The sequence below is a fragment of the Pseudomonas tolaasii NCPPB 2192 genome, assembly GCF_002813445.1.
Lineage (GTDB): Bacteria > Pseudomonadota > Gammaproteobacteria > Pseudomonadales > Pseudomonadaceae > Aquipseudomonas > Aquipseudomonas tolaasii.
Genome location: NZ_PHHD01000001.1, coordinates 4,345,795 through 4,403,465, shown reverse-complemented (window position 1 = coordinate 4,403,465; position 57,671 = coordinate 4,345,795). Strand labels below are relative to the sequence as shown.

The window sequence follows — 57,671 nt, the reverse complement described above, 5'->3', positions numbered from 1 at the left end:
TAGATTACGTAGGCGAGGTTTTCGCGGCTGACCGGAACGGCGGGGTTTTCGGAGCTGAAACCTGTGCTGTCCAGCTGATCCAGAACCAGTGTTTGCAGCCCTTGCGGAACTGGTAGCTGGGAAACCAGCGCCTGCTGAGTCAGCAACAAACCAATGCCGCTGTCCTCGATCATGTACTGCAAACGCTCCTGCGGATACTCAGGGTCAAACGGCACATACGCGCCGCCCGCCTTGAGGATCGCCAGCAACCCCACCACCATTTCAATCGACCGCTCAACGGCGATGCCCACCAGCACATCGGGGCCGACGCCGTGGGCGATCAACTGATGGGCCAGTTGGTTGGCTCGAATATTCAGCTCGCTGTAACTCAGCGTTACATCGCCAAACGCGAGGGCTTGCGCGTCCGGCGTCTTCAGCGCCTGAGCTTCAATCAATTGCTGAACCGAAGCGTCCAGCGGATAGCGTTCGGCGGTGGCGTTCCAGTCCTGCAGAATCATCTGCTGCTCAGCCGCACTCAGCAGCGCCAGCTCGCCCACTGCGCGATCCGGTGCATCTACGATGCCTTGCAGCAACGCCAGCCAGTGCTGCGCCATGCGCTCGATGCTGCTCGCTTCAAACAAATCGGTGGCGTAGATAAACGAAGCCGACAAGCCGTCATCCGCTTCGTGCACCTCAAGGGTTAGATCCAGCTGTGCCACCTGGGTCTCCCAGGCCACCCCTTCCACGCTCAAACCCGGCAATTGCCGGGCCGGGCCGCTTTGCCGAGCTGCCCGCTGGTGGTTGAACATCACCTGAAACAGCGGGTTACGGCTCAGGCTGCGCTCCGGCGCCAGGGCTTCCACCAGTTGTTCGAATGGCAAATCCTGGTGCGCCTGGGCCGCCAGTGCCCGCTGCTTGACCTGTTGCAACAGCTCGGTAAACGTCAGGCTGTCGGTAAAGTCAGCCTGCAAAATCTGGGTGTTGACGAAAAAGCCGATCAGCCCTTCGGTCTCCACACGATTACGGTTGGCGGTGGGTGTACCGACCCGCACCTGGCTCGACCCGCTGTAGCGATGCAACAGGGTCTGGAACGAAGCCAGCAACAGCATGAACAGGGTGGCGCCTTCAGCCCGCGCCAGCGTCTGCAACGCCTGGCTCAATGCCTGCGGCAGCGGAATGTTGCAGCGTGCACCGCGATAGCTTTGCACGGCCGGGCGCGGGTGATCCTGTGGCAGCTCCAGAACGGGTTGCTCACCACCCAACTGCTCGACCCAATACGCCAATTGCCGCTCACGCTCACCGGCTTCCATCCAGCTGCGCTGCCACAAGGCGTAGTCAGCGTACTGAATCGCCAGGGGTGGAAGTTCGACGGGGGCATTGCGGCAATAACCGCCATACAGCTCGATCAGCTCATTGACCATCACCCGCATCGAGCCGCCGTCGGACACGATGTGGTGTTGCACCACCAGCAGCACATGATCTTCATCACTGACGCGCAGCAGTTTGACCCGCAGCAGCGGCCCTTGCTCAAGGTCAAAGGGTTGGCGAATGCCCCCTTCGACCCACGCCTGCAGCGCCGCTTCATCAGCCGACGCGGCGTGTTCCACGCCGATCTGCAGGGGCACCACGGCATCGATCACCTGCCGCGTCATGTCGTGCTCACGCACGAACCGCGTGCGCAGGCTTTGATGCCGCTGGATCAACCCTTCAAAACTGCGTTGCAAGGCTGGCAGGTCCAACGCGCCGCGCAGGCGCAGCGCAGTCGGGATGTGGTAGGCGGCGCTGTCCGGTTCCAGCTGCCAGAGAAACCACTGACGCTCCTGCGCGTAGGACAGCGGCACACTGTCAAATGCGCTTTGCACTTCGGGGATCGGCAGGTTGGCCGGTGACACGCCTTGCGCCAGCATCTTTTCAAGGTAGAGCTTGCGTTTGTCCAGCGGCAACGTGATGAAGCGGCGGGCAATACTTGCAGCGACCGTGCTGTCCATTTACACGCCCTCCATTTCGTCTAGCAGGTCTTCCAGCAAGCTGAGCTTCGAGGCGCTGACCTGTTCGCCGCTGTTTTGCAATTGCACCACCAGATCGCCCAATACCGGGTACTGGAACAACAGTTGCGGGACCAGGGTCATGCCCAGTTCTAGTTGAATACGCGACACAATATTTATCACCAGCAGGGAGTGACCTCCCAGTTCAAAGAAATGGTCGGTCATGCCGACCTGTTCCAGCTTCAAGACATCGGCCCAGATCGCGGCCACCTTGCACTCAAGCTCGCTTTGCGGCGCCACGAAGGCCTGTTGCAACACACGTGCATCCGGCTGCGGCAGGGCCTTGCGGTCCAGCTTGCCGTTGGCGGTCAGCGGCATGTGCGCCAGCAGCAGCAAGTGCGCGGGCACCATGTAATCAGGCAGGTGCGCCTTGAGGCTTGCGCGCAGGCTTTCGCGCCACGCGGCCTCATCGTCCACGGGCGCAGAGGCCACCAGATAACCAACGAGTTGCGTGCCGCCAGGCCCCTCGGTGGCCAACACCACCGCTTCGCGCACCGACGGCAAGCCTTGCAGGCGCGCTTCGATTTCGCCCAGTTCAATCCGGTAGCCGCGGATTTTTACCTGGTGGTCGATACGACCTGCGTACTCGATGACGCCATTGGCGCAGTAGCGCGCCAGGTCACCCGTCCGGTACAGCCGCCCGCCGTCACGGCTGAACGGGTCCGCCACGAAGCGTGTACTGGTGAGGTCGGCGCGGTTCAGATACCCGCGCGCCAGCCCGGCACGTCCGACATACAACTCGCCGATGCAGCCTTTGGGTACCGGGTGGAGATCGGCATCCAGCACGTACCAGGACAAGTCCGCAATCGCCGCGCCCAGCGGGCTCGATGCACCATTGTTCAGGTCGGCCAGCGACAGCGGGCGATACGTCACGTGAACCGTGGTTTCGGTAATGCCGTACATGTTGACCAATTGCGGCGTCGAATCACCAAAGCGCTCGAACCACGGGCGCAGGCTGTTGACCTCCAGGGCCTCGCCGCCGAAGACCACGTAACGCAGCGACGTCGTGCGCGAAGCCTCATCCGCACACGCCACCTGCATCAACTGCTTGAACGCCGACGGTGTCTGATTCAACACGGTGACATGCTCGGCACACAGCAATTCGAAGAACGCCTGCGGTGAACGGCTGACCTCCTGCGGCACAATCACCAGGCGGCCACCGTGCAGCAGCGCCCCGAAGATCTCCCACACCGAAAAGTCGAACGCGTAGGAGTGAAACAGCGTCCAGCAGTCTTGCGGGCCGAAGTTGAATTCGCCCCGGGTCGCATCGAACAGGCGCAACACGTTACGGTGAGGCAACAAGGTGCCTTTGGGTTTGCCCGTGGAGCCGGAGGTGTAAATCACGTAGGCCAGGTTGTCCGGCCCCACATCGACCTGAGGGTTGTGCTCGATCGCCGGGTGGTCGCCCTGAATAGACAGGTTGCGCACCCCGGCCGGCGTCGGCTGTGGCCATTGGGTCAACAACAGCTTCAGGCCGCTGTCTTCGATCATGTAGTGCAGGCGGTCGGCAGGGTACGCCGGGTCCAGCGGCACATAGGCGCCGCCGGCCTTGAGAATCGCCAGCAGGCCCACCAGCATGTCGAACGAGCGCTCTACCGCAATGCCCACCAGCACTTCCGGGCCGACCCCCTCGGCGATCAAGGCATGGGCCACGCGGTTGGCTTGACGGTTGAGTTCACCGTAGCTCAGTTGCTGATCGCCCAGCACCAGGGCCACCGCATCAGGCACCTGCGCGGCCTGGGCTTCGATCAAACGGTGAAGCACGGCGGTTTGTGCAAACGTCGCCGGCTGGCCGTTCCATTGCGCCAACGTGGCCAGGCGCTCCTGGTCTGCCAGCATCGGCAGTTCACCGACACGGCAGCGCGGCTGCTCGACCAGGCCTTGCAACAGGGCCCGCCAATGCCGGGCCATGCGTTCGACGGTGGCGGCGTCGAACAGGTCGGTGGCATAGGTCAGCGACGCGTGCAGTTGCTCCGCGCTTTCGTAGGTTTCCAGGGCCAGATCGAACTGCGCGGTATGGGTGTCCCAGTCAACGCCTTCAAAACTGAGGCCGCAGACCTGTCGGGCACTGGCGTCACGCCGGGCAGCGGTCTGGTGGTTGAACAGCACCTGAAATAACGGGCTGCGGCTCAGGTCGCGGGCCGGCGCCAAGGCTTCAACCAGTTGCTCGAACGGCAAGTCCTGATGTTCCTGCGCCGCGAGTGCCTGTTGCTTGACCTGTTGCAGCAGTTGATCAAAGCCCGTCTGGGGGTCGAGCTCGGCCTTCAATACCTGGGTATTGACGAAGAAGCCGATCAGCCGTTCGGTCTCGCTGCGGTGGCGGTTGGCAACCGGCACGCCGACGCGGATATCGCGTTGGGCACTGTAGCGATGCAGCAGTATCTGGAAAGAGGCCAACAACAGCATAAACAGCGTCACACCCTGTTGCCGCGCCAGGGCTTGCAGCGACGTCGCCAACGCCGCCGGCAAGGCGATATCCAGGCGCGCACCACGATGGCTTTGCACCGCCGGACGCGGGCGGTCCAGCGGCAACTCAAGCGCCGAAGGCTCACCACCCAGGTTCGCCAGCCAATAGGCCAACTGTCGCTCGCGCTCCCCCGCGTCCATCCAGTCGCGCTGCCATTGGGCGTAGTCAGCGTATTGAATCGGCAACGCCGGCAACTCTGCGGGCAGTGATTGAACCCGGGCGGCGTACAGTTCCACCAGCTCGTCAACCATCACCTGCATCGACCAGCCATCGGAGACGATGTGATGTTGCGCCAGAACCAGCACGTGTTCTTGCGCCGACAGCCGCAACAGGCTGGCGCGCAACAGCGGGCCCTGGCGCAAGTCGAACGGCTCGGCGAGTGCCGCGTCGATACGGGCACGCAGGAAGGCATCGTCCGCACCGCTGGCGTCCTCCACCGCAATGTCCAGGCTTACCGGCGCCCCGACGACTTGAATCACCCGGCCATCGACCTGAGTGAAGTGCGTGCGCAGGCTCTCGTGCCGCTCGATCAGCCGGTCAAAACTGTAGTGCAGCGCCGAGAGGTCCAGCGGGCCGCGCAAACGCAATGCGGTCGGAATGTGATAGGCGCTGCCCTGCGGGTCCAGTTGCCAGAGGAACCATTGGCGTTCCTGGGCATAGGACAAGGCCAGGGGCTGGCTGCGATCGACGGCCGCCATCGCGGTTTCGCGCGCCTCCCCGGCGACCGGGCCAAGGCACTGCACAAAGGCCTGCAAGGTACTGTGTTCAAACAGCGCCTTGAGCGGCAGCGCGATCCCCAATGCATGGCGCACCCGGGAAATCACCTGCGTGGCCAGCAAGGAATGGCCGCCCAGTTCGAAGAAGTGGTCGCTCAGCCCGACACGTTCCAGGCGCAACACCTCTGCCCAGATCGCCGCAACCTGCTGCTCCAGCGCCGACACCGGGGCCACATAATGCTGCTGCAACGTGCTGACATCCGGTTTGGGCAGAGCCTTGCGGTCCAGCTTGCCATTGGGCGTCAACGGCATGCGCTCCAACGCCAACAGGTGGGTGGGCACCATGTAATCCGGCAGGCTGCGCTTGAGCTCGGCCTTGAGGGCATCGCACCACGGCAGCAACGCCTCATCCTGTTGCATCGGCACCACGTATCCGACCAACTGCTGACCACCCGGACCGGCATGCGCCACAACCGCGGCATCCCGCACCGACGCCTGCTCCAGCAGCCGCGCTTCAACTTCACCCAGCTCGACTCGGAAGCCGCGAATTTTCACCTGGTGGTCTACGCGCCCCTGGTAATCGAAAATGCCATCCTCGCGGCGGCGCACACGGTCACCGCTGCGATACAGACGGCCACCGGGCACGCCAAAGGGGTCGGGCACAAAGCGTTCAGCGGTCATGCCCGGGCGATCCAGATACCCCCGCGCCAGGCCTTCACCGCCCAGGAACAACTCACCGGCGACACTGTGCGGCAGCACGTCCAGGTCAGCACTCAATACCCAGGCACTGCGGTTGCCGATGCGGCTGCCGATCGGCGCATAGGCCGCGCCGCAACGGGCAAGGGCGTCGGCCTTCCAGATCAGCGGGGTCACCACCGTCTCGGTCGGACCATAACCATTGATGATGTGCTCAGGCTTGAGCGCATCGCGCACGCGCTCGAAGCTGTCATTGGGCACCGCGTCGCCGCCAAAGCAATAAATGCGCACCGGTGGAGGGTTGCCGTGGAGCTCGGCGTGCTCGGCCAATTGCAATAAATAAGCAGGCGGGAACGCCACGACGCTGACGCCATAGCGATGCATCGCCGCATAGGTTTGCTCAGGGCTCCACAAGCTGTCATCGCGCACTGCCAGGCGGCTGCCGTGAGTCAAGGCGGTCAGCCAGCGTTCATGAGCGCCGTCAAACGCAAATGACATGAAATGCAGCTCGCAATCGTCTTCGGTCATCGCATAACGCTGGCCGATGGCCTCGCAGTGCATCGCCAGCGGGCCGTGGGCTACGCAAACACCTTTGGGCTGGCCCGTAGAGCCAGAGGTGTAAATCACGTAGGCCAGGCTTTCGTCATGCACACGCACGCTCGGAGCGCTATCGGGCCAATCGGCGAGGTCGAGGGTATCGAGTTCAAGCGCCAACAGCCCCGTCGGCAGCGGCAGTTGCCCACGCAGGCGCGAATCGGTCAGCAGCAGGCCGATTCCGGAATCGTCCATCAGATAAGCCAGGCGCTCGCGCGGGTAGCTTGCGTCCAGCGGCACGTAGGCACCGCCCGCCTTGAGCACGGCCAGCAACGCCACCAGCATCTGCGGCCCGCGCGACAGGGCAACGCCCACCCGCACTTCCGGCCGGACGCCCTGGGCCACCAGGTACTGCGCCAGGCGGTTCGACTGGCTGTGCAGCTCGGCGAAGTTCGTTACATGGTCATCGAACAACACGGCGGGCGCCTGTGGGCGCCGCTCTGCCTGAGCGCTGATACGTTCATGCACATATCGCACGTCACGGGCCGGAGCCGGCTGGTTGCTCGCGTACAGCTCGGCGCTGTCCTGCGGGGACAACAGCGACAAATCCCCCAGGCGCGTTTGCGGTGCGCGACCCAGTTGATCAAGCAGCCCCTCTAATTGAGCGTGCAAGCGACGCACCTGTGCAGCGCTGAAGTGCTTGCACATGAAGCTGTAATGCAGCTCCAGCTCTTCGCCCAGGTTGCAGCCCAGGGTCAGCGCGTAGTTGGTCTGCTCACGGCTGGCAACCGCGCCAAAACTCAAGCCGTCCGGCGCGCCGCGCTGCAACGCCTCGGAAACCGGGTAGTTTTCAAAGACCAGCAGGCTGTCGAACAACGCCTCGCCGCCCTGCCCGGCCCAGCGCTGGATATCGAACAAGGGGGTGTGCTCATACTCGCGCAGGCCCAGATTGATGTCTTGAACCTGTTGCAGCCAATCGGCCACCGACAACTGTGGGTCGGGGCGCGCAATGACCGGCAGGGTATTGATAAACAAACCGATCTGCTGCAGCGCCCCGGCAAGCTCCGTCGGACGCCCCGCCACCGTCGCGCCAAAAGCCACCGTCGGCTGGCCGGTGTAGCGTTGCAGCACCAGCAGCCAGGCGGCCTGGAGCATCGTGTTGAGGGTGACTTTCTGTTCCCGCGCGAACCGGGCCAGATGCCGAACCTGCTCGGCGCCGACCACATGAACCTGTTGTTCGTAGCCCTGCACATCCATCGGCTGCACAGCCCCGGCCAGGCTTTGTGCCAGATGGGTGGGGGCCTGCAGCGTTGCCAACTGCGCCTGCCAATAGCCTTGCGCTGCGCCGGCATCCTGACGTTGCAGCCAGTCGATGTAATCGCGGTAGCGGCCGACAGACTCGATCGCCTGCCCGCTGTAGCGCTGCAGGACTTCGCCCAGCAGCTGCGAGTTGCTCCAGCCATCCATCAGGATATGGTGATGGGTATAAATCAGCTCATGTTCCCCGGCGCCGGTTCGTACCAGCCGCAGGCGCAACAACGGCGCACGGGCCAGGTCGAAGCCGCGTCGACGCTCGTCGTCCGCCAGTTGATCGAGGCGCTCGGAAAGGTCTTCATGGCCTTGCCAGTCGAGCAGTTCGACGGGCAAATGCACATCGCGCTGAACGATTTGCAAGGCATGCGGCAAGTCACCCTCCCATACAAAACCGCTGCGCAGTATGGAATGGGCGTCCAGTGCAGCCTGCCAGGCCGCACAGAAGCGCTCGACGTCGAGGCCTTGAACCCGCAGGCGCATCTGGTTGATGTAGTCACCGGCATCCTGCTCGAGCAGGCTATGGAACAGCATGCCCTGCTGCATCGGCGAGAGCGGGTAAATGTCTTCGATCGAGCGGGCATTGACCGGCAGTTGGTCGAGTTGCGCCTGGCTGAGCCTGGCCAGCGGGAAATCCGACGGGGTAACACCAACGTGGGCGCTGTGGGTGCAATGCTCGATCAACGCGGTCAGTTGTTCTGCGTAGTCATCCGCCAGGCGCTGCAGCGTAGGCGTATCGAACATCTGCTCGCTGAAGGTCCAGGCGATGCTCAACTGGCCGCCATACACCTGGCCATCGAGGGTCAGCCAGTTGCCGAGCGGCGCCAAAGGGCTCTGCTCGAGCCCGCGGTCTTCCGTCGCCGGGGCAAACAGGGCGCCCTGGCCGTCGTCAAAACTGGCGTCGAACTGACCAAGGTAGTTGAAGGTAATGCGCGGCACCGGCAAGTCGCGCAGCAGCGCCTGGGTGGATGCGTCCCCCAGATAACGCAGCACACCGAAACCGATACCTTTGTCGGGAATCGCGCGCAGTTGTTCCTTGATCTGTTTGATCGAACCGGCGAGATCGTCCTGCGGGGTCAAACGCACGGGAAACGCGGTGGTAAACCAGCCGACAGTGCGGGTCAGGTCGATCTCATCGAACAATGCCTCGCGGCCATGCCCCTCAAGCTGAATCAGTGTTGAAGGCTGGCCGGTCCAGGCGCAGATCACACGCGCCAGGGCGGTCAGCAGCAGGTCGTTGACCTGGGTGCGGTAGGCAGCCGGCGCCTGTTGCAGCAAACGCTGGGTGGCTTCAACACTCAAGCGGGTCTGCACCGTGCGCGCGTCACGGTTACGCAGAGGGGCGTCGGGTGTGTGGCAAGGCAGCGAGGAGGCAGCGCCTTGCAACTGCGCTTGCCAATAAGGCAGTTGCCCGTGCAAGGCGGCCTCACCGGCATAGCCTTGCAAGCGCTCGGCCCAGGTTTTGAAGGCACTGGTTTTGGCCGGCAGTGTGACGGGCAGGCCCAGGGAAACCTGCGTGTGAGCCGTTTGCAGGTCTTCGAACAACACCCGCCAGGAGACGCCATCGACCACCAGGTGATGGATCACCAGCAGCACACGCTGGCTGCCGTCCGCCAGGGTAGCGAGCACGCCCTTCAACAGCGGGCCCTGGTGCAGGTTCAAACTGCGTTGGGCCTGTTCGCACAGCGCCAACAACTCCACGTCATCAGCCACGTGGGCAGCCACGGCCAGCGGCGCTTGCGACACATCGCCGGCATGTTCCGCCTGCCATTGGCCGTTGTGCTCACTGAAACGCAGGCGCAAGGCATCGTGGTGAAGCACCAGCGCCTGAAGCGATGCCTCAAGCGCTGCCAGCTCAACATTGTGCGCGGGCCGCAGCAGCACGGACTGGTTCCAGTGGTGCGCATCGGGTACAGCACTCTCAAAGAACCACTGCTGGAACGGCAACAGCGGCGTCACGCCCGTGACGGAACGCTGATCGATTTGCTCCCCGGCGCTCCCTAAACGTGCAACCGCGGCCAGGCTTTGCACGGTCTGGTACTGGAACAGCTCTTTGGGGGTGAAATGAATCCCCGCCTGCCGTGCACGCCCCACCACCTGGATCGAGATGATCGAGTCGCCGCCCAACTCAAAGAAGTTGTCGGTTACACCGACCTGCTCCACCCGCAACACATCGGCCCAGACAGAGGCAATGCGCTGCTCCAGCTCGCTGCGTGGCGCCACGTAGGCTTGCTGCACCGCCGCATCCGGTTTCGGCAGCGCCTTGCGGTCCAGCTTGCCGTTGGGCGACAGCGGCAGTTGCTCCAGTAGCATCCACTGGTTGGGCACCATGTAATCCGGCAGGCTTTGTTGCAGGTAGGCACTTAAGGTTTCGCGCCAGTTGTCGCGGGTTTCAGCGAGTACCACGTAAGCCAGCAGGTGCTTGCCATCAATGACGGTGACGGCGGTTTCACGCACGACTTCATGCTCAAGCAAACGCGCTTCGATCTCGCCCAATTCGATACGCAGGCCACGCAGCTTGACCTGATGGTCGATGCGCCCGGCGTATTCGATCACGCCATCGGCGCGGTAGCGTGCCAGGTCACCGGTGCGGTACAGGCGCTCGCCGTGGCCAAACGGGCTGACGGCAAAACGCTCGGCAGTCAGGGACGGGCGACGATGGTAACCGCGTGCCAGCCCTTCCCCGCCCAGGTACAGCTCGCCGAGGACGCCGACGGGCGCCGGCTCCAGGTTGTCGTCGAGGATGTAGCAGGCCAGGTTGGCAATCGGGCGACCGATCGGCACGCTGTCGCGGCCCTCTTCGACGCAGGTCCAGTGGGTCACGTCGATGGCGGCTTCGGTTGGGCCGTAGAGGTTGTAAAGATTGGCTTGTGGAAGCTTGGCGAATACCTGTTGCTGCGCGTCCGCCGGCAACGCTTCGCCGCTGCACACGATGCGCGTGAGGCTGGTGCACTGGGCTACGCCCGTGTCCTGCAGGAAGGCCTGCAACATCGACGGCACGAAGTGCAAGGTGCTGACTTGCTCGCGGTTGATCAACTCGACCAGCCTGGCGGGGTCGCGATGATCGCCGGGGGCGGCGACGACCAGGCGCGCGCCGGTGATCAGCGGCCAGAAAAATTCCCACACCGACACGTCGAAGCTGAACGGAGTTTTCTGCAGCACGGTGTCGCTGGCGCCCAGTTGGTAAGCCTGCTGCATCCAGCACAGGCGGTTGGTCAGCGCCGAATGGCGGTTGCCGGCGCCTTTGGGTTTGCCGGTGGAGCCGGAGGTGTAGATCACGTAGGCGAGGTTTTCGCCGGTGACCGGGATATTCGGGTTTTCGGAGCTGAAACCTGTGTTGTTCAACTGGTCTAGAACCAGTGTTTGCAGGCCTTGCGGAACAGGCAGTTGAGAAACCAGCGCCTGCTGCGTCAGCAACAAACCAATGCCGCTGTCTTCGATCATGTACTGCAAACGTTCCTGCGGATACTCAGGATCAAACGGCACATACGCCCCGCCCGCCTTGAGGATCGCCAGCAACCCCACCACCATTTCAATCGACCGCTCAACGGCGATGCCCACCAGCACATCCGGGCCGACGCCGTGGGCGATCAACTGATGGGCCAACTGGTTGGCGCGGGTATTCAGCTCGCTGTAACTCAGCGATACATCGCCAAACGCCAGAGCTTGCGCGCCCGGCGCCTTCAGCACCTGAGTTTCAATCAACTGCTGAACCGACGCGTCCAACGGGTAGGTTTCAGAGGTCGAGTTCCAGTCCTGCAGAATCATCTGCTGCTCAGCCGCACTCAGCAGCGCCAGTTCACCTACCGCGCGATCCGGTGCATCTACGATGCCTTGCAGCAACGCCAGCCAATGCTGCGCCATGCGCTCAATGCGGCCGGGTTCAAACAGGTCCGTCGCATAGGTCAGCGACGCATGCACGCCGTCTGCCGACTCATGGGTGTCCATCGTCAGGTCGAACTGCGCCGTACGGCTGTCCCACGCCATGCTTTCAACCGATAAACCCGGCAATTGCAGCACCTGTTCACTGCTGCGCGCCGCCGTTTGATGGTTGAACATCACCTGGAACAACGGGCTGCGGCTCAGGCTGCGAGCCGGGGCCAGCGCCTCCACCAGTTGCTCGAACGGCAAGTCCTGGTGCTCTTGCGCGCCCAACGCAACGGTCTTGACCTGTTGCAGCAGGTCGCGAAAAGTCGACCGGCTGTCAATTCGCGCGTGGAGCACTTGGGTATTGACGAAAAAGCCGATCAGTCGCTCGGTTTCCGCGCGGTTGCGGTTGGCAATCGGCACGCCCACACGCACATCGCGCTGCCCGCTGTAGCGGTGCAATAACGTCTGGAATGAGGCCAGCAACAGCATGTACAAGGTCGCGCCTTCGCGACGAGCGAGTGCCTGCAGCGCCTTGCCCAACGCGGCCGGCACCGGAACATCCAGGCGCGCACCGCGATAGCTCTGCACCGCCGGGCGCGGGTGGTCCAGCGGCAACTCCAGCACCGGCTGCTCCCCGCCCAATTGCTCGACCCAATAAGCCAGTTGCCGCTCACGCTCACCGGCGTCCATCCAGCTGCGTTGCCATTGGGCGTAATCGGCATACTGAATCGGCAGGGCCGCCGGTACCGACACCTCGCCACGACAGCAACCGGCGTAGACCTCGATCAACTCTTCAACCATCACCTGCATCGACGCACCGTCGGACACGATGTGGTGCTGAACCAGCACCAGCACGTGATCATCCTCGGCAACCTGCAGCAACGTGGCGCGCACCAGCGGCCCCTGCATCAGGTCGAAGACCTCACTGATTTCCTGTTCGATGGCCGCTTTCAACCAGGCGTCCAGCCCGGCACCCGCGCCATCGGCGGGTACGGCCTTGACGGCAATCGGCAGCGAGAACGGCTCATGCACCACTTGCAGCAATTGTTCCTGCTCACGGACAAAACCGGTGCGCAAGGTTTCATGCCGCACCACCAGCGCATCAAAGCTGCGCTGCAAAGCGCTGCGATCCAGCTGCCCACGCAAGCGCAACGCTGTCGGAATGTGGTAAGCCGCGCTATCGGGCTCCAACTGCCAGAGGAACCACTGCCGCTCCTGAGCATAGGAAAGCCGAAGAGGCTCGCCGGCAGCACGCCGAAAAATCGGCGCGATACCGTAGAGATTGATCCCCTTCTGACTCAGCAGAATCGCCAGAGCTTTGCGTTTCTCGGGAGAAAGCGCGCCTACCGATTCGATCAATTGCTGCATGTGTGGTCCTCACTAGGAAATCAGTTTTTCAAGTTCATCGGCTGATAAACGATTGAGGGCCTCCATTGATTTAGCCAAAACATCGTGAATAGGTTCAAAATCCGGCTCAAGCGCCTGCACGGCCTGGCAGAACTCGGCCAGATCAGCGGTGGTGAACAAGGTTTTGATCGTGATATCGAGGTTCAGCTGCTCACGCAGGCGCAACATCGCCTGGGTCGCCAGCAGCGAATGGCCGCCGAGCTCGAAGAAGTTGTCGCTCATGCCCACCCGCTCCAGCCCCAACACCTGCGCCCAGACCGCCGCCACCGTGTGTTCCAGCTCGCTTTGCGGCGCCACGTAGGCCTGCTGCAACAAACTGGCGTCGGGCTCGGGCAGGGCCTTACGGTCCAGCTTGCCGTTGGCGGTCAGTGGCATCTGATCCAGCGCCAGCAAATGCGCGGGCACCATGTACTCCGGCAAGTCTTCACGCAGCGCGGCCTTGAGGGTTTCACGCCAGGCACCCAGGTCGTCAATGGGGCCGACCGGCACCACATAGCCAACCAATTGCGTACCGCCAGCCCCCTCGTGGGCCAGCACCACGGCTTCGCGCACAGCGGGCTGCGCCTGCAGGCGCGCCTGGACTTCACCCAACTCGATACGGAAACCGCGGATCTTGACCTGATGATCGATCCGCCCGACGTACTCAATCACCCCGTCAGCGCCATAGCGGGCCAGGTCACCGGTGCGGTACAGACGCTCGCCTGCCGCCGAGAACAGATTCGGAATAAAACGCGTGCTGCTCAAGTCGCCACGGTGCAGGTAACCCCGTGCCAGGCCTGCGCCCCCGACGTACAACTCGCCGGTGCAGCCCGCCGGCACGGGGTTCAGGTCCCGGTCCAGTACGTACCACGACAGGTCCGGGATGGCCACGCCAATCGGGCTCGAAACACCGTTGTCGAGGTCGGCCAGCGACAGCGGCCGGTAAGTGACGTGCACGGTGGTTTCGGTGATCCCGTACATGTTGATCAACTGCGGTGCAGCGTCGCCGAAGCGCTCGAACCAGGGCCGCAAGCTGCTGACCTCCAGGGCCTCGCCGCCAAACACCACATAACGCAGCGCCGTGCTGCGCGATGCCTCAGCCGCGCAAGCCACTTGCATCAGCTGCTTGAAGGCCGACGGCGTCTGGTTCAGCACCGTGACCTGTTCGGCACAGAGCAAATCGAAGAACGCCTGCGGTGAGCGACTGACATCTTGCGGCACGATCAACAAACGCCCGCCATACAGCAGCGCGCCGAAGATCTCCCACACCGAAAAGTCGAAGGCATAGGAGTGGAACAGCGACCAGCAATCCTGCGGCCCGAAATCAAACCAGCCCTCGGTAGCCTGGAACAAACGCAGCACGTTGCTGTGCGGCAACAGGGTGCCTTTCGGTTTACCGGTGGAGCCTGAGGTGTAAATCACATACGCCAGGTTCTGCGGGCCGACGGCCACCTGCGGGTTGTGCTCGATGGCCGGGTAATCGGCATCGATCAGCAAGCGGCGCACGCCGTCCGGGCCAGGCAGATGCGCCTGGGTGAGCAGCAGCGTCAGGCCGCTGTCTTCGATCATGTATTGCAAACGCTCCTGGGGATACGCCGGGTCCAGGGGCACATAGGCGCCACCGGCCTTGAGAATCGCCAGCAAGCCCACCAGCATGTCGAACGAACGCTCCACGGCGATGCCCACCAATACCTCGGGGCCGACACCTTCGGCGATCAGCGCGTGGGCCAGACGGTTCGCGCGCCGGTTCAACGCGCCGTACGTCAGTTGCTCGCCTTCACACACCAGTGCAACGGCGTGCGGTGCCTTTTCCACTTGCCGCTCGATCAGGTGATGCAAACAGTCCGTCTGCGTATAGGTCGCCACCGACGGGTTCCAGTCCTTCAGGATCCGTTGACGGGTGTGCTCATCAAGCAGGTCGATTGCATCGACACGCCCTTGGGCGCCCACCTCAAGCATTTGCAGCAGCACCTGGCGCAGCTGCGCATTCACCTGCTCAATCGACGCCGGCGAGAAGTGTTGCCGGTCGTAGCTGTAATGCAGCGACAGGCTGTCTTCCAGGCCCACGGCCAGGGTCAACGGGTAGTTACTCTGTTCCTGGCTGTGTACCTGACCGAACGCAAGCCCCGCCGGAGCGCCTTGTTCGAGCGCCTGGGACACCGGGTAGTTCTCGAACACCAGCAGGGTGTCGAACAACGCGTCGCCGCCCTGCCCGGCCCAGCGCTGAATATCAAACAACGGCGTGTGCTCGTATTCGCGCAGACGCAGGTTGAGCGATTGCAGGCCTTGCAACCAGTCGCCCACTCGACAATCCGCCGACACGCCACTCATGACCGGCAAGGTATTGATAAACAGCCCCACCTGCTGCAACGCCCCCGGCACATCGGCCGGACGCCCCGCGACCGTGGCACCGAACGCCACGACCGACTGCCCCGTACGCCGCTGCAACAGCAACGACCAGGCTGCCTGCACCACGGTGTTCAGCGTGACTTTTTGATGCCGGGCAAACTCGCCCAAACGGCGCGTCTGTTGGGTGTCGATCAGGTCATACAAGTCGCCATAGCCCTGGCCCGGCGGTGCCGAGTGTGCCGTACTCGCCAGACGGGTCGGTTCCTCCAGCGCAGCCAACTGCTCTTTCCAGAAGTGCTCGCCCGCCACGCTGTCCTGGCGTTGCAGCCAGGCAATGTAGTCACCGTAACGCCCAGTACGCGCGCCAGGTGGTGTGCCGCTGTAACGCTGCAACACTTCGCCAAGCAACTGGGAGTTGCTCCAGCCGTCCATCAAAATGTGATGGCTGGTGTAGATCAGCTCGATGCTGTCAGGGCCGCTGCGCACCAGGTCCAAACGCAACAGCGGCGCGGCTTGTAGGTCGAAACCCTGCTCGCGTCGCGTGGCTGCCAATTGCTGTACCGCCTCTGTCAGGTCCTCGCGCGACTGCCAGTCGTAAACGGTGAACGGCACCACCACGTGCCGATGCACAACCTGCAACGGCAATTGCTGCTCACCTGCCCAGATGAAACCACTGCGCAAGCTTTCGTGGTGCTGCACGGCGTCCTGCCAGGCCGTACGGAAACGCTCTGCATCTAGCCCTCGCACGCTGACCCGCAATTGGTTGATGTAGTCGCCGCCGCCCTGTTGATACAGGCTGTGGAACAGCATGCCTTGCTGCATCGGCGACAACGGGTAGATGTCTTCGATGTTTTCGCACGGCACGGGCAACGCATCCAGCTGCGCCTGGCTCAATGCGGCCAACGGAAAATCGGATGGCGTTACCGCGCTGTTTGCGGCATCACTGCAATGCTCGATCAACCCGGTCAGCTCGGCGATATAGTCATCAGCCAGGCGCTTCACGGTCGCCTCATCGAACAACAGGTCGCTGAACGTCCAGCCAAGGCTGAACTTGCCGTCGTAAACCTGTCCGTTGAGCACCAGCCAGTTAGCCAGCGGCGCCAACGGGCTCTGCTCGTTACCGCCGGACTCAGTGGCCGGGGTGAACAGCGCGCCGTCGTCAAACTGACGATCCAGTTGCCCCAGGTAGTTGAAGGTGATGCGCGGCGCCGGCAACTCGCTGAACGCACGCTGCGTCTCGGCATCGGCAAGGTAACGCAGCAGACCAAAACCAATGCCTTTGTTGGGGATCGCGCGCAGTTGCTCCTTGACCTGCTTGATCGAGCCTGCAAGATCCGGCGCAGGCTTCAAACGCACCGGGAACGCCGTGGTGAACCAGCCGACGGTGCGGCTCAGGTCGATATCGTCGAACAGCTCTTCTCGCCCGTGCCCTTCCAGCTGAATCAGGGTCGATGCCTGGCCGCTCCAGCGCCCGACAACCCGCGTCAGAGCGGTCAACAACAGGTCGTTGACCTGGGTGCGATACGCCACGGGCGCCTGTTGCAGCAAGCGCTGTGTCAGCTCACGACTCAGTTGCACCTGTACGTTGCGCGCCTGGTTATTGCGCAGCACCGCCTCGGTAGCCTTGCAAGGCAGTTGGGCGTCGGCATCCGCCAATTGCGCCTGCCACCAGGCGCGTTCGCCAAGCAACGCATCACTTTGGGCATGGGCCTGCAAACGATCGGCCCAGGTTTTGAAGGCGGCTGTCTTGGCGGCAAGGGTTACCCTGTTGCCACTTAAGGCGCCTTGATAAGCCTGTTGCAGATCTTCCAGCAGCACCCGCCATGACACGCCGTCCACCGCCAGGTGATGGATCACCAGCAGCAAACGCTGCGTGCCATCGGCCAGCTCGATCAACAGGCCGCGCAACAGCGGGCCGTGCTGAATATCCAGACTGCGCTGGGCGGCATCGCACGCCGCTTCGATTTCGTCGCGTGTTTGCAGCGTCACCTGATGCAACAACGGCTGCCCCCCTTCGACCGGCGCGTGTTCCGCCCCCCACCCTGCTGGAGTTGGGCTGAAACGCAGGCGCAAGGCATCGTGATGCTGCACCAGCGCCTGCAGTGCCTGTTCGATCAGCTCGGCCTGCATCGGCTCGTGGGAGGTGAGCAACACCGACTGGTTCCAGTGATGAGGCTCAGGCATGGCGCTGTCGAAGAACCACTGCTGGAACGGCAACAACGGCAGGCTGCCGGTCACCGGGCCCTGATCAACGGTCGATGCCGGTTCGCCGCGCCGGGCGATAGCCGCCAGGCCTTGCACGGTCTGATACTGGAACAGCTCTTTGGGGGTGAAGTGAATGCCCGCCTGCCGCGCACGCCCCACCACCTGGATCGAGATGATCGAGTCGCCGCCCAACTCAAAGAAGTTGTCGGTTACACCGACCTGCTCCACCCGCAACACATCGGCCCAGACGGACGCAATACGTTGTTCCAGCTCGCTGCGTGGCGCCACGTAGGCTTGCTGCACCGCCGCATCCGGTTTCGGCAGCGCCTTGCGGTCCAGCTTGCCGTTGGGCGACAGCGGCAGTTGCTCCAGCAGCATCCACTGATTAGGCACCATGTAATCCGGCAGGCTTTGTTGCAGGTAGGTGCTCAGGGTTTCGCGCCAGTTGTCGCGGGTTTCGGCGAGTACCACGTAGGCCAGCAGGTGTTTGCCGTCGATGACGGTGACGGCGGTTTCCCGGACGGCTTCATGCTCCAGCAGTCTCGCTTCGATCTCGCCCAATTCGATACGCAGGCCACGCAACTTGACCTGATGGTCGATGCGCCCGGCGTATTCGATCACGCCGTCGGCCCGGTAGCGTGCCAGGTCACCGGTGCGGTAAAGCCGCTCGCCGTGGCCGAACGGGCTGACCGCAAAACGTTCAGCAGTCAGGGAGGGGCGACGATGGTAACCACGCGCCAACCCTTCCCCGCCCAGGTACAGCTCGCCGAGGACGCCGACAGGCACCGGCTCCAGGTTGTCGTCGAGGATGTAGCAGGCCAGGTTGGCAATCGGGCGACCGATCGGCACGCTGTCGCGGCCCTCTTCGACGCAGGTCCAGTGGGTCACGTCGATGGCGGCTTCGGTTGGGCCGTAGAGGTTGTAAAGATTGGCTTGTGGAAGCTTGGCGAATACCTGTTGCTGCGCGTCCGCCGGCAACGCTTCGCCGCTGCACACGATGCGCGTGAGGCTGGTGCACTGGGCTACGCCCGTGTCCTGCAGGAAGGCCTGCAACATCGACGGCACGAAGTGCAAGGTGCTGACTTGCTCGCGGTTGATCAACTCGACCAGCCTGGCGGGGTCGCGATGATCGCCGGGGGCGGCGACGACCAGGCGCGCGCCGGTGATCAGCGGCCAGAAAAATTCCCACACCGACACGTCGAAGCTGAACGGAGTTTTCTGCAGCACGGTGTCGCTGGCGCCCAGTTGGTAAGCCTGCTGCATCCAGCACAGGCGGTTGGTCAGCGCCGAATGGCGGTTGCCGGCGCCTTTGGGTTTGCCGGTGGAGCCGGAGGTGTAGATCACGTAGGCGAGGTTTTCGCCGGTGACCGGGATATTCGGGTTTTCGGAGCTGAAACCTGTGTTGTTCAACTGGTCTAGAACCAGTGTTTGCAGGCCTTGCGGAACAGGCAGTTGAGAAACCAGCGCCTGCTGCGTCAGCAACAAACCAATGCCGCTGTCTTCGATCATGTACTGCAAACGTTCCTGCGGATACTCAGGATCAAACGGCACATACGCCCCGCCCGCCTTGAGGATCGCCAGCAACCCCACCACCATTTCAATCGACCGCTCAACGGCGATGCCCACCAGCACATCCGGGCCGACGCCGTGGGCGATCAACTGATGGGCCAACTGGTTGGCGCGGGTATTCAGCTCGCTGTAACTCAGCGATACATCGCCAAACGCCAGAGCTTGCGCGCCCGGCGCCTTCAGCACCTGAGTTTCAATCAACTGCTGAACCGAAGCGTCCAGCGGATAGCGTTCGGCGGTGGCGTTCCAGTCCTGCAGAATCATCTGCTGCTCAGCCGCACTCAGCAGCGCCAGTTCACCTACCGCGCGATCCGGTGCATCTACGATGCCTTGCAGCAGCGCCAGCCAGTGCTGCGCCATGCGCTCAATGCGGCCGGGTTCAAACAGGTCCGTCGCGTAGGTCAGCGACGCATGCACGCCGTCTGCCGACTCGTGGGTGTCCAGGGTCAAATCGAACTGGGCGGTGTGGCTGTCCCACTGCACGTCCTGAATACTCAGCCCCGGCACCGCGCGCGCCCGGGATACACGGGCGTCACTGGCCTGGTGATTGAACATCACCTGGAACAGCGGGCTATGGCTTAAGCTGCGGGTCGGGGCCAGTGCCTCAACCAGTTGTTCGAACGGCAGATCCTGATGAGCCTGGGCCTGCAGCGCCGCGTGCCGAACCTGCTGGAGCAACGTGCTGAATGGCTGTTGGGCATCCACCTCGGCGCGCATGACCTGAGTGTTGACGAAGAAGCCGATCAGACTTTCGGTTTCAACCCGGTTACGGTTGGCAATCGGCACGCCCACACGCACATCGCGCTGCCCGCTGTAGCGATGCAGCAGGGTCTGGAAGGAGGCCAGCAACAGCATGTACAAGGTCGTGCCTTCGCGACGGGCCAACGCCTGCAAGCCCTGGCTCAGGGCTTGGGGCACCTGGAGGTCCAGACGTGCACCACGGTAGCTCTGCACCGCCGGGCGCGGGTGGTCCAGCGGCAACTCCAGCACCGGTTGCTCCCCGCCCAATTGCCCGACCCAATAGGCCAGTTGCCGCTCACGCTCACCGGCGTCCATCCAGTTGCGCTGCCATTGCGCATAATCGACATAATCGAGCGCCAACTCAGGGGCGTCGTCCACGTCACCCTGCAAGCAGTCGGCATAGCGCTCGATCAGCTCGGCCACCACAATCTGCATCGAGGCGGCATCCGAGACGATGTGATGCTGGGTCAGCACCAACACATGGTCATCCTCGGCCAGTTGCAGCAATTTGACCCGTAACAGCGGCCCCGCCAGCAAATCGAATGGACGGGCGATTTCCGCCTCAACCAGCGCCGTGATACCCCTCGCGCCGATATCCACGGCGACTGGCTCGACCTCAATGTTCAGCGCGAAAGGCGCGCGGATCACTTGCAGGGTGCGCTCCCCATCGACAACAAAGTGCGTGCGCAGCGCCTCGTGACGGCGAATCAGCGCATCGAAGGCATGCTGCAAGGCCCCCAGGTCAAAGCGCCCCCTCAAGCGCAACGCGGTAGGAATGTGATAAGCAGCACTGTGCGGGTCCAACTGCCAAAGGAACCACTGGCGCTCCTGGGCATACGACAAGCCCAGCGGCTGGTTGCGCTCGATTCGGCTGATGGCAGGCGCGGTATCCTGCGCCGACAGCGCAGCCAGCGACTGCACGTAGGCGTGCAAGGTGCCGTGCTCGAACAGGGATTTGAGCGGTACGTCGAGCCCAAGCAACCCGCGAACCCGCGACGTCACCTGAGTGGCCAACAGAGAGTGCCCTCCCAAGGCAAAGAAGTTGTCGTTGAGCCCTACGGAGTCGACGCCCAGCACGGACTGCCAGATAGCGGCCACCTGCTTTTGCGTTTCGGTGTGCGGCGCAACGTAGGCTGACTGCGACACACCCGTGTCGAAGGCGGGCAATGCCTTGCGATCAAGCTTGCCATTCGGGCTCAAGGGCATCTGTGCCAGCGGCTGGATATGGCTGGGCACCATATGACCGGGGAGCGCTTGAGCGATGTGCTGTTTGAGCGAATCGACATCCAGCACGCCGTTTTCGACCGGCACCACATAAGCCGCCAGTAACGCGTTATCGACAACGACGACCACCGCCTCACGAACCTGCACATGCTCCAGCAATCGCGCTTCGATCTCGCCCAGCTCGATACGCAGGCCACGCAGCTTGACCTGATGGTCGATGCGCCCGGCGTATTCGATCACGCCATCGGCGCGGTAGCGCGCCAGGTCACCGGTGCGGTACAGGCGCTCGCCGTGGCCGAATGGGCTGACAGCAAAACGCTCGGCAGTCAGGGACGGGCGACGATGGTAACCGCGTGCCAGCCCTTCCCCACCCAAGTACAGCTCGCCGAGGACGCCGACGGGCGCCGGCTCCAGGTTGTCGTCGAGGATGTAGCAGGCCAGGTTGGCAATCGGGCGACCGATCGGCACGCTGTCGCGGCCCTCTTCGACGCAGGTCCAGTGGGTCACGTCGATGGCGGCTTCGGTTGGGCCGTAGAGGTTGTAAAGATTGGCTTGTGGAAGCTTGGCGAATACCTGTTGCTGCGCGTCCGCCGGCAAGGCTTCGCCGCTGCACACGATGCGCGTGAGGCTGGTGCACTGGGCTACGCCCGTGTCCTGCAGGAAGGCCTGCAACATCGACGGTACGAAGTGCAGAGTGCTGACCTGCTCGCGGTTGATCAACTCGACCAGTTTGGCGGGGTCGCGGTGGTCGCCGGGGGCGGCGACGACCAGGCGCGCGCCGGTCATCAACGGCCAGAAAAATTCCCACACCGACACGTCGAAACTGAACGGAGTTTTCTGCAGCACGGTGTCGCTGGCGCCCAGTTGGTAAGCCTGCTGCATCCAGCACAGGCGGTTGGTCAGCGCAGAATGGCGGTTGCCGGCGCCTTTGGGTTTGCCGGTGGAGCCGGAGGTGTAGATCACGTAGGCGAGGTTTTCGCCGGTGACCGGGACATTCGGGTTTTCGGAGCTGAAACCTGTGTTGTTCAGCTGATCCAAAACGAGTGTTTGCAGGCCTTGCGGAATCGGCAAATGCTTCAAAAGCGCCTGCTGCGTCAGCAACAAACCAATGCCGCTGTCCTCGATCATGTACTGCAAACGCTCCTGCGGATACTCAGGGTCAAACGGCACATACGCCCCGCCCGCCTTGAGGATCGCCAGCAACCCCACCACCATTTCAATCGACCGCTCAACGGCGATACCCACCAGCACATCCGGGCCGACGCCATGGGCGATCAACTGATGGGCCAGCTGGTTGGCGCGGGTATTCAGTTCAGCATAAGTCAGGCGGGTCTCGCCAAACGCCAGAGCTTGCGCGCCCGGCGCCTTCAGCACCTGAGCTTCAATCAACTGCTGAACCGAAGCGTCCAGCGGATAGCGCTCGGCGGTGGCGTTCCAGTCTTGAAGGATCAATTGCCGCTCGACGGCGCTCAACATCGCCAGATCACCGAGCCTGTCGTCAGGTTTGCCCACGACGGCTTGCAGCAACGCCAGCCAATGCCCCGCCATGCGCTTGATCGTGTCGGCACTGAACAGATCCGTGGCGTAGGTCAACGAAGCCGCCAGACCACCCTGCACCTCCCCTGTTTCAAGAGTCAGGTCGAACTGCGCCGTGGCGCTGTCCCATGCCCCCCCCTCAATCGTCAGCGCCGGCAACTCGATCGTGCGGGTTGTGCGGTTCTGATGGTTGAACAACACCTGGAACAAAGGGCTATGGCTCAGGCTGCGCTCGGGTTGCAGGGTTTCGACCAACTGCTCAAAGGGCAGGTCCTGGAAGCTCTGGGCATCCAGCACCGACTGGTGAACCTGTTGCAGGAGCTGCGTGAACGCCGGCGCGCCATCGAACTGCGCGCGCAAGACCTGGGTATTGACGAAGAACCCGACAAGCCCCTCGGTTTCGAGGCGATTGCGGTTGGCCACGGGCACCCCGACACGGATGTCATCCTGGCCGCTGTAGCGGTGCAGCAGCATCTGGAACGAGGCCAGCAGCAAGGTAAAGATCGTGACGTGTTCACGCTGCGCCAAACGCTGCAACGCCTGAGCCAATTCTTCCGGCAAGGCGAAGTCCAGACGCGCCCCCCGGTAGCTCTGTTCAGCCGGGCGCGGGAAGTCCAGCGGCAGTGCCAGCACCGGCTGCTCGCCTCCCAACTGGTCGCGCCAGTACGCCAGTTGGCGGGCATGCTCGTCACCGGCCGTCCACTGGCGCTGCCAGGCAGCGTAATCGGCGTACTGTAGAGGCAATGCCGCCAGCGGCGCGGGGGCATCTTCACAGTAACCGGTGTAGAGCCGCACTAGCTCGTCCACCACAATCTGCATCGACCAACCGTCGGAGATAATGTGGTGCTGGGTAATGACCAACACGTGATGATCCGGCTGGACCGCGAACAACTTGACCCGCATCAGCGGCCCGCGAATCAGGTCGAACGGGCGCCGGATTTCCTGCTCCACACACGCATCAATCGCTGTCGCTTCAATGCTGACGGTTTCCACCACCAGCGCCAGGCTGGAATGGATCACCTGTAATGCCCGGCCATCTTCTTCGACAAAGGTAGTGCGCAACGCCTCATGACGCTGCACCAGCGCCTGGAATGCCTGCTCCAGCGCAGCCCGGTTCAACTGGCCGCGCAGGTGCAATGCAGTCGGGACGTGATAGGCCGCGCTGCGAGGGTCCAACTGCCAGAGAAACCATTGGCGCTCCTGGGCCGACGACAATGCCATCGGCTGGCCCCGCTTGAGCGCCACCATCGGTACCGTGTCCAGGGTCTGCGCGCCTTCACAGGCCAGGGCAAAGCGGCGCAATGTCGGCTGCTCGAACAAGGCGCGCAACGGCACTTCCCGCTTGAGTTCATGGCGCACCCGGGAAATGACCTGCGTGGCCAGCAGCGAATGCCCGCCACGCTCGAAGAAATGGTCTTCCAGCCCGACCTGCTCAACCTGCAACACGGCTTGCCAGATGCCCGCCAACTGATGCTGCAATGAAGTTTGCGGCGCCAGGTAGCGTGCACGGGATTCGTTCATGTCCGGCTGTGGCAGCGCGCGCCGGTCAAGCTTGCCGTTGTTGTTCAGCGGCAAGGCCTGCAGCACGACCCAGTGTGCCGGCACCATGTAGTCCGGCAGGGACTGGCGCAACACGGCGGCCAGCGCTTGCGCATCAAGCGATTCTGCGTGCGGTACAACATAAGCCACCAGTTGTGCGCCGGTAGGCCCGTCCAGGGCCAGCACAGCCGCTTCACGTACCTCGGGCAGGGCTTGCAGGCAGGCTTCGATTTCGCCCATTTCGATACGGAAACCGCGAATCTTCACCTGATGGTCGATACGGCCCACGTACTCCAGAACAGCACGCTCGTTGTAACGCGCCAGGTCGCCGCTGCGGTAAAGCCGCGCGCCCGGCACGCCGGAAAACGGATCCGGCAGGAAGCGCTCGGCCGTCAGCGCCGGGCGGTCGAAATACCCCTGGGCCAAACCGGCCGAAGCACCGATGCACAGTTCGCCGACGCCACAGTTGGGCAGCAGTTCAAAACCACTGTCCAGCACGTACAGCGCGCGACCTTCGATGGCGCGCCCGATCGGCATGCCATAGGCGTCATGGGCATCGGCCAGTTGGCAGTCATGCACGCTGGAGACCACGGTGGCTTCGGTCGGGCCATAGGTGTTCAGCAAACGCACGCCTTGCAAACCGGCTTCGTGCCAGGCGCGCACACCTTCCACGGCCATGGCTTCACCGCCGACGTGCACTTGGCGCAGGTTGCCCAGCGTACGGCCGCTGGCGGCACACTCCTTGGCGAGCAGGTACCAGTAGGCGGCGGGCAAGTCGGCCAGGGTCACGCCTTGCTCGACGATTTCACGGGCCAGCCACTCGGCGTCCCACAGGTCTTCGCCGCGCATGATCAATGCGGCGCCAACGCACAGCGGCGGGTAGCACTGCTCGACAAAGCCGTCGAAGCTGAAGGTTGCAAACTGCAGCACGCGGTCGGCGGGCGTCAGCGCACTGTAAGCGGCTGCCGTGTCGCAGAACTGGTCGAGGGCGGCATGGTCGATGGCCACGCCTTTGGGCTGGCCGGTGGAGCCCGAGGTGTAGATCACATAGGCCAGGTCGGCGCGATCAGCGTGGTTGGACGGATTGGTTGTCGGGTAGCCCGCCAGCTCCTCGCCGGATGCACTGAAGTCCACGCGCGCCAGCCCTTGAGGCAATGGCAGATCGGCGAGCAGGCCGGTTTCGCCGAGCAACAGGCTCAGGCGGCTGTCCGCCAGCATGTACGCCAGGCGCTCTGCCGGGAGTTTGGGGTCGAGCGGCACATACGCGGCCCCGCTTTTCAGTACGGCCAGCAAGCTGACGATCAACTGCGGCCCGCGCCGCGCCGCCAGCCCCACACGCTGACCCGGACCAACGCCCTGCTCCAGCAAACGATGGGCCAGGCGGTTGGCCCGCTGATTGAGTTGCGCATACGTCAGACGCTCGCTGCCGGCCTGCACCGCCAGAGCATCTGGCGTGGCGTCGGCCTGGGCGGCGATACGCTCGTGCACACGCAGCGCTCGCTCGACGGCTCGCGGGGTTTGGCTGAGAGCGAGCAGATCGCGTTGTGCGCTGCCGTCCAGCAGTTGAAGGTTACCGAGCGGCACCTGCGCATTTGCCACCAGTTGCATCAGCACGTGCTGCAGGTTGGCACTCAATTGGGCGACCTGCTGCGCGCTGAAACGGGCGCAGTCGTAACTGAACTCCAGGCGCAGGTTCGCACCCAGCTCGATGCCCAGGGTCAGCGGGTAATGGGTGCGCTCATAGTTGTGCATCTTGCCGAAGGTCAGCCCGGCAGGTGCGCCCTGTTTCAGCGCTTCGGCCACCGGGAAGTTTTCGAACACCAGCAAGGTGTCGAACAACGCGGCGCCCTGCTGACCGGCCCAGCCCTGAATGTCGAACAACGGCGTGTGTTCATGGTCGCGCAGGCTGACGTTCAGGGCTTGCAGCTCGCCCAGCCATTCGCCGGCCAGGCGCGCAGGCGAAGCTGCGCTGATGATCGGCAAGGTGTTGATGAACAAGCCCAGTTGCTGCTCGATCCCCGGCAACGGTGCCGAACGCCCGGAAACAGTAGCGCCGAAAGCCACGCACGCCTGCCCGGTATAGCGTTGCAGCAACAGGCTCCAGGCACCTTGCAGCACGGTATTGAGGGTGATTTTGTGCTGGCGGGCGAAGTCGCCGAGGGCCTGGGTGAATGCGCTGTCCAGAGCCACCGGATAGTCCGCCATGCCAGCCCCCTCAACCGGTGCGCGCAGCGCTTCGGCCAGCAAGGTGGGCGCCTGCAACGGCGCCAGGGCGGCCTTCCAGAACGCCTCACCCGAGGCTTGCTGTTGCAGCCAGCCCAGGTAGTCCCGGAACTGCCCCGGCGGCGTCGCCAGGGTCTGGCCTGAATAGTGGGCAAGCACTTCGCCGAGCAATTGGGCATTGCTCCAGCCGTCCATCAGGATGTGATGGCTGGTGAAGATCAGATGCCAGGTGACGCCTGAGCCGCGCACCAGCATCAGGCGAAACAGCGGCGCGGTGCTCAACTCGAACCCGCGCTCACGCTCGGCGTCAGCCAACGCATCGTAGTCGGCCTGAGGGTCTTCAATCACCTGAAGTTGCAGGTCGACCTGGCGGTGGATGACCTGATGGGCCGTGTCCAGTCCGAGCCAGTGGAAGCTGCTGCGCAGAATGTCATGGCGGTCCAGCGCAGCCTGCCAGGCACGGCCGAAGGTCAACAGGTCGAGGCCGTCGATATCCAGGCGCAACTGGTTGATATAGGCCTGGGCCTGCGGCTCGTACAGGGTGTGAAACAGCATGCCCTGCTGCATCGGCGACAGCGGGTAAAGGTCGGCGATGGCCGGCCCGGCGACCGGCAATTGATCCAGCTGCTGCCGGGTCACACGGGCCAGCGGGAAATCCGACGGCGTGACCTGCCCGGCGGGCGTCTCACAGCAATGCTCGATCAACGCCTTGAGCTCAGCCGAGTACTCGTCAGCCAGGCGCTGAATGGTCGAGGCCTGGAACATCTCGCGGCTGAAGCCCCATTGCAGCGCCAGTTCGCCGCCATACACCTGCCCTTCCACTGTCAGCCAGTTGGCCAGCGGCGCTTCGGGATCCTGCGCCTGGCCGCTACCCTGAGTGGCGGGCACGAACAGCGCCGAGTCGTTGAACTGTCGATCGAACTGGCCCAGGTAGTTGAAAGTGATACGTGGCACGGGCAGGGTTTCGAGGGTTTCACGCACCTCAGGCGCAGCGAGGTAACGCAGCAGGCCGTAACCCAGACCCTTGTCGGGCACGGCGCGCAGTTGCTCCTTGACCGACTTGATGGCGTCCGACCACTCGCCCTGCGCTTGCAGGCGCAGCGGGAACAGGCTGGTGAACCAGCCGACGGTGCGCGTCAGGTCAACAGCGTCGAACAGGTCCTCGCGGCCATGGCCTTCCAGTTGAATCAGCGCCGCCGCCTGGCCGCTCCAGCGGCTGATCACGCGCGCCAGCGCGGTCAACAGCAAGTCATTGACCTGGGTGCGATAGGCCGCCGGCGCGTCTTGCAACAACTGGCGGGTGTGCTCGGTGCCGAGCCGGGTTTCCAGCTTGCTACCCAGGCGGTTTTGCAGACCGCCCCGAGGGTTGTCGCAAGGCAAATCGGCGTCGACGGTCTGCGCCTGCCAGAACGGCAGTTGTGCATTGAGGGTGCCCGCGTGGGCCTGCAGCTGTTGCGCCCAGTGCTGATAGGCGCTGGTCTTGGCCGGCAATGGCGCCTGGCGATAAGCCTGTTGCAGGTCTTCCAGCAGAATGCGCCATGACACGCCGTCCACCACCAGGTGGTGCACAACCAGCAGCAGGCGCTGGTTGCCATCGGCCATTGCCACCAGCACCGCGCGCATCAACGGGCCTTGCGCCAGGTCAAGGCTGCGCTGGGCTTCGTCGCACAACGCGGCCAGTTGGACATCGTCGGCAGCACGGGACTGCCACAGCGCTGCTTCGGTCACCGGTGCAGCGTGGGCTTGCTGCCACTCGCCGGCCTGCTGCACAAAGCGCAAACGCAGCGCGTCGTGATGGTTGATCAGCTGCGTCAACGCTGCTTCAAGACGCACAGGCTCCAGCGTTTCACGCGGGGTCAGCAGCAAGGATTGGTTCCAGTGCTGACGCGCCGGAATCACCTGGGCAAAAAAGCTGTGTTGGACCGGCGTCAGAATCACGTCGCCGCTGACCGGGCCTTGATCGATGACACTGGTTTGCTCGAAGGTGGCAACCAGCGCCAGGCTGCGAATGCTTTGGTACTGAAACAGGTCACGCGGATTCAGACGGATCCCGGCTTGACGCGCACGGCTGACCACCTGGATGGAAATGATCGAGTCGCCGCCCAGTTCGAAAAAGTTGTCTTCCAGGCCCACTTGCTCGACACCCAGCACGTCGCTCCAGATGGCCGCCAGGGCTTTTTGCAGGTCATTTTGCGGAGCGACAAACCCCTGTTGCGGTGCCGCGTCCGGCAACGGCAGCGCCTTGCGGTCCAGCTTGCCATTGGCGGTCACCGGCAGTTTGGCCAGCGTGATCAAGTGCGTCGGCACCATGTATTCGGGCAGGCTTTTGAGCAACCAGGCTTTGAGGTCCGCCGGCTCGTCGCTTTCAAGCACAAGGTAGGCGACAAGCTGCTTGCCGCCCTGCACCAGCACCACGGCCTCGCGCACCGTCGGGTGCTGCATCAAGCGCGTTTCTATCTCGCCCAGCTCAATGCGCAAGCCACGCAGCTTGACCTGATGATCGAGGCGGCCGAGGTACTCGATCACGCCATCGGCACGTTGGCACACGCGGTCGCCGGTGCGATACAGGCGTTCGCCCGCAATGAACGGGCTGGGCACAAAACGCTCAGCGGTCAATGCCGGGCGACGGTGGTAACTGCGGGCCAGGCCGGTGCCGCCCAGGTACAGCTCGCCGGACACGCCCGCCGGTACCGGGTTGAGCTGGGCGTCCAGCACATAGGTCGCCAGGTTGGCGATCGGGCGGCCGATGGGCACGCTGTCGGCGCCTTCATCGACGCAGGTCCAGTGGGTCACGTCGATAGCTGCTTCGGTCGGGCCGTACAGGTTGTACAAGCCGGCACCTGGCAACTTGGCGAACACTTGCAGCTGCGCGTCCAGCGGCAAGGCTTCGCCACTGCACACAATGCGCTTGAGACTCGCGCAGGCCTGTACACCGGGCTCGTGGATGAACGCCTGAAGCATCGACGGCACGAAGTGCAAGGTGGTGATGGCGTGGCGGCCAATGGTATCGATCAGCCGCGCGGGTTCACGGTGCTCGCCCGGCGCGGCGACCACGAGGCGCGCACCGGTCATCAAGGGCCAGAAGAACTCCCACACGGATACGTCGAAGCTGAAGGGGGTTTTCTGCAACACCGCATCGCTTGCGTCCAGGCCATAAGCCTGTTGCATCCAGCACAGGCGGTTGACCAACGCACGATGGGAGTTGCCGGCACCTTTGGGTTTGCCGGTGGAGCCCGAGGTGTAGATCACATACGCCAGGTTGAGCGCATGAACCTCAACGGTGGGCGTTTCAGTGCTGAAACCGCTGAGCCAGTCGCCGGCCCGATCAAGGCCGATCACCTCGATAGCCTGGCTCGGCAGTGATGCCTGCAGGCTTTGCTGAGTCAGCAGCAACTCAATGCCGCTGTCCTCGATCATGTAGGCCAGACGATCCTCGGGGTACTCCGGGTCCAGCGGCACATAGGCGCCACCGGCCTTGATAATCGCCAGCAGGCCCACCACCATTTCGATGGAGCGCTCGACACAGACACCTACCAGCACATCCGGGCCGACACCCTTTTCGCGCAAAAAGTTGGCCAACTGATTGGCGCGCGCGTCGAGCTGGGCGTAGGTCAGCGTGGTGGAGCCGAACACCAACGCGGGCGCCTGCGGAGTGCGCTGCACCTGCTGCTCGATCAGATGATGAATCGGGCACTGCGTAGGGTACGACTCGACCGTCTGGTTCCAGTCACGCACCAGCACGCGCTGCTCATCGGCGTTGAGCATCGGCAATTCGCCGACCCGCTGTTCAGCGTCGGCCACCATGGCGTGCAACAGGCTGATCCAGTGCTGCGCCATGCGCTCGATCGAAGGCGCATCGAACAGGTCATTGGCGAAGGTCAGCGCAGCATGCAGGGTGCCGGATTTTTCGTAGGTATCGAGAGTCAAGTCAAACTGGGTGGTGCGGCCCTGCCATTCCACCGCAACCAGCTCCAGGCCGGAGGCCGTGCTGACGGAGGCGATATCGGCGACCACCGGCTGGTGGTTGTACATCACCTGAAACAGCGGCGTATGACTGAGGCTGCGTTCGACTTTCAGGGCTTCTACCAGACGCTCAAAAGGCAATTCCTGGTGGGCCTGGGCGCCGAGCGCGTGCTCCTTGATACCTTGCAGCAATTCGCTGACGCGGGTCTGCCCGGTGAGTTCGGTGCGCAAGACCTGTGTGTTGACGAAGAAGCCGATCAGCCCCTCCACCTCACTGCGATTGCGATTGGCAATGGGCACGCCGATGCGGATATCACCCTGCCCGGTGTAGCGGTGCAGCAACACGTTGAATGCGCCGAGCAGCAGCATGAACAGCGTTACATTGTGCTTCTGCGCGCAACTGCGCAGTTGTGCTGCAAGGCTCGGATCAATTGCAAAATTGTGCCGCGTGCCCTGGTAGCTGGGCATCGCCGGACGGGCCCGATCAGTGGGTAACTCCAGCACCGGATGCTCATCACCCAGGCGTGCCTGCCAGTACTCCAGCTGGCGCGCCTGCTCCCCCGCCTCCAGCCAGCGCCGCTGCCACAGGGCGTAGTCACTGTACTGAATCGGCAGCGCCGGCAGTTGCGGGGTTTCGTTACGTTCATGGGCGTCGTAGAAACGGATGAACTCATCGATCAGCACGTTCATCGACCAGCCATCGGAGACGATGTGGTGCAGGGTCAGCAGCAACACGTGTTCCTGATCATCCAGCTTGAGCAATTGCACGCGCAGCAGCGGGCCGTGCTCCAGGTCGAAGGGCAACAGGGATTGGCGGGTCGCCGCATCGATGACGGCCTGCTCGCGCTCGGCGGGCGTCAAGGTGCTCAAGTCCAGCTGATCGATAGCGAGTGACGGCTCCACCGCCACTTGTGCCAGTCGGTCATCGGCCTGGCGCTGGAAGACGGTGCGCAAGGTCTCATGGCGCCCCACCAGGCTGGCGAAGGCTTGCTCCATGGCCCCGAAATTCAACGCGCCCTTGAGGCGTACCGCGCCCGGCAAATTGTAGGCGCCACTGGCCCGGTCCAATTGCCAGAGAAACCACATACGTTGCTGCGCGTAGGACAGCGCCTGGCGATCCTCGACCTCCACACCTGCGGGAATCGGAAACCGGGAAAAATCCACGCCTTCTTTCTGCAAGGCCTGCAGGAACAATTGGCGTTTTTCCAGGGGCAACCCGATAAACCGGCGAGCAAGTTTCAAGGAGTCTTCAGCATTCATTTGTTGGTGTCCGGAGCAATAGGCAGGAAGCACAAAGGCACGTCGTCCCTATAAAACGAACCGGGGAGGGAAAAATTAGCGGGGGATGGAAGGCGTGGGCGAGGTGTCATCAGGGGTTACAGCAATCCCGGGAAGAGTGTGCCAACACGCGCTAGAATTGACGCACACCACTTTTTGCAACTACATTTAGTTACAGGCAAGGAACGCCGTGTCCAAAAATGAAAAGCTGCTGGCCAAATTGCTCAATGCGCAAATGGCATTCACCTGGCCCGAGCTGGTAACGCTTCTGCTCCGACTGGGTTACACACAAATTGAGGGGGCAGGAAGCCGGGTCAAGTTCGACATCGGCGACCCCAGTGCAATGATCACACTGCACAAGCCCCACCCTGGCAACGAACTGAAACACTACATTCGGCGCCAGATCATCGAACAATTGAAATCAGGAGAACTGATTCAGTGAACAACCAACTGAAACACAACGGCTACATCGGCTCGATAGAAGCCAGCCTCGAAGACGATTGCCTGTTCGGCAAGGTGCTGTTTATCAAGGCGCTGGTCAGCTATGAGGGGAAAACCGTGGCCGAACTGGATGCGGCTTTTCGCGAAGCCGTAGACGACTACCTCGCCACGTGCATGAGCCTGGGGCAAGCACCGGAAAAACCCTGCAAGGGCTCGTTCAACGTACGGGTCGGCCATGACCTGCACCTGGCCGCGGCTCTGGAGGCGACCCGTAAAAAAGTGACGCTGAACGATTTGACCCGCCAGGCCTTGAGCGAATTTCTGCAACACCACAGTGTGGCTTCCAGCCCGGCGGCCGGCTGACTACCCAAGTCGTCGGGCGCCCAAAATGGCCGAGCCCAACACCACCGCCCCGGCCACCAGGGCCACCCGGAAACCGCTGGCGGCCCCAAAATGGTCGATCATCCAGCCGGAGCTGGCGGCGCCAATGGCCACACCAATGCTCAGGCCGGTGATCAGCCAGGTCATGCCTTCGGTCAAGCGGCTGGGCGGGACGATTTGCTCAACCAGGGCCATGGACACGATCAGGGTGGGGGCGAAAAACAGGCCAGAGATAAAGATCGCCACCGCCAGCCCCGGAATATTCGTCACCAGCAGCAACGGCAAGGTAGTCAAGGCCGTGGCCACACCACAGAACAGAAACTGCCGGGGCAGCGGCGCCTTGAGCTTGAGCATACCGAATGCCAGGCCCGCCAGGCAGGAGCCGATGGCATACACCGACAGCACAATGCTCGCCGCCGCCGGCTGGCCTTGATGCTGGGCAAACGCGACGCTGACCACATCCACCACACCGACGATCACACTCATGGCCAGCAGCAGAATCATCAGGATCAGCACCGACGGAGAAGCAATCAACCAGCGACCGTGATGGCCCTGATGTTCGTGCACGGGCGGCTCGGTTTCGCGTTGCAGTACAAAGGTGGTCACCCCCACCGCCAGCAGCATTGCCGCCACCAGCGGCCCGGCTTCCGGAAACAGCACCACGCTCAGGCCGACGGAAATCGGCGGGCCGACAATGAAGCACACCTCGTCGAGCACCGACTCCAGGGCGAAAGCGGTCTGCAGCTTTGGCTGGCCGCGATACAACTCGGACCAGCGCGCGCGCACCATCGCCGACATATTCGGCATGCAGCCGGCGAGCGCGGCGAACACAAACAGCAGCCAGCTCGGTGCCTGCAAGCGCGTGCACAACAACAGCATCAATAACGCGCCGCCGCCAACCCCTGCGGCAATCGGCAAGACGTTGCCCTGGCTGTAACGGTCGACCAGGCGAGAAACCTGCGGCGCACAAAACGCCGTGGCCAAGGCAAATACCGCCGCCACCGAACCAGCCAGGCCATACCCGCCATGCACCTGCGACAGCATGGTGATCAAGCCGATGCCCGTCATGGACACCGGCATGCGCGCCAGCATGCCCGCGAGTACAAAAGCACGAGCGCCAGGCACCTGGAACAACTCGGCGTAGGGGTTTGCCATTGTGCTCTACCTCTTCCTGAATGCCCTGAAGCTTGCTATCCGAGCGCATCAAGGCAAAATACATACGGTGCGTATGTTGCAATATCATGGCTAACATACGCAGCGTATGTCAATCACTCACTTACCCCTGCGAGCCCTACTCATGAGCCGAGCCCGTGCCGACATTATCGAAGACACCCGCGCCCGACTGATCGCCAGTGCGCGCGAGGCATTCGCCACGCAAGGGTACGCCAACACATCGATGGACGACTTCACGGCCCGCGCAGGCCTGACGCGTGGGGCGTTGTACCACCACTTCGGTGACAAGAAAGGGCTGTTGGCCGCCGTGGTGGCCCAGCTCGACAGCGAGATGGACGCGCAATTGCAGCGCATCACCGACCAGGCAACCGACCCGTGGGACGGCTTTTGCGAGCGCTGCCGAAGCTATCTGCGCCTGGCACAGAACCCCGAAACCCAACGGATCGTCCTGCAAGATGCGCCGGCGGTACTCGGCACAGCCGGGGCGGCCCAACAGCAGCAGTGTGTCGACTCACTGGGCGCGCTGCTGGAAAACCTGATGCACGCCGGCATCATTGAACTGGCAGCCAGCCAGGCACTGGCGCGTCTGATCAATGGCAGCCTGGTGAGCGCCGCCATGTGGATTGCCGCAGACGAGCACCCGCAACAGCGGCTTGAAGAAAGCCTGCACGGTCTGGAGCTGTTTCTGCACGGGCTCAGGCGATGACAGACGGCATCGCAACGGTTAGCGTACGGCCTTGAGCCCGCTCCTTCGACCTGTCACGGAACCCTCCCATGCAGCGCATCGGTTTCATTACCTTTCCCGGCTTCGGTGTCATGAGCTTTGCCGCGCTGTCGGTGTTCGAAAGCGCCAACACTGCTGTGGGAAGAGCCCATTACGATGTCAGGCTGCTATCGGAAAATGGCGGGGCGATCCGCAGTTCCCTGGGCGTGGTGGTCCACACCGAGGCCTTCGACCAAAGCGCATTCGACACGGTCATCATCGGCGGCGGCAACGACCGCGAGTTCACACCTGCCCTGCTGGCCTATCTGCGGCTGGCCGCGAGCCAAACCCGCCGTGTCGCGGCGACCTGCTCCGGCACGTTTTTTCTGGCACAGGCGGGGCTGCTCGATGGTTTGCGCGCCACCACCCACTGGTTTTTCGCGGCCGAATTCCGCGCCCGCTACCCCAACGTGCACTTGGACGAATCGCGTTTGTTCGTGGTCGATGGCTCCATCTGGACCAGCGCCGGCATGACCGCCGGTATCGATCAGGCCCTCGCAATGGTCGAAGCCGACCTGGGCGCGGAAGTCGCCCGCGCCGTGTCGAAGAACTTCCTGCTTCAAAGCCGCCGTGCCGCAGGCCAGCCGCAATGCTCGGTGTTGCTGGACATGGAACAAAAAACCGACCGAATCCAGGCTGCAATGAGCTACATGCGCAACAACTTGCATCGTGCACTGCCGCTGAGCGAGCTGGCCGACGTTGCGCACCTGAGCCTGCGACAGTTCAGCCGGGCGTTCCTGGCTCAAACCGGGCTGTCGCCTGCCAAAGCCGTGGAGAAACTGCGCGTCGAAGCGGCGATTGGGCTGATTCAAGACGGGCGCCATTCGCTCGACAATATTGCCCGCCAAACCGGCTTTGGCGACGACGAGCGCATGCGGCGTGCCTTCATCCGCCAATTCGGCGAGCCCCCACGCCTGATCCGGCGCACGGCGCGAAACCCGGCTGACGCAACGGCAATGTCCAGAAACGAGGGTTAAATGGCCGATCGGGCGTCCGGTGCTGACCTAAGCTGAACCTCTGCGCCCTTTCCGTCTTGAGGAATACCCATGAAACGCCGCGTAATGGCCCTCGCCGCCCTGCTCTCCTCGTTTGCCTTTACATCCGCCTTCGCAACCCCTCAGGAAGACGAAGCCCGGGCATTCTTTACCCGCTTCGTCGAGGCGCAGAATGCCCATGACCTCAACCAGATCCAGGCCATGCTCTGGGACTCGCCGAAAATGCTCTGGTTTGCCCGTGGCGAGGCGAACTGGGGCCCCGAGGCGGTGGTGAGCAAACTCAAGGAGTACTACAAGGGGGCGTGGCAGCTTCAACCCGACATGAGCCACTTCAGTGCGGTGGCGATCAACGACACGGTGGTGCAACTGATGGTACCGGTGGCCTTCACCCGCAGCCACGGCGCAGAAACACCGCGGGTCGATACCTTCCTGATCAGCCAGACGCTGGTGAAAGACCAAAACGGCTGGCATGTCGCGAGCATCATGCCGCTCGCCGACACGCATTTTAAATGATCACACCAACCGCTTGATCTGCTTGTGCCGCCACACCAGCCGGTAATACGCGGTCTGCAAGGCGAGCATCGCCAGGTAGGTCACCGGAAAGGCCATCCACACCCCTTCCAGGCCAAAATGCGCGTTGAGCACATAAGCCATCGGCAGCTCGACGCACAGCACGCAGAAGATCGAGATGGCCACCGGCATCAGCACCACGCCGCTGGCGCGCATGATGCCGCCGACCACCGCCTGGAACCCGAACACCAGAATGCTCCACAGCATGATGTGCAGCAGGTGTTCGGCATTGGCCCGCGCAGTGTCGTCGGTGATGAACAGGCCCAGCAGCCAGTGCGACAGCAGGTAACCCAGCACGATCAAGCCGCCGGTCAGGCAAGTGTTGATCAACAAGCCGGTGCGCAAAATTGGCCCGATACGCTCCAACCGCCCCGCACCAATCGCCTGGGCGCCCAGAATCGATGCCGTGATCGCAATCGACAGCGCCGGAAACTGCACGTAGTTGACGATTTGCGTCACCGCGCCATAGGCCGCCGTCGCCTGAGAGCCGTGGCTATTGACCAGGGCAAGAATCACCAATTCCGACAACGACAACACCACCATCTGTAGGCCGGTAGGCAAGCCGATACGCAGGACTTTGCCGAGAATGACGCGGTCCAGGCGCAAGGCCGCGAGCAGTTCACGGTCCGGCGCCATCACATGGCTTTTATGGCGTAAACGCAGCACCAAAAACAGCATCGCCGAAGCGTTGCCCACCAGACCCGCGTACACCGCGCTCTGGATGCCCATGGGCGGCAGGCCGATCCAGCCGCGAATCAACGCCGGGGTCAGCAGCAAGCCCACCAGGGTGGAAACCATCAGTGCCAGCAGCGGCGAAATCGTGTCGCTGACGCCGCGCAGCAACTGGGTATAGAGAATAAACACCAGCAGCAGCGGCATGATCAGCATCATCACCTGGGCATAACCCACCGCATCGTCCAGTACATCAATGGGCGTGCCCAATGCCTGCAAGGCCGGGCGCGCAAACAGGCTGCCGAGCACCGCCGCAATCAGGCCCACCAGCGCGCCGAGGGTCAGTGTCGCGCCGGTGATCACCTTGACCATCCCGGTTTCCCGCGCCCCCCACGCCTGCCCGATCAATACCGAGGCGCCCGCCCCCAGGCCGATCACCAGGGCGATAAAGAAAAACACGATGGGAAACATCCCCGACACCGCCGCCAGCGACTGGGTGCCGAGCATTTGCCCGACATAGATGCCGTTGAGGGTGCCGGAAAAGCTTTGCAGAAAATTGGACAGCACCATCGGTGCCAGAAAGATCAGGTAGATCTGCCACAACGGTCGTTTTGGGGTGACTTCCATGGTCATTCGGGTCCCGGAATTATTATTGGGCGGGGAACGCATCGCGCGACAGCCAGGCCAGGTAGGTCTGCACGTCAATCGGCCACTGGGCAATCCTGCAGGAAAAGTCCGCCGAGTCCCTGGCGAACAGCGCCCGCGTGGCGTCTTCAAAACCTGGCAGATCGCCGCCGATGGCACTCATGAAACGATAGCTGGCTTCCTGCGCCACACGCATCTGATCACGGGAAGCATGGGCCGTGCGAGCTTCATCCACCAAACGACGCAACGCTGCAGACGCCCCACCGCGTTGCTGGCCCAGCCATTCCCAATGCCGTGGCAGCAAGGTGACTTCGCGTGCGACCACCCCCAGTTTGGGCCGCCCCACCGAAGGCGCGACAGCCGGCTCCTCATCACCTTCGGGCAACGCAGGCTGCTCGGGCGCATAACCTGCGGGCCATGGGTAGTCGACCTGAGCGCCCGTAGCATCGTCGAACACCAGAAAACTGCCCGCCACCAGCTCAAGGCCGGCAAGCGCGCGGGCGACATCCGCATAGTTTCCCGCTGCCACACGCTGATGTCGGACAAAGGCCGTGCAAGAAGGTAAGGGTTGTTGAGACATGATATTTACCCGGATGTTATTTATTTTACCCGGATGATATTAACCAAAATACGGCGACTTGCAAGGGGTGGATGACCCATACGTCTGAGCCACCTGTTTTATTCCATCAATTCGCTCGATGGCAGCCCCCACAATTTCTGATTGGACGCCCGCTTGACACACCGTTAGATTCCGCGAAACAGATAGCTTTTGGCCATCACTCCTTCATCTTCTGAACATCGAGCGTTCCATGAAAAAACCTGTCTCGTTAGCGATGCGTATCGGACTGGGCTTTGCGTCCACGCTGTCGTTGCTGGTGCTGATCACCGCCGTCGGCATTCAGCGCGTGGGTTTTATCGACAGCACCCTCAAGGACGTCGGCGAGCAGGCCGCCGTAGCCCAGCGCTACGCCATCAATTTTCGGGGCAGCGTGCACAACCGTGCCATCGCGATTCGCGACGCGGTGCTGGTCAAGGATGAACCGGCGTTGAACGGGCACCTGGCTGAAATCGACCAACTCAAGCGCGATTATCAGGATTCGGCCGTGATGCTCGACCGCCTGTTCGGCACCGCCGCCAGCGCCGAGGAAACCCGCCTGCTGAGTGATATCAAGGCCATTGAAGTTCAGGCCCTCGCCTCGTCCGAACGCGTGATCAACCTGCGTCGCGGTAACGATATCGCCGCCGCCCAGGAGCTGCTGCTTGCGCAAACCTCGGGCTATTACACCGAATGGCTGAAACGGGTGAACGCGCTGATCGACTTCGAAGAAGCCCAGATCAAACACAGCCTGGGCACGGTGCAAGTCGCCGCCAGCCAGTTTGCGCTGCTGATGATCGCCGCCAGTACCGTAGCAATCATCCTGAGCGTGCTGGTGTCGTTGCTGATCATCCGCAAGGTCAAGGCCACCCTCGGCGCGGAGCCTGAAGAAGTGGCCGAGGCGATCCGCCGTCTGGCCGATGGCGAGCTGAACCAGCCGATTGAAACCCGCTACCCCGACAGCGTGATGGGCATTCTGAAAAGCGCGCTGACCCGCCTGGGCGACACCATCACCGAAGTGCGCGCGGCGGCTCAAGCGTTGCGCCAGTCCTCGGTCACGCTGTTATCGGTGGCCAGCGATAACCGCCAGCAAATCACCCTGCAAACCAGTGAAGCCCAGCATGTGGCGGCCGCTATCACACAAATGGCCGCGTCGGTCAGTGAAGTCTCGGGCTACGCCTCCGCCGCGTCCAAGGCGACCATTCTGGCGGATGCCGAAGTCGACAGCGGCCACCGCCTGGTGGGCGAGGTCAGCGTGGCCATTGAAGAGTTGGCGACGATCCTCGAACAGGCCACCACGCGGGTCAATCAGGTGTCCAGCGACAGTGAAAGCATCGAAACCGTGATCGAAGTGATCAACGCCATCGCCGCGCAAACCAACCTGCTGGCGTTGAACGCAGCGATTGAAGCGGCGCGGGCGGGAGAACATGGCCGCGGGTTTGCAGTGGTGGCCGATGAAGTGCGCTCATTGGCCACGCGCACCCAAGAGTCCACCCAGGAAATCCGCGACATGATCGGCAAGCTGCAAAGCGGCACCCAGGACGCCGCCGACATCATGCAACGCAGCCGCACCCTGGCTCAGGTGACGGTGACACAAACCCGCGACTCCCAGGTGGCGCTCGGCAAGATCAGCCAGGAAGTCGGCGCGATCAATGCCATGAACGCGCAAATCGCCAGCGCTTCGGTGCAACAAAGCGCGGCGGCGGAAGAGGTGGCGCAGAACGTCACGCGTATTCACAGCTCCACCGTGCAATCGGCGGCCGGCTCCGAAGTGGCGGAAAGCTCCAACCGCGAGTTGGCGGAGCTGGCGGACCGGCTGAGCACCAAGGTGGCGTTCTTTAACGTGGCTTAGAGTTTGTCGCGCTTCATTTGCATGGTCAGGGTGAAGCGGTCGGCGGGGTACACCGACTCCGCCACAGCGATCAACGCGCCGACTTCATCGCGATACTGCCGAATAATCGCCAGGCCCAGCGCACCGCCCTGGGCCTTCAGGCTGGCCGCCAACTCGGCAGACAACTGCACTGGCCGCACCTGCTGGTCGACCACTTCGATAGGCCGTGAAAACGCCTTGCCGATCAATGCGGCGATCAGTTCATCCGGGTGTTTGCGCGCTTCGGGGATCACTTCGGCGAAGGTCTGTTCGGCGTATACATCGGTCCAGCACAACGGCGCATTGCCGTCACCGGCATCCACCTTGATGCTCGACACGCAGAAATAATGCCCGCCCGGCTCCAGCCCCAGGCGACGCGCCAATGCGATATCGGCGACAAATTCGCGCACGTCCTGAATATCACGAATATGGGTTTCGGCCACCTGCACCAGGTCGGCCACCGAGGCCATTGCCTGGGAATAACCGCCCTTGGGCGATGACGCCTCCACCCGCGTGCCCACGCGCTTGCGCCGCGACACCATGCCCTGCCCCTGCAACTGGTCGATGGCCGCGCGCACGGTGTGGCGGCTCACCGCGTACAGCGAGCACAGCTCGAATTCAGTCGGCAACAACGACCCCACCGGGTAATGGCCACTGCCGATTTGTTCGATCAAATCCTTGGCCACCGCCGCATAACGCCTCTGGCTCACGCTTTCCATTCTTACCCTCGCTGTCGAGTTGACAGTGTATCAGCACAAGCGTAATCATAATGTACGGACATATTAAATATGTATGGTTTAAAAATAACAAATAGGACATTCCCATGTCGAGCACCGTTTTTGATTCCGCCCTGTTCCGCGACATGTTCGGCACCGCCGAAATGCGTGGCGTGTTCTCCGATAAAGCCCTGATCGAACGCTACATCGAAGTGGAAGTGGCCCTGGCCCGCGCCGAAGCCCGTTGCGGGGTAATCCCCAGCGAGGCTGCCGAGCAGATCGCTGCGCTGTCGCGGTACGACGCCCTGGACCTGGCGCTGATGCAGCACGAAACCGAGATCGTCGGTTACCCGATCCTGCCGCTGGTTGAGCAACTGTCGAAGATCTGCGTCGAAGCCGGCCGCTACGTGCATTGGGGCGCCACCACCCAGGACATCATGGACACCGCCGTAGTCCTGCAAGTGCGTGCCGCACTGGCGATTGTCGAGCGTGATATCCAGACGGTGCGCGGTCTGCTGGCCGGCCTCGCCGCGCGTTATCGCGACACTCCGATGGCGGGCCGTACCCACTTGCAACACGCGCTGCCGATCACCTTCGGCTACAAATGCGCGGTGTGGCTGAGCATGTTCGACCGCCACGCCGAGCGCCTGGTGGAGCTGCGCCCACGCGTCGAAATTGGCCAATTCGCCGGCGCCGCCGGCACCCTCGCCTCGCTGGGCGACAAAGGCCTGGAAGTCCAGCAAGCATTGATGGCGGAGCTGGGCCTGGGCGTACCGCAAGCCACCTGGCATGTGGCCCGAGACGGCTTGGCCGAAACCCTGAATTTCCTCGGGCTGGTGACCGGCTCCCTGGGCAAGATCGCGCTGGACGTCATGATGATGATGACCAGCGAGCTGGGTGAAGTGTACGAGCCTTTCGTCAAGGGCCGTGGCGCCAGCAGCACCATGCCGCAAAAGCGCAACCCGATTTCCTGCGAGCTGATGTACGCCGCCGCCAAGGGCGTGCGCCAACATGCCGGGTTGATGCTCGACGCGATGATTCAGGATTTCGAACGCTCCACCGGCCCGTGGCAGGCCGAGTGGATCGCCATCCCCGAAGCCTTTGCCCTGAGCGCCGCGTCCCTCGGTCAAGCCACCTTCATGCTTGCCGGTCTGGAAGTACGCCCCGAGCGCATGCGCAAAAACCTCGACATGACCCAGGGCCTGATCGTCGCCGAAGCCGTGATGATGGGCCTCGCTCCGGCGCTAGGCCGCCAGGTCGCCCACGACGTGGTGTATGCCGCGTGCCGCATGGCCAACGACCAGGGCACCAGCCTGCTCGACGCCCTGCTCGCCCAGGGCGAAGCCACCGCGCAACTGGACCTGGCCGAACTGCAACGCCTGACCGACCCGGCCAACTACCTGGGGCTGGCGCCGCAGATGGTGGACATCGCGCTGGCGCGTGAGGGTGCCGTGAAACGTTGAAACCTGTGGGAGCGGGCTTGCCCGCGATAGCGGTGTATCAGTCAGCGCATCTGTCACTGAACCACCGCCATCGCGGGCAAGCCCGCTCCCACAGGAGTTCTCCACCGTTTTCAGAACCATAACAACAATGAGATCACAGACATGTCATCCACCCCCGCAAAAAAACCGCTCTACAAGGACCTGACCTTCCAGGTCGTCGCTGCGATGTTTCTCGGCATTGCCTTCGGTTTTCTCGCTCCGGAACTGGCCGCCAGTTTCAAGATCCTCGGCGACATTTTCCTCAAGCTGATAAAGACCGCCGTCGCGCCGCTGGTGTTTTTCACCGTGGTGCACGGCATTGCCTCCGCAGGCGACATCAAGCGCGTCGGCAAGGTCGGCCTGCGGGCGCTGATTTACTTTGAGGTGGTGTCCACCATCGCCCTCGCTATCGGTTTGTTGTGGGGCAACCTGCTGCAGATCGGCTCCGGCATGCACGACGCCCACCCCAGCAGTGCCGCCGCCGCAGCGGCCAGCGCCGCCGTCGCCAAGGGCCATGCGCCCGCCTCTACCCTGGACTTTATCTACGGCATTTTCCCCGACAATTTCGTCGGCGCTTTTGCCGGTGGCCAGTTGCTGCAAGTGCTGGTGATTTCGGTGCTGTTCGGCTTTGCCCTGCTGGCGTTGAAGCCTGAGCGGCGTGAAGTGATCGAGGATGGCCTGAACCGCATCTCCGAGTGTTTCTTCGAGTTCATCAACCTGATCATGAAGTTCGCACCGCTGGGCGCCTTCGGTTCAGTGGCCTATGCGGTGGGCAGCAACGGCAGCGCCGTGCTGATGTCCCTGGCCAACCTGGTGTTGATGTTCTACGTTGGTATAGCCTTCTTTATCTTCGTGGTACTGGGTGCGGTGTGCCGGTTGAGCGGTTTCAGCCTGTGGCGTTTTCTCACCTATATCAAGGATGAAATCTTCATTGTGCTCGGCACCGCCTCGTCGGAAAGCGCGCTGCCACGCCTGCTGCAAAAACTGGAAAAATTCGGCTGTTCCAAACAGAGCGTCGGCCTGGTGCTGCCCACCGGTTACGCCTTCAACCTCGACGGCACCTCGATCTACATGTCGCTGTGTGTGCTGTTTATCGCCAATGCCTATGGCGTGCCGCTGAGCTGGGAGCAACAGCTGGGCATCATCGCGATCATGCTGGTCACCTCCAAGGGTGCGGCCGCCGTGTCGGGCGGCAGTTTCGTGGTGTTTGCCGCCACCGTCACCGCCATCGGCGTATTGCCGGCCGAAGGGCTGGCGTTGCTGTTCGGGGTTTACCGCTTCATGTCCATGGCGATTGCCACTTGCAACACCATCGGCAACAGCGTGGCCACCGTGGTGGTGTCCAAGTGGTCCGGCGAGTTCTCCCAACAGACTGCCCAGGATGAATATCAACGTGTGCTCGGCCGTGCGGCCGGCGCTGCGCTTTAACGGAGCCCCTGAATGTCCACTACCCGTATCGAACATGACGCATTCGGCCCGGTGAACATCCCGGCCGAGCGTTACTGGGGCGCGCAAACCCAGCGGGCGCTGGAGGTGTTCGGCAGCAAACAGCCGTTCCCGGCCAGCCTGATCCGCGCGTTTGGCCAGCAAAAACGCGCCTGTGCCCGTGCCAATGCCAGGCTCGGCGCGTTGACGCCAGACATCGCCCACGCCATTGAAGCCGCCGCGCAGGAACTCGCCGACGGGCATTTCGACGAGCACTTTCCGCTGTCGATCTGGCAGACCGGCTCCGGCACCCAGACCAACATGAACGCCAACGAAGTGATCGCCAACCGTGCCAACCGGCAACTGGGCAGTGAGTTGGGCAGCAAGGCCCCGGTGCATCCCAACGACCACGTCAACCGCTCGCAATCGTCCAACGACAGCTTCCCCACGGTGATGCACCTGACCACCGTGCTCGAGCTGCGCGGGCGTCTGCTGCCCGCGCTGAGCCACCTGCACAATGAGCTGCAAGCCAAGGCCGAAGCCTGGCAAGACGTGCTGAAAATCGGCCGCACCCATTTGATGGACGCCGTGCCGATGAGCCAGGGCCAGGCCTTTGGCAGCTTCGCCGAGCAAATTCGGCACGGCATCGCGCGCATTGAAGCGTGCATGCCGCGCCTGCGTTTGTTGCCCCAAGGTGGCACGGCAGTAGGCACCGGGCTGAATACCCCGGCCGGGTTTGACGTGGCGTTCTGCGAAGAAATCAGCCGGCTCACCGGGGAGCGCTTTGAAACCAACCCGTGCAAGTTCGAGGGCATGGGCACCCACGACGCATTGGTCGAAGCCTCCGGCGCGCTGAATGTGCTGGCGGTGTCACTCACCAAAATCGCCAATGACATCCGCCTGCTCGGCTCCGGCCCGCGCTGCGGCCTGGGCGAACTGATTGTGCCGGACGACGGCCTGACCTCTTCGATCATGCCCGGCAAGCGCAACCCGACCATCGCTGAAGTGCTGGTGCAGGCGGCGATGCAGGTGATGGGCAACCACACCACCATCACCCTGGCGGGGGCGTCCAGCACCTTCGAGCTGAACGTAGCCAAGCCGGTGCTGATCCACAACTTGCTGCAATCGATCGACGTACTGACCGACTGCATCAACCTGTTCGGCCACAAGCTGCTCAACGGCCTTGAAGTGAACCGCGCGCAACTGGCGCACAATGTGGAGCATTCACTGTTGATGGCCACCGTGCTGAACCCGGTGCTGGGCTATGACCGCGTGGCCCGGATCACGCGCAAGGCGGCGGACGAAGGCCTGTCGCCCAGGGAAGCGGCTGTGCAACTGGGCTTCATCAGCGCCGAGGAATACACGCAACGCGTACGCCCCGACGCGATGATCCGCCCTACCCCATAGCCGGCGGTATCTGAAACCCGCCGATGACGTCGGCCAGGCACTCGGCGAACTTGATGGTAGTGCGGTCTTCAAAGGGCGCGCCGATGATCTGGATGCCCACCGGCAGCCCGTCGCGGGTGAGACCCAAAGGTGCGCTGGTCGCCGGCAACCCCATCAGGGTGGCCGGCGCGATCCACTGGTAAAGGTCGGCGTAATGACGTTTGTTGCCCTCCACTTTCAGGCTGCGCAGGCTGATGACGTTGGACTGGTCATGGGCAAACGCCGTGGTGAACGTGGGCGGCGCCAGGATCACATCAAAATCATCGAAGGTCTTGAGGAACGCCTCACGCAACTGCAAGCCCTGTTCATGGGCCATCAACCACTCGGCGTGGCTCATGCCGGTGCCTTCATAGAACTTGTCGGCGTGCCGGGGCATGTCCATCACCTTGCCCAGGCCACGCAACACCGGCGCCATCAATCCCATGAAACGGCGACGGCCGGCAGGCAGCGACACGCCCAGCTTGGCGCCCAACTGCACCAGGTAGGCCGCAAACAGGCGCTCCAGCGACGCACCGGCAGGCGCTCCCTGCACCACGTCCACACCCGCTGCTTCCAGTGTTTGGCGTAACTGTCGGTAGGTATCGGCCATGCCGCTGGCGAGCGGGCAATCGGCGTCTTGGGTCCACAGCAACACGCGAAAAGCCTTGAGGGATTGATGTCGCGGCGCGGGCAATTGCACGTGCCAGCCCGCCTGCCCGCCCGCTATCACGCCCAGCATCAGTTGCAAATCGGCCGCATGACGCGCCAGGGGCCCGACCACATTCAGGTGCCCTTCGGCCAGTTCGCCCGGCGCCCCCGGAATATGCCCGCGCTGGGACACGATGCCGTGAGTGGGTTTGTGCCCGTACACCCCGGTGAAATGCGCCGGGATGCGAATCGAGCCGCCAATGTCACTGCCCAACTCCAGCGGCGTAAACCCCGCCGCCAGCGCCACCGCCGCGCCGCCCGAGGAGCCGCCCGGGGTCAGCGCCAGGTTCCAGGGATTGTTGGTGGTGCCGAACAGGCTGTTGTAGGTCTGGATATCCCCGGCCATGGTCGGCACGTTGGTTTTGCCGAACACAATGGCCCCGGCGTCTTCCAGGCGCTTGACTGCCGCCGCCGATTGCCGCGGCCGGTGTTCACACAACTCGGTCGCACCGGCGGTGCACGGCATGCCGAGCACTTCGAAGGTGTCCTTGATGGTCATCGGCAAGCCGTGCAACGGCCCCAGCGGCAGGCCGTTGCGCACTGCGGTGTCAGCCAGGTCGGCCTTGAGGCGCGCCTCGCCCAGGTTCAACGCCACAATGCTGTTGAGCGCCGGGTTGAGCATCTCCACACGCGCGATGCAGCTTTCGAGCAACGCGCGGCTGCTGAGGCGACCGCAGGCAATGTCGGCCACCAGTTCGGTGGCACTGCGGTAGCTGCTGTCGGGGGTCAAGGTGTTTCACCGGCAACGTGCAGCGTGTCGAGGTGAGGCATCAGCACCACACTCTCCTGCTCGTTGGGATCGGAGCGCGCCACCAACACCGACACCGGCTCATCGGTGTCGTTGTAAGGCTGATGGGGCATGCCTGCCGGAATGTAGAAAAAGTCACCGGGGTGGATGACTTCGTGGCTTTCCAGCTGCTGGCCGTACCACACGCTGGACACGCCGCTCAGGGCATAGATCGCAGTTTCATGGCCTTCATGCATATGGGTCTTGGCCCGCGCGCCCGGCGGGATAGTGACGATTTGCAGGTTGATTCCGGTAGCCCCCACCGTTTCGGTGGAGATACCCACGGCATTGTGCAGGCCTTGCTTGCCAATCACGGGGGCACGGGGGCGAAGCAGGCGGCAGGTCTTGTTGTCAGTCATCCGGGTAGGCTCGGTGTGTGATCAGGTCTCTCGGTAAACACCTGAACCCGCCCGGTTATTCCAGCTGCAAGGCCAGAGCGTGTGGTTGTGTTGAAAATGCTTGTTGAAATGCAGCCAAGACAGTTGCTCCCACAGGGAGCTGGGGTGACCCACAGTCCAGCTACCCGCCGAAGGTCTGCGAAGGCCGGCGCAAGGTTGGATCGAACGGGTTGATCCGCGGCCCGATCGCCGCCGCTTCGCGTTTGAGTAACTCCACCACCATGGGCAACCGGCTCGGCCCCAGCCGGTCGCTGATGGTGGCCACGCTCAATGCCGCCACGGCATGCCCGTCGCGGTTCAATATCGGCACCGCGAGACCCGCCATGCCTTCGAGCACACCGGTATTGCGCGCGGCGTAGCCCAGGTTGCGCACGTTCTCCACTTCCGAGCGCAACAGCACCTCGTCATACAGGTGGAAGTCCTTGAGCCGTGGCAGGTTGTAGCGAATCACCGTTTCACGCTCCTCCTCCGGCAAAAACGCCAGAATCGCCAGACTGCCCTGCCCCACGCCCAGCGCCACGCGCCCGCCGATATCGCCGGTGAAGGTACGGATCGGGTACGGGCCTTCGCTGCGGTCCAGGCAGATGGCGTCAAAACCACTGCGCGCGAGCAAAAACAGCGAGTCCCCAAGGGATGCACTCAAGCGCAGCATGCTGGGCCGCACCAGGTCACGCAGGTTACTGGTTTTGCCCGCGTTGGCCGCCAGGGCGAAAAACTCAAGGCTCAGGCGATAGCGCTTGCTGCGAGCGTCCTGCTCGACCATGCCTTCGTCCATCAGGCTGCGCAGCAGGCGGTGGGTGGTGGGCTGGGACAGGCCGACCTGGTGGGCCAGTTGCGTGACACGCTCGCCGTCCGCCGGAACCGTTCCGAGCACGCGCAACAGTGCGAACAACCGCGACACGCCGCCGGCCCCCACTTCTTTACTGTTTTCATTCCGCTCAGTGGAATCCATAACACCCTATCTCACAATAAATTCTGACCAGTGAATAAAACTAAAAATAACTGCTCACTCAGTGAAATTCCATCTTCCGCCCATCCTAGTCTTCGTCCTAATCTGCGTCCACAGGGGCGAAATGAACAACAACCGGCAGCCGACTCAAGATCGAGCGCCAACGCACCGGCAAGACCTCATTCGCATCTGCCCAAAACAAAAAAGCGCGTTTCGACGCGACTCAAAAAGGTGGAACGCAGACATGGCTTTTCTCCAACTCAACGCCTTGAGCAAACGCTACGGCGCCGTCGACGCGGTGGTCGCCACCGACCTTGCAGTGGAAAAAGGCGAATTCGTTTCCCTGCTCGGCCCCTCGGGCTGCGGCAAGACCACCACCCTGCAAATGATCGCCGGCTTCGTGGACGTCAGCGGCGGGCAGATCCTGCTCGACGGCCGCGACATCACCCACGCCAAGCCCGCCAGTCGTGGCCTGGGCGTGGTATTTCAAAGCTATGCGCTGTTCCCGCACATGACCGTACGCGACAACGTCGCCTTCGGCCTGAAGATGCGCAAAGTGCCGGCAGGCGAGATCGCCAGCAAGGTCAAAACCGTACTCGAACTGGTACGCCTGGCCCCTCACGCCGAGCGCTACCCGCGCGAACTGTCCGGCGGCCAGCGCCAACGCGTGGCCCTGGCCCGCGCGCTGGTGATCGAGCCGCCGGTGCTGCTGCTCGATGAGCCGCTGTCGAACCTCGACGCCAATTTGCGCGAAGAAATGCAGTTTGAAATCCGCCGCATCCAGTGCGCCGTGGGCATCACCACGTTGATGGTCACCCACGACCAGGCCGAAGCCCTGTCCATCAGCGACCGCGTGGTGGTGATGCAGGCCGGCCGCGTGACCCAGATCGATGCGCCCTACAAGCTCTACGAACATCCACGTACCCGCTTCATCTCTGACTTCGTCGGCAAAGCCAATTTACTGCCTGGCGACTACGACCAACTGGGCATCCCACAAGTGCGCCATGAAAGCGGCAACGGCGAGCTGACCCTGAGCCTGCGCCCGGAAAAAATCCAGTTGGTGGACGCCGGTGCCGGGCGCCTGCAAGGCAAGGTGCTGGACCGCTATTTCTTCGGCAGCCAATGGCTGTACCGCGTCCACACCACCCTGGGCGAAATCACCGTGGTGCGCAGCAACGACGGCAGCGCGCCGCTGGGTTGCGGCGCCCTTGTGGGCCTGGACTGGCACGCCGAGCTGTTGCGCGTGCTGGCGGCGGACGAGGTGCGCCCATGAGCCGTGGTTACTTACTCTCACTGCCAGCGCTGGTGCTGTTCAGTGGGCTGCTGGTGCTGCCGTTGCTGATGACCCTGGTGCTGTCGTTCAACGTGTTCGACTACCAAGTGGGCGTGAAGGCCGATGAATGGACCTTCGCCCATTACCTGTCGCTGTTCAGCGATGCGTACTTCTACGAAATCTTCTGGCGCACCTTCTGGATCAGCGCGCTGGTGACGCTTTTGTGCGTGGTGATCGGTGTGCCCGAGGCCTACATCCTCAGCCGGATGGGCACGCCGTGGCGCTCGATCTTTTTGATCCTGATCCTCGCACCGCTGCTGATTTCAGTGGTGGTGCGCGCCTTCGGCTGGAGCCTGTTGCTCGGCGCCGACGGCATTGTCAATCAACTGATCCAGGCCCTCGGCGGGCGCCCGGTGAAATTGCTGTACACGCCGTTTGCGGTGGTGATCGCCCTGGTGCACGTGATGTTGCCGTTCATGATCATTCCGGTGTGGACATCGCTGCAAAAACTCGACCCGTCGGCCGAACAGGCGGCGTTGTCGCTGGGTGCCAGCCAGACCACCGTCATGCGCAAGATCGTGTTGCCACAGGTCATGCCGGGCGTGCTGTCCGGCACCTTGATCGTGTTCGGCCTGGCTGCCAGCTCCTTCGCCATCCCCGGCCTGCTCGGCGGGCGCCGCCTGAAAATGGTCGCCACCGTGGTGTACGACCAGTACCTCTCGGAACTCAACTGGCCCATGGGCGCGACCATCGCGGTGGTGCTGCTGTTGGTCAATCTGCTGATCATGCTGAGCTGGAACCGCATGGTCGAAGGTCGCTATAAAAAGTCCCTGGGGGTTTAAGCGCATGTCCAGAAACGGTCCTTTGGCCCTCGGTTTCCACGGTTTGGTGGTGTTGTTCATGATGGCGCCGCTGGTGGTGGTGTGCCTGGTGGCCTTCACCCCGGAAAACACCTTGAGCCTGCCCACGTCGGGGTTTTCCCTGCGCTGGTTTCGCGCGGTGTTTGAGCGTGCTGACTTTATCCAGGCGTTCTACAACAGCCTGATCCTTGCGTTCACCGCCGCCAGCCTGGCCACCTTGATTGCCGTGCCGGCAGCCTTGGCGATCAGCCGTTATCAGTTCCCGGGGCGCAATTTTTTCAGTGCGCTGTTCCTGTCGCCGATCATCATCCCGCACCTGGTGCTGGGCGTGGCGATGCTGCGCCTGTTCGCGCTGATGGGCGTCAACGGCAGCTTCACCTGGCTGATGCTGGCGCATGTTGTGATCATCACGCCGTACGTGCTGCGCCTGGTGTTGGCCGCGGCCATCGGCATTGATCGCAGTGCCGAACAGGCGGCGGAATCTCTCGGCGCCAGCCGCTTCACGCTGTTTCGCCAGATCACCCTGCCGATGATTCTGCCCGGTGTGGCGGGCGGCTGGTTGCTGGCATTCATCAACAGTTTCGACGAAGTCACGCTGTCGATCTTCGTCAGCTCACCGGCCACGCAAACCCTGCCGGTGCGCATGTACGTGTACGCCACCGAATCCATCGACCCGATGATGGCGGCCGTGTCGGCGCTGGTGATCGCGCTGACCGCCGCGACCATGATTCTGCTCGACCGGGTCTACGGCCTGGACCGCGTACTGGTGGGGAAACATTGATGCCTTTGTTCAAACGTCTGGCCGAAACCGCGCGCCCTGCGGTGGCCTTCACACTCGACGGCCAGCCTGCCAGCGGCCTGCTCGGCGACACGCTGCTCACCGCCGTGCTGACCTGCGCCGAACACCTGCGCGGCAGTGATTTCAGTGCCGAACGCCGCGCCGGATTCTGCCTCATGGGCGCCTGCCAGGACTGCTGGGTACGCCTGGCAGACGGCCGCCGCGTCCGGGCCTGTTCGACGCTGCTGGAAGAAGGCCACGCCATCAGCCGCGACCCGGGGCGCCAGCCATGAAGCCCATCGTGATTGTGGGCGCAGGCCCGGCAGGCATCAGCGCGGCGCGTACGCTGCTCGACCACGGCGTCAAAGCCTGCCTGGTGGATGAAAGCCTGCGCGGCGGCGGTCAGATTTACCGGCGTCAGCCGGTGGGTTTCCAGCGCAGCGCCAAACAGGTTTACGGTTTTGAAGCGAGCAAGGCCGAGGCGGTGCATCGCACGATGGACGAACTGGCGCCTCTGATCGACTACCGGCCGGAAACTCTGGTGTGGAATGCCGAGAACGGGCGGCTCGACCTGCTCAACAATGGCCGGGCCGAAAGCCTGGAGTACTCGCGCATCATCGTCGCCACCGGCGCCACCGACCGCATTCTGCCGGTGCCGGGCTGGACCTTGCCGGGTGTGTACAGCCTGGGCGCGGCACAAATCGCCTTGAAGTATCAGGGCTGCGCCATTGGTGAACGCGTGGCGTTCTGCGGCAGTGGGCCGTTGCTGTATCTGGTGGCTTATCAATACGCCAAGGCTGGGGCGAAGGTGGTTGCGGTGCTCGACAGCGCGCCGTTCAGCGCTCAATGCCGCGCATTACCCGCCCTGCTCGGGCAGCCGGTGACCCTGGCCAAGGGCATGTATTACCGCGCCTGGCTCACCGCCCATGGCATTCCCGTGCATCAGGGCGCAACGCTGCAACAGATTGACGGTGAACAACGGGTGCGTGGCATTCGCTGGGGCAGCCATGTTCTGGACTGCGACGCTGTGGCCTTCGCCCATGCCCTGCGCAGCGAAACGCAATTGGCGGATTTGCTCGGTTGCGAGTTCGCCTGGAACAGACTGAACCGCGCCTGGTTGCCGCAACGTGACAGCGCCGGGCGCAGCAGTGTCAGCGGCGTTTACCTGGCAGGCGACGGTGCCGGCATCATGGGCGTCGATGCGGCACAGTTGGCCGGTGAACGTGCAGCGCTGGCCGTGCTGGAGGATGCAGGCATCGCCGTCGACCCTCGCCGCCCGGCCCTGCTTGAACAGCAATTGGCGGGCATCCAGCGCTTTCGCCACGGCCTGGAAACCGCGTTCCCGTTCCCCGAGCAATGGGCTGCACAGGCGTCGGATGACTTGATCCTGTGCCGCTGCGAAGAGGTCAGCGTCGGCGACGTGCGCGCCGTTGTCGATGAAGGCCACTGGGAAATCAACCGGGTCAAGGCCCATTGCCGCGTTGGCATGGGCCGTTGCCAGGGCCGCCTGTGCGGGCTGGCGGCAGCAGAGATTGTCGCCGAGCGCAGTGGTCGATCCATTGAGAACGTGGGCCGCCTGCGCGGGCAGGCGCCGATCAAGCCGCTGCCGTTTGGTGTGGAGGTGCAGCCATGATCGACGCCATCGTGCTGGGCGGCGGGATTGTCGGCGCCTCGGCCGCCTTGATGCTCGCGCAGAAAGGCCGACGCGTGGCGCTGGTGGAGCGAGATTTTTGTGGTTCACATTCCAGCGGCGTGAACTATGGCGGCGTGCGGCGTCAGGGGCGTCCCTTGCATCAACTGCCGTTGTCGCAGCGCTCGCACGCGCTGTGGGCCGACCTGCCGGGGTTGATCGGCATTGATGGCGAATACGTGCGCTCCGGGCATTTGAAGCTGGCGCGCAGCCATGCCGATTTCGCTGCATTGCAGGCTTACGCCGAGCAGACCCGAGGCTTCGGCCTGGGCTTGCAACTGCTCGATTACACCGAACTGCGCGCGCGCTTCCCGTGGGTCGGCGACATCGCGGTGGGCGCCTCGTTGTGCCCTGAAGACGGCCACGCCAACCCGCGGCTGGTTTCGCCCGCCTTTGCCCGCGCGGCGCAACGCTGCGGCGCTACGGTTTACGAACAGACCGAGGTCGTTCGAATCGAGCATGACAGCCGCCACTTTCAGGTGCACTGCGCCAACGGCCTGCACTTGCAAGCGCCGTGGCTGCTCAACTGCGCGGGCGCCTGGGCCGGTACCGTGGCCGAACAGTTTGGCGAGCCGGTGCCGATGACCTCGGCGCACCCGGCGATGCTGGTCACCGAGCCGCTGCCCTTGGTGATGAACGTGAGCACTGGCGTGGAAGGCGGCGGGATTTACGCGCGACAGGTCGCCCGGGGCAATTGCATCCTCGGCGGCGGCCGCGGTTTTGCCCTTGGCCCGTTGCAGGCCCGGCCGGGCCAGGCGGCGGTGCTGGAAATCCTGCGCAACGCCGGCGAGCTGTACCCGTTTCTCAAGGGCGCCCAAGCCATTCGCACCTGGAGCGGCACCGAAGGTTACCTCCCCGATCATGAACCGGTGATCGGCCCCAGCAGCACCCAACCCGGCCTGCTCCACGGTTTCGGCTTTGCCGGCGCCGGGTTCCAGCTCGGCCCCGCCGTCGGTGAAGCCCTGGCAGAGATTGTCTGCGAAGGAGCCAGCCGCCAACCCATTGAAGCGTTTTCCATCCGTCGTTTCCAAGCCTGAGAGGAAAAACATCCATGAACCCACGTATCGCGCTGTCCTGCTTGTCCCTCGCTTTGCTCACCTGCACCGCCCACGCGGCGCCCACGCTGTACCTGGGCATGAACGGCGGCACCATGGAGCGGGTGTACGCCGACAAGGTGTTGCCTGCGTTCGAAAAGGCCAACAACGTCAAGGTAGTGATCGTGCCCGGCACCTCGTCGGACATCCTCGCCAAGGTCCAGGCCAACAAAGACAACCCGCAGATGCACGTGATGTTCCTCGACGACGGCATCATGTACCGCGCCATTTCCATGGGCCTGTGCGACAAGCTCACGCCGAACCCGACCCTTGACCAAATCCCGGCCAAGGCGAAGATCAAGGATGATGCGGTCGCGGTGACCCTCGGCGTCACCGGCCTGGGCTACAACGCCAAGATGTTCAAGGAAAAAGGCTGGGCCGCACCGACTTCGTGGATGGACCTGGCCGACCCGCGCTTCAAGGACAAGGTGGTGTTCCAGTCCCTGGCCTCCTCCACCTTCGGGCTGCACGGTTTCCTGATGTTCAACCGTATCCAGGGCGGCTCCGAAACCGACGTGGAGCCGGGCTTCAAGGCCTGGCCGAAAACCATCGGCCCCAATGTGCTGGAATACATCGCCAGCTCGGCAAAAATTTCCGAGATGGTGCAAACCGACGAAGCCGCGATCTTCCCGCTGACGCCCACCCAGGTCACCACCCAGAAACTGCTGGGCATCCCGATGGAGTACGCGCAACCCAAGGAAGGCGCCGTGGTGCTGAACGTGGCTGAATGCGTGATCGCGCGCAATGACCAACCGGAACTGGCGCAGAAACTCGCAGCCTTCCTGCTGACCGCCGAAGCCCAGGCACCCGCGCTGGAAGAAGGCGACCAGATCCCGTCGAACCCGACCACGCCCACTACCGACAAAACCCGTGCCCGTGTGGAAGCGATGCAGGGTTACCTGCAGACGGCGGTATCCATTGATTGGGACCAGGTGAACCAGGCGCGGCCGGAGTGGAATGCGCGGTGGAGCCGCTCGATCGAGCGCTAGCCCTGAGCGGCGTTCCCACGCAGAGCGTGGGAACGCTCATACCCAGGCTGTGGCGCCTTAACGCGTGGCCATCTGCGCCAGCTCTTCACGGGTACGGCTGATTACGGCACCGGCCTTGAGCAACTCATCAACGGCATTGAGGCCGCCGTCTTCGCTGATGCCCCGGCATGCAGGCAAGTGCAGCACCACTTCCAGATCGGCCCTGAGCAGCTGCAGTGCGGTGGTTTTGACGCAAAAGTCCAGAGCCAGCCCGCCGACGATCACCCGGCTGACGCCATGGGCTTTGAGGTACTCGATAACCCCGGTGGACAATTTGTCGTGCAGGTCGTGGTAGCAGGCACCGTAGGGGTGCAGGTCGGGTTCCACGCCTTTCCAGATGAAGTAGTCGTAGTCATAGGGGGCGGGCAATTCGTCCAGCAAGGTGAAGCCTTCGGTGCCGGGTACGCAATGGCTGACCCACGTAATATCGGCATGCGCCAGGCCGGTGCGCTGATACATCTCGCTGCGTTCAGTGACCACCCAGGGCGCCCGGGGTGTATGCGCGTCCTTGCTGCCAACGCGGTAGCCGGCGAGGCTGGCCATGTAGTTGAGTTCGGCGCCGATCTGGTCGCCACCTGCCACAGGCAACTCATCCGGGCACAGCGGCGTGAAACTCTTCTGTGGGTCGACGTCGAAGGATGCAATGGCAGATTTCGAGAGGGTCATGACGGTTCTCCTGTGGCCCGGAAATTAAAGTACAGGTCATGCACTTTAATTGCATCCACTGAACGCAGTGGAGAATGGCAGCATCAAGTTGCCGTTCGAGCACAAGCGGGTCGTGGCGTGGGTGCTGAAGCTGAAGCCTGGAGATGTTTACTTCTTCGACCGCAGTTTTGCTGACTAGCCCCTCCCCCACGAACGATTAAAATCAAATGTGGGAGCTGGCTTGCCTGCGATGGCATCACTGCGGTGCAACTGACCTACCGAGGTGTCTGCATCGCAGGCAAGCCAGCTCCCACACAAGCCAGTTCCCACAGCGGCCTTTCACTGAAAAGGCTCAATTCATCCAGTTGCCGCCATCCACGTTATACGTCTGGGCCACCACGTAATCGGCGTCTTGGGAAGCCAAAAACACCGCCATCCCGGTCAGATCCTCCGCCGTGCCCATGCGCCCGAACGGCACCTCGGCCCCTACCCGCTTCTTCTTCTCGCCGGGCGGCAGCCCTTCGTGTTTGGCGAACAGCGCGTCCACGCCATCCCAGTGCTCGCCATCCACCACACCCGGCGCAATCGCGTTGACGTTGATGCCTTGCTTGATCAGGTTCAACCCCGCCGATTGCGTGAGGCTGATCACGGCCGCCTTGGTCGCGCAATACACCGCCACCAGCGGCTCGCCCCGGCGCCCGGCCTGGCTGGCCATGTTGATGATCTTGCCGCCATGCCCCTGGCTGATCATCTGCCGTGCCGCCGCCTGCAGCGTGAACAGCGTACCGGCGACGTTGATCGAGAACAGCCGGTCAAAGCTGTCGCGGGTGATATCGACAATCGGCGCCAGGTCAAACAGCGCCGCGTTGTTGATCAGAATATCGAGCTTGCCGGCATGGGCCACCACGGCGGCAATCGCGCCGTCGATGGAAGCCTGATCGGTGACATCCATCGCCACTGCATAGGCTTGCGGCCCCAGCTCGGCCGCCGTGGCCTGGGCGCGTTGCAGGTTGATATCGGCGATGGCAACCGTGGCGCCTTCAGCGATGTAAGCCTGGGCGAAGGCGCGGCCGATCCCGCGCGCCGATCCGGTGATCAGCGCGCTTTTACCTTCCAGTCGTTTCATGGGGAATCCTGTCAGCGTTATTTAGGGTAGCCGGCGCGTTTCATCTCGCGCTCGGTGGTGGACTGCGCTTCCAGCAGTGCCTGGTCAACCGACATGCCGCCAGTCAAAGCCGCCGAGAACAGCTTGCCGACCGAAGTTCCGATGGCCTGGAACTCGGGGATGGTCACGTACTGAATGCCCACGTACGGCACCGGTTTGGCCGAAGGGTGCGCGGGGTCGGCGTGCTTCATCATCTCCAGCGTCACCTGGGCAAACGGCGCGGCTTGCAGGTAAGCCTCGTTGTAGGTGGACTGGCGGGTGCCCGGTGGCACGTTGGTGATGCCTTCCTTATCGGCCACCAGCTGGATGTAGTCTTTGGAGGTGGCCCAGGTAATAAACGCCTTGGCGGCGTCCTTGTGCTTGGACGTGGCCGGAATCGCCAGGGACCAGGCATACAACCACGAGGAGCCCTTGTCGGTGACTTCAGTCGGCGCGGCGGCAAAGCCTACGCTGTCGGCGACCTTGCTTTGGCTCTTGTCGGTGGTGAACGAGCCCGCCACGCTGGCATCGACCCAGATCGCACACTTGCCGCTGTTGAACAGCGCCAGGGTTTCGTTGAAGCCGTTACTGGACACGCCCGGCGGGCCGTATTTTTTCAAGGTATTGACGTAGAAGTTGGCCGCCGCCGTCCATTCCGGGCTGGTCAGCTCAGGCTTCCACTGCTCATCGAACCAGCGGGCGCCAAAGGCGTTGGCCATGGTGCTGAGCAACGCGATGTTTTCACCCCAACCGGCCTTGCCGCGCAGGCACAGGCCGTATTGGTCCTTGTCTTTGACCGTAAGTTTGCCGGCGAACTCGCCGAGCTGGGTCCAGGTCGGGTGCGCGGGCATGCTCAAGCCGGCCTGTTTGAACAAATCGGTGCGGTAGTAGGTGACGGTGCTCTCGCCGTAGAACGGCAACGCGTAGAGCGTGTTATTGACCGACAGGCCCTGGCGCACCGAGGGGAAAATGTCGTCGGCGTCGTAGTTGGCCGGCAGTTGGGTCAACGGCTCCAGCCAGTGTTTGGCGCCCCACAGCGGGGTTTCGTAGGTGCCGATGGTCAGCACGTCGAACTGGCCGCCCTGGGTGGCAATGTCGGTGGTAAGGCGCTGGCGCAGTACGTTTTCTTCGAGTACGACCCAATTGAGCTTGATGTCCGGGTGCTGTTCTTCGAACACCTTGGACAGGCGCTGCATGCGGATCATGTCACTGTTGTTGACCGTGGCGATGGTCACGGTGTCGGCGGCGTGGCTGGGCATGGCCAGCGCCAGGCCGGTCAGCAGGAACAGCGCTTGCGGGAGCTTGCCTTTGCAAATCGGGAACATGGCGGTTTCCACCTGTTGTTTTTGTTGTTGAGCGCTGATTACAGCAGCTTGGCTATTGCTCCACAAACGCATGGCGGATGGCCCACTGATACTTTTTTAACCCGGGCATCGGGATCAAAAAAGTATCAGCGCCGGGCGAAATCAGGGGTAGCGCCTATACGCAGCAGGCGCGTATTTTGAGATGACTCCAAGTACAACAAAGAAGCCCC

General features: G+C 62.9%; 29 protein-coding genes (1 of these 29 running past the window's edge). 16 read left to right on the top strand and 13 right to left on the bottom strand.

The annotated features are described in order from the left end of the window. The 3 genes in view from ATI14_RS20480 to ATI14_RS20470 are tightly spaced (at most 21 nt apart) and all read right to left on the bottom strand, a layout consistent with a single transcriptional unit that may run on beyond the window. Positions 1 to 1,967: the beginning of a non-ribosomal peptide synthetase gene (locus ATI14_RS20480; RefSeq protein ID WP_100831510.1), read on the bottom strand. 7,165 nt of this gene lie to the left of the window's left edge; 1,967 of the gene's 9,132 nt are visible here — the first part of the coding sequence; its start codon is at positions 1,965 to 1,967; the stop codon falls past the left edge of the window. After that, entirely contained in the window at positions 1,968 to 12,977 is an 11,010-nt protein-coding gene (locus ATI14_RS20475) for a non-ribosomal peptide synthase/polyketide synthase (protein WP_425272479.1), read from the bottom strand. It lies immediately after the preceding gene. Positions 12,978 to 12,998: 21 nt separating this feature from the next. Continuing rightward, complete coding sequence (locus tag ATI14_RS20470; protein WP_100831508.1) at positions 12,999 to 31,613, bottom strand: non-ribosomal peptide synthase/polyketide synthase; 18,615 nt, start codon at positions 31,611 to 31,613, stop codon at positions 12,999 to 13,001. A 208-nt stretch (positions 31,614 to 31,821) separates the two neighbouring features. Here ATI14_RS20470 and ATI14_RS20465 point away from each other — a divergent pair, with 208 nt between their 5' ends. Together ATI14_RS20465 and ATI14_RS20460 are read left to right on the top strand one after the other, a co-directional pair. Next, entirely contained in the window at positions 31,822 to 32,073 is a 252-nt protein-coding gene (locus tag ATI14_RS20465; RefSeq protein ID WP_017255853.1) for a type II toxin-antitoxin system HicA family toxin, read from the top strand. Continuing rightward, a complete protein-coding gene (locus ATI14_RS20460) occupies positions 32,070 to 32,435 on the top strand; it encodes a type II toxin-antitoxin system HicB family antitoxin (RefSeq protein ID WP_016974512.1) in 366 nt (121 codons plus the stop codon). The genes ATI14_RS20465 and ATI14_RS20460 overlap by 4 nt, the downstream gene beginning before the upstream one ends. Here the strand turns inward: ATI14_RS20460 and ATI14_RS20455 are convergent, their stop codons facing one another. After that, complete coding sequence (locus ATI14_RS20455) at positions 32,436 to 33,608, bottom strand: MFS transporter (RefSeq protein ID WP_080520298.1); 1,173 nt, start codon at positions 33,606 to 33,608, stop codon at positions 32,436 to 32,438. A gap of 142 nt (positions 33,609 to 33,750) precedes the next feature. Here ATI14_RS20455 and ATI14_RS20450 point away from each other — a divergent pair, with 142 nt between their 5' ends. The 3 genes from ATI14_RS20450 (at position 33,751) to ATI14_RS20440 (ending at position 35,897) form a co-directional block, all read left to right on the top strand. Beyond that, a complete protein-coding gene (locus tag ATI14_RS20450) occupies positions 33,751 to 34,332 on the top strand; it encodes a TetR/AcrR family transcriptional regulator (protein ID WP_016974514.1) in 582 nt (193 codons plus the stop codon). Positions 34,333 to 34,400: 68 nt separating this feature from the next. Next, entirely contained in the window at positions 34,401 to 35,366 is a 966-nt protein-coding gene (locus ATI14_RS20445) for a GlxA family transcriptional regulator (protein ID WP_080520297.1), read from the top strand. Positions 35,367 to 35,435: 69 nt separating this feature from the next. Next, positions 35,436 to 35,897, top strand: a complete 462-nt coding sequence (locus ATI14_RS20440; RefSeq protein ID WP_016974515.1) for a DUF3225 domain-containing protein — start codon at positions 35,436 to 35,438, stop codon at positions 35,895 to 35,897. Here the strand turns inward: ATI14_RS20440 and ATI14_RS20435 are convergent, their stop codons facing one another. Continuing rightward, positions 35,898 to 37,253: an MATE family efflux transporter gene (locus tag ATI14_RS20435; RefSeq protein WP_080520783.1), complete on the bottom strand. Its 1,356-nt coding sequence runs from the start codon at positions 37,251 to 37,253 to the stop codon at positions 35,898 to 35,900. 22 nt (positions 37,254 to 37,275) lie between these two features. After that, entirely contained in the window at positions 37,276 to 37,851 is a 576-nt protein-coding gene (locus tag ATI14_RS20430; protein ID WP_031320475.1) for a DUF2239 family protein, read from the bottom strand. A 229-nt stretch (positions 37,852 to 38,080) separates the two neighbouring features. Between ATI14_RS20430 and ATI14_RS20425 the strand changes: the two genes are divergently transcribed. Further along, positions 38,081 to 39,718 (top strand): methyl-accepting chemotaxis protein, encoded by a 1,638-nt coding sequence (locus ATI14_RS20425; protein WP_031320477.1) that lies wholly within the window; start codon positions 38,081 to 38,083, stop codon positions 39,716 to 39,718. On the opposite strand, the gene ATI14_RS20420 is transcribed toward ATI14_RS20425, so the two are convergent. After that, a complete protein-coding gene (locus ATI14_RS20420; protein ID WP_016974518.1) occupies positions 39,715 to 40,455 on the bottom strand; it encodes a GntR family transcriptional regulator in 741 nt (246 codons plus the stop codon). The genes ATI14_RS20425 and ATI14_RS20420 overlap by 4 nt on opposite strands. Before the next feature lie 104 nt (positions 40,456 to 40,559). Between ATI14_RS20420 and ATI14_RS20415 the strand changes: the two genes are divergently transcribed. The 3 genes from ATI14_RS20415 (at position 40,560) to ATI14_RS20405 (ending at position 44,765) form a co-directional block, all read left to right on the top strand. Next, the gene (locus ATI14_RS20415; RefSeq protein ID WP_080520296.1) at positions 40,560 to 41,915 is read left to right on the top strand and encodes a class-II fumarase/aspartase family protein; all 1,356 of its coding nucleotides are present in this window, start codon (positions 40,560 to 40,562) and stop codon (positions 41,913 to 41,915) included. 141 nt (positions 41,916 to 42,056) lie between these two features. Continuing rightward, on the top strand, positions 42,057 to 43,361 hold the full coding sequence (locus tag ATI14_RS20410) for a cation:dicarboxylate symporter family transporter (RefSeq protein WP_016974520.1): 1,305 nt from the start codon (positions 42,057 to 42,059) through the stop codon (positions 43,359 to 43,361). Between the two features lie 12 nt (positions 43,362 to 43,373). After that, entirely contained in the window at positions 43,374 to 44,765 is a 1,392-nt protein-coding gene (locus tag ATI14_RS20405; protein WP_016974521.1) for a class II fumarate hydratase, read from the top strand. Here ATI14_RS20405 and ATI14_RS20400 read toward each other — a convergent pair. The 3 genes from ATI14_RS20400 to ATI14_RS20390 all read right to left on the bottom strand — a co-directional run bounded on the left by ATI14_RS20400 (position 44,755) and on the right by ATI14_RS20390 (position 47,628). Further along, complete coding sequence (locus ATI14_RS20400; RefSeq protein ID WP_016974522.1) at positions 44,755 to 46,221, bottom strand: amidase family protein; 1,467 nt, start codon at positions 46,219 to 46,221, stop codon at positions 44,755 to 44,757. The two genes, ATI14_RS20405 and ATI14_RS20400, sit on opposite strands and share 11 nt — an antisense overlap. Next, positions 46,218 to 46,637: a cupin domain-containing protein gene (locus ATI14_RS20395; protein ID WP_016974523.1), complete on the bottom strand. Its 420-nt coding sequence runs from the start codon at positions 46,635 to 46,637 to the stop codon at positions 46,218 to 46,220. Before ATI14_RS20395 ends, ATI14_RS20400 begins: the two co-directional genes overlap by 4 nt. 160 nt (positions 46,638 to 46,797) lie before the next feature. After that, positions 46,798 to 47,628: an IclR family transcriptional regulator gene (locus tag ATI14_RS20390; RefSeq protein ID WP_016974524.1), complete on the bottom strand. Its 831-nt coding sequence runs from the start codon at positions 47,626 to 47,628 to the stop codon at positions 46,798 to 46,800. A 241-nt stretch (positions 47,629 to 47,869) separates the two neighbouring features. Here ATI14_RS20390 and ATI14_RS20385 point away from each other — a divergent pair, with 241 nt between their 5' ends. Genes ATI14_RS20385 through ATI14_RS20355 form a run of 7 tightly spaced genes read left to right on the top strand, consistent with a single transcriptional unit; the run spans position 47,870 to position 54,309 of the window. Beyond that, positions 47,870 to 48,898: an ABC transporter ATP-binding protein gene (locus ATI14_RS20385; protein ID WP_016974525.1), complete on the top strand. Its 1,029-nt coding sequence runs from the start codon at positions 47,870 to 47,872 to the stop codon at positions 48,896 to 48,898. After that, positions 48,895 to 49,740 (top strand): ABC transporter permease, encoded by an 846-nt coding sequence (locus ATI14_RS20380; RefSeq protein WP_016974526.1) that lies wholly within the window; start codon positions 48,895 to 48,897, stop codon positions 49,738 to 49,740. Before ATI14_RS20385 ends, ATI14_RS20380 begins: the two co-directional genes overlap by 4 nt. Before the next feature lie 4 nt (positions 49,741 to 49,744). Further along, positions 49,745 to 50,539 (top strand): ABC transporter permease, encoded by a 795-nt coding sequence (locus tag ATI14_RS20375; RefSeq protein WP_016974527.1) that lies wholly within the window; start codon positions 49,745 to 49,747, stop codon positions 50,537 to 50,539. Beyond that, a complete protein-coding gene (locus ATI14_RS20370; protein ID WP_016974528.1) occupies positions 50,539 to 50,829 on the top strand; it encodes a (2Fe-2S)-binding protein in 291 nt (96 codons plus the stop codon). The genes ATI14_RS20375 and ATI14_RS20370 overlap by 1 nt, the downstream gene beginning before the upstream one ends. Beyond that, positions 50,826 to 52,169, top strand: a complete 1,344-nt coding sequence (locus ATI14_RS20365; protein WP_016974529.1) for an FAD/NAD(P)-dependent oxidoreductase — start codon at positions 50,826 to 50,828, stop codon at positions 52,167 to 52,169. The genes ATI14_RS20370 and ATI14_RS20365 overlap by 4 nt, the downstream gene beginning before the upstream one ends. After that, complete coding sequence (locus ATI14_RS20360) at positions 52,166 to 53,263, top strand: NAD(P)/FAD-dependent oxidoreductase (RefSeq protein WP_016974530.1); 1,098 nt, start codon at positions 52,166 to 52,168, stop codon at positions 53,261 to 53,263. The genes ATI14_RS20365 and ATI14_RS20360 overlap by 4 nt, the downstream gene beginning before the upstream one ends. Positions 53,264 to 53,277: 14 nt before the next feature. Beyond that, positions 53,278 to 54,309 carry an ABC transporter substrate-binding protein gene (locus tag ATI14_RS20355; RefSeq protein WP_016974531.1) on the top strand — a complete coding sequence of 344 codons (1,032 nt, stop codon included), beginning with the start codon at positions 53,278 to 53,280 and terminating at the stop codon, positions 54,307 to 54,309. 57 nt (positions 54,310 to 54,366) lie between these two features. Here the strand turns inward: ATI14_RS20355 and ATI14_RS20350 are convergent, their stop codons facing one another. The 3 genes from ATI14_RS20350 to ATI14_RS20340 all read right to left on the bottom strand — a co-directional run bounded on the left by ATI14_RS20350 (position 54,367) and on the right by ATI14_RS20340 (position 57,396). Then, positions 54,367 to 55,014: an isochorismatase family protein gene (locus tag ATI14_RS20350; RefSeq protein WP_016974532.1), complete on the bottom strand. Its 648-nt coding sequence runs from the start codon at positions 55,012 to 55,014 to the stop codon at positions 54,367 to 54,369. Positions 55,015 to 55,345: 331 nt separating this feature from the next. Continuing rightward, positions 55,346 to 56,119 carry an L-iditol 2-dehydrogenase gene (locus tag ATI14_RS20345; RefSeq protein ID WP_016974534.1) on the bottom strand — a complete coding sequence of 258 codons (774 nt, stop codon included), beginning with the start codon at positions 56,117 to 56,119 and terminating at the stop codon, positions 55,346 to 55,348. Positions 56,120 to 56,136: 17 nt separating this feature from the next. Further along, the gene (locus ATI14_RS20340) at positions 56,137 to 57,396 is read right to left on the bottom strand and encodes an ABC transporter substrate-binding protein (RefSeq protein ID WP_370590144.1); all 1,260 of its coding nucleotides are present in this window, start codon (positions 57,394 to 57,396) and stop codon (positions 56,137 to 56,139) included. Positions 57,397 to 57,671 lie beyond the last annotated feature (275 nt).

Excerpts from the sequence above, each read along its gene's own strand:
- ATI14_RS20470 (WP_100831508.1), bottom strand. The coding sequence starts at position 31,613 with ATGAATGCTGAAGACTCCTTGAAACTTGCTCGCCGGTTTATCGGGTTG.
- ATI14_RS20455 (WP_080520298.1), bottom strand. The coding sequence starts at position 33,608 with ATGGCAAACCCCTACGCCGAGTTGTTCCAGGTGCCTGGCGCTCGTGCT.
- ATI14_RS20450 (WP_016974514.1), top strand. The coding sequence starts at position 33,751 with ATGAGCCGAGCCCGTGCCGACATTATCGAAGACACCCGCGCCCGACTG.
- ATI14_RS20445 (WP_080520297.1), top strand. The coding sequence starts at position 34,401 with ATGCAGCGCATCGGTTTCATTACCTTTCCCGGCTTCGGTGTCATGAGC.
- ATI14_RS20440 (WP_016974515.1), top strand. The coding sequence starts at position 35,436 with ATGAAACGCCGCGTAATGGCCCTCGCCGCCCTGCTCTCCTCGTTTGCC.
- ATI14_RS20435 (WP_080520783.1), bottom strand. The coding sequence starts at position 37,253 with ATGGAAGTCACCCCAAAACGACCGTTGTGGCAGATCTACCTGATCTTT.
- ATI14_RS20430 (WP_031320475.1), bottom strand. The coding sequence starts at position 37,851 with ATGTCTCAACAACCCTTACCTTCTTGCACGGCCTTTGTCCGACATCAG.
- ATI14_RS20425 (WP_031320477.1), top strand. The coding sequence starts at position 38,081 with ATGAAAAAACCTGTCTCGTTAGCGATGCGTATCGGACTGGGCTTTGCG.
- ATI14_RS20420 (WP_016974518.1), bottom strand. The coding sequence starts at position 40,455 with ATGGAAAGCGTGAGCCAGAGGCGTTATGCGGCGGTGGCCAAGGATTTG.
- ATI14_RS20415 (WP_080520296.1), top strand. The coding sequence starts at position 40,560 with ATGTCGAGCACCGTTTTTGATTCCGCCCTGTTCCGCGACATGTTCGGC.
- ATI14_RS20410 (WP_016974520.1), top strand. The coding sequence starts at position 42,057 with ATGTCATCCACCCCCGCAAAAAAACCGCTCTACAAGGACCTGACCTTC.
- ATI14_RS20405 (WP_016974521.1), top strand. The coding sequence starts at position 43,374 with ATGTCCACTACCCGTATCGAACATGACGCATTCGGCCCGGTGAACATC.
- ATI14_RS20395 (WP_016974523.1), bottom strand. The coding sequence starts at position 46,637 with ATGACTGACAACAAGACCTGCCGCCTGCTTCGCCCCCGTGCCCCCGTG.
- ATI14_RS20390 (WP_016974524.1), bottom strand. The coding sequence starts at position 47,628 with ATGGATTCCACTGAGCGGAATGAAAACAGTAAAGAAGTGGGGGCCGGC.
- ATI14_RS20385 (WP_016974525.1), top strand. The coding sequence starts at position 47,870 with ATGGCTTTTCTCCAACTCAACGCCTTGAGCAAACGCTACGGCGCCGTC.
- ATI14_RS20380 (WP_016974526.1), top strand. The coding sequence starts at position 48,895 with ATGAGCCGTGGTTACTTACTCTCACTGCCAGCGCTGGTGCTGTTCAGT.
- ATI14_RS20375 (WP_016974527.1), top strand. The coding sequence starts at position 49,745 with ATGTCCAGAAACGGTCCTTTGGCCCTCGGTTTCCACGGTTTGGTGGTG.
- ATI14_RS20370 (WP_016974528.1), top strand. The coding sequence starts at position 50,539 with ATGCCTTTGTTCAAACGTCTGGCCGAAACCGCGCGCCCTGCGGTGGCC.
- ATI14_RS20365 (WP_016974529.1), top strand. The coding sequence starts at position 50,826 with ATGAAGCCCATCGTGATTGTGGGCGCAGGCCCGGCAGGCATCAGCGCG.
- ATI14_RS20360 (WP_016974530.1), top strand. The coding sequence starts at position 52,166 with ATGATCGACGCCATCGTGCTGGGCGGCGGGATTGTCGGCGCCTCGGCC.
- ATI14_RS20355 (WP_016974531.1), top strand. The coding sequence starts at position 53,278 with ATGAACCCACGTATCGCGCTGTCCTGCTTGTCCCTCGCTTTGCTCACC.
- ATI14_RS20350 (WP_016974532.1), bottom strand. The coding sequence starts at position 55,014 with ATGACCCTCTCGAAATCTGCCATTGCATCCTTCGACGTCGACCCACAG.
- ATI14_RS20345 (WP_016974534.1), bottom strand. The coding sequence starts at position 56,119 with ATGAAACGACTGGAAGGTAAAAGCGCGCTGATCACCGGATCGGCGCGC.
- ATI14_RS20340 (WP_370590144.1), bottom strand. The coding sequence starts at position 57,396 with ATGCCCAGCCACGCCGCCGACACCGTGACCATCGCCACGGTCAACAAC.